This is a genomic window from Streptomyces sp. UC4497 (assembly GCF_054871485.1).
The window spans coordinates 55,836-109,913 of sequence record NZ_JBTYHB010000030.1; the positions used below are offsets into that span (position 1 = coordinate 55,836).

General features: G+C 70.1%; 43 protein-coding genes, 1 tRNA gene, 1 pseudogene and 1 riboswitch (1 of these 46 cut by a window edge). Of the genes and pseudogenes, 24 read left to right on the forward strand and 21 right to left on the reverse strand.

Features of this window, described 5'->3' with window-relative positions:
- Both ACYSUO_RS31510 and cobG read right to left on the reverse strand, forming a co-directional pair.
- Positions 1-425, reverse strand: the 5' portion of a protein-coding gene (locus ACYSUO_RS31510) for a precorrin-8X methylmutase (RefSeq protein ID WP_461779624.1). It extends 226 nt beyond the left edge of the window; only the first 425 of its 651 coding nucleotides appear in the window; its start codon is at positions 423-425; the stop codon falls past the left edge of the window.
- 8 nt (positions 426-433) lie between these two features.
- Positions 434-1,816 (reverse strand): precorrin-3B synthase, encoded by a 1,383-nt coding sequence (gene cobG / locus ACYSUO_RS31515; protein WP_461779625.1) that lies wholly within the window; start codon positions 1,814-1,816, stop codon positions 434-436.
- An 85-nt stretch (positions 1,817-1,901) separates the two neighbouring features.
- Positions 1,902-1,995, forward strand: a riboswitch (cobalamin riboswitch).
- Between the two features lie 53 nt (positions 1,996-2,048).
- Between cobG and cobN the strand changes: the two genes are divergently transcribed.
- Positions 2,049-5,771, forward strand: a complete 3,723-nt coding sequence (cobN, locus tag ACYSUO_RS31520) for a cobaltochelatase subunit CobN (RefSeq protein WP_461779626.1) — start codon at positions 2,049-2,051, stop codon at positions 5,769-5,771.
- A gap of 3 nt (positions 5,772-5,774) precedes the next feature.
- On the opposite strand, the gene ACYSUO_RS31525 is transcribed toward cobN, so the two are convergent.
- The 4 genes from ACYSUO_RS31525 to ACYSUO_RS31540 form a co-directional block, all read right to left on the reverse strand.
- Positions 5,775-8,270 carry a polysaccharide lyase family 8 super-sandwich domain-containing protein gene (locus tag ACYSUO_RS31525; RefSeq protein ID WP_461779627.1) on the reverse strand — a complete coding sequence of 832 codons (2,496 nt, stop codon included), beginning with the start codon at positions 8,268-8,270 and terminating at the stop codon, positions 5,775-5,777.
- A gap of 106 nt (positions 8,271-8,376) precedes the next feature.
- The gene (locus tag ACYSUO_RS31530) at positions 8,377-9,039 is read right to left on the reverse strand and encodes a Uma2 family endonuclease (RefSeq protein WP_461779628.1); all 663 of its coding nucleotides are present in this window, start codon (positions 9,037-9,039) and stop codon (positions 8,377-8,379) included.
- 28 nt (positions 9,040-9,067) lie between these two features.
- Complete coding sequence (locus tag ACYSUO_RS31535) at positions 9,068-9,250, reverse strand: hypothetical protein (RefSeq protein WP_461779629.1); 183 nt, start codon at positions 9,248-9,250, stop codon at positions 9,068-9,070.
- Complete coding sequence (locus tag ACYSUO_RS31540) at positions 9,247-9,420, reverse strand: hypothetical protein (protein ID WP_426902841.1); 174 nt, start codon at positions 9,418-9,420, stop codon at positions 9,247-9,249. Before ACYSUO_RS31540 ends, ACYSUO_RS31535 begins: the two co-directional genes overlap by 4 nt.
- A gap of 166 nt (positions 9,421-9,586) precedes the next feature.
- On the opposite strand from ACYSUO_RS31540, the gene ACYSUO_RS31545 reads away from it, so the two are divergent.
- Both ACYSUO_RS31545 and ACYSUO_RS31550 read left to right on the forward strand, forming a co-directional pair.
- Positions 9,587-9,841, forward strand: a complete 255-nt coding sequence (locus ACYSUO_RS31545) for a winged helix-turn-helix domain-containing protein (protein ID WP_461779630.1) — start codon at positions 9,587-9,589, stop codon at positions 9,839-9,841.
- 177 nt (positions 9,842-10,018) lie between these two features.
- Entirely contained in the window at positions 10,019-15,061 is a 5,043-nt protein-coding gene (locus ACYSUO_RS31550; RefSeq protein ID WP_461779631.1) for a DUF5979 domain-containing protein, read from the forward strand.
- Between the two features lie 143 nt (positions 15,062-15,204).
- On the opposite strand, the gene ACYSUO_RS31555 is transcribed toward ACYSUO_RS31550, so the two are convergent.
- Positions 15,205-15,275, reverse strand: a tRNA-Gly gene (locus ACYSUO_RS31555).
- Between the two features lie 509 nt (positions 15,276-15,784).
- On the opposite strand from ACYSUO_RS31555, the gene dcd reads away from it, so the two are divergent.
- Both dcd and ACYSUO_RS31565 read left to right on the forward strand, forming a co-directional pair.
- Positions 15,785-16,360, forward strand: a complete 576-nt coding sequence (dcd, locus tag ACYSUO_RS31560) for a dCTP deaminase (protein WP_385763353.1) — start codon at positions 15,785-15,787, stop codon at positions 16,358-16,360.
- 11 nt (positions 16,361-16,371) lie between these two features.
- The gene (locus ACYSUO_RS31565; protein WP_328633022.1) at positions 16,372-16,878 is read left to right on the forward strand and encodes a phosphoribosyltransferase; all 507 of its coding nucleotides are present in this window, start codon (positions 16,372-16,374) and stop codon (positions 16,876-16,878) included.
- A 78-nt stretch (positions 16,879-16,956) separates the two neighbouring features.
- Here the strand turns inward: ACYSUO_RS31565 and ACYSUO_RS31570 are convergent, their stop codons facing one another.
- The 8 genes from ACYSUO_RS31570 to ACYSUO_RS31605 all read right to left on the reverse strand — a co-directional run bounded on the left by ACYSUO_RS31570 (position 16,957) and on the right by ACYSUO_RS31605 (position 29,604).
- Positions 16,957-17,823: a Yip1 family protein gene (locus ACYSUO_RS31570; RefSeq protein WP_461779632.1), complete on the reverse strand. Its 867-nt coding sequence runs from the start codon at positions 17,821-17,823 to the stop codon at positions 16,957-16,959.
- A 139-nt stretch (positions 17,824-17,962) separates the two neighbouring features.
- Positions 17,963-19,360 carry an FG-GAP and VCBS repeat-containing protein gene (locus ACYSUO_RS31575; RefSeq protein WP_461779633.1) on the reverse strand — a complete coding sequence of 466 codons (1,398 nt, stop codon included), beginning with the start codon at positions 19,358-19,360 and terminating at the stop codon, positions 17,963-17,965.
- A gap of 88 nt (positions 19,361-19,448) precedes the next feature.
- On the reverse strand, positions 19,449-20,951 hold the full coding sequence (locus ACYSUO_RS31580) for an FG-GAP-like repeat-containing protein (RefSeq protein WP_461779634.1): 1,503 nt from the start codon (positions 20,949-20,951) through the stop codon (positions 19,449-19,451).
- A gap of 94 nt (positions 20,952-21,045) precedes the next feature.
- Positions 21,046-22,524, reverse strand: coding sequence for an FG-GAP and VCBS repeat-containing protein (locus ACYSUO_RS31585; protein ID WP_461779635.1), 1,479 nt, complete (start codon positions 22,522-22,524; stop codon positions 21,046-21,048).
- Positions 22,525-22,713: 189 nt separating this feature from the next.
- Positions 22,714-23,934: an FG-GAP repeat domain-containing protein gene (locus tag ACYSUO_RS31590; protein ID WP_461779636.1), complete on the reverse strand. Its 1,221-nt coding sequence runs from the start codon at positions 23,932-23,934 to the stop codon at positions 22,714-22,716.
- Between the two features lie 116 nt (positions 23,935-24,050).
- Positions 24,051-25,445, reverse strand: coding sequence for an FG-GAP-like repeat-containing protein (locus ACYSUO_RS31595; RefSeq protein ID WP_461779637.1), 1,395 nt, complete (start codon positions 25,443-25,445; stop codon positions 24,051-24,053).
- 94 nt (positions 25,446-25,539) lie between these two features.
- Complete coding sequence (locus tag ACYSUO_RS31600) at positions 25,540-27,099, reverse strand: esterase (protein WP_461779638.1); 1,560 nt, start codon at positions 27,097-27,099, stop codon at positions 25,540-25,542.
- A gap of 222 nt (positions 27,100-27,321) precedes the next feature.
- Positions 27,322-29,604 carry a (Fe-S)-binding protein gene (locus ACYSUO_RS31605; protein WP_461779639.1) on the reverse strand — a complete coding sequence of 761 codons (2,283 nt, stop codon included), beginning with the start codon at positions 29,602-29,604 and terminating at the stop codon, positions 27,322-27,324.
- Between the two features lie 222 nt (positions 29,605-29,826).
- Here ACYSUO_RS31605 and ACYSUO_RS31610 point away from each other — a divergent pair, with 222 nt between their 5' ends.
- The 11 genes and pseudogenes from ACYSUO_RS31610 (at position 29,827) to ACYSUO_RS31660 (ending at position 39,302) form a co-directional block, all read left to right on the forward strand.
- A complete protein-coding gene (locus tag ACYSUO_RS31610; protein WP_461779640.1) occupies positions 29,827-30,657 on the forward strand; it encodes an NAD-dependent epimerase/dehydratase family protein in 831 nt (276 codons plus the stop codon).
- Between the two features lie 2 nt (positions 30,658-30,659).
- Positions 30,660-31,670: a glycosyltransferase gene (locus ACYSUO_RS31615; RefSeq protein WP_461779641.1), complete on the forward strand. Its 1,011-nt coding sequence runs from the start codon at positions 30,660-30,662 to the stop codon at positions 31,668-31,670.
- 181 nt (positions 31,671-31,851) lie between these two features.
- On the forward strand, positions 31,852-33,711 hold the full coding sequence (dnaK, locus tag ACYSUO_RS31620; protein ID WP_461779642.1) for a molecular chaperone DnaK: 1,860 nt from the start codon (positions 31,852-31,854) through the stop codon (positions 33,709-33,711).
- Positions 33,708-34,382, forward strand: a complete 675-nt coding sequence (grpE, locus tag ACYSUO_RS31625; protein ID WP_461779643.1) for a nucleotide exchange factor GrpE — start codon at positions 33,708-33,710, stop codon at positions 34,380-34,382. The genes dnaK and grpE overlap by 4 nt, the downstream gene beginning before the upstream one ends.
- A 48-nt stretch (positions 34,383-34,430) precedes the next feature.
- Positions 34,431-35,618, forward strand: a complete 1,188-nt coding sequence (dnaJ, locus tag ACYSUO_RS31630) for a molecular chaperone DnaJ (RefSeq protein WP_461779644.1) — start codon at positions 34,431-34,433, stop codon at positions 35,616-35,618.
- Between the two features lie 5 nt (positions 35,619-35,623).
- On the forward strand, positions 35,624-36,088 hold the full coding sequence (locus ACYSUO_RS31635; RefSeq protein WP_461779645.1) for a heat shock protein transcriptional repressor HspR: 465 nt from the start codon (positions 35,624-35,626) through the stop codon (positions 36,086-36,088).
- A gap of 343 nt (positions 36,089-36,431) precedes the next feature.
- Positions 36,432-36,854 (forward strand): hypothetical protein, encoded by a 423-nt coding sequence (locus ACYSUO_RS31640; protein WP_461779646.1) that lies wholly within the window; start codon positions 36,432-36,434, stop codon positions 36,852-36,854.
- A gap of 47 nt (positions 36,855-36,901) precedes the next feature.
- Positions 36,902-37,191: pseudogene (locus tag ACYSUO_RS31645) on the forward strand (IS5/IS1182 family transposase); the annotation flags it as partial.
- A gap of 49 nt (positions 37,192-37,240) precedes the next feature.
- Positions 37,241-37,375, forward strand: a complete 135-nt coding sequence (locus ACYSUO_RS31650; RefSeq protein ID WP_461779664.1) for a hypothetical protein — start codon at positions 37,241-37,243, stop codon at positions 37,373-37,375.
- A 59-nt stretch (positions 37,376-37,434) separates the two neighbouring features.
- On the forward strand, positions 37,435-37,953 hold the full coding sequence (locus ACYSUO_RS31655; protein ID WP_461779661.1) for a GNAT family N-acetyltransferase: 519 nt from the start codon (positions 37,435-37,437) through the stop codon (positions 37,951-37,953).
- A gap of 224 nt (positions 37,954-38,177) precedes the next feature.
- Positions 38,178-39,302, forward strand: coding sequence for a sugar ABC transporter substrate-binding protein (locus ACYSUO_RS31660; RefSeq protein WP_461779647.1), 1,125 nt, complete (start codon positions 38,178-38,180; stop codon positions 39,300-39,302).
- A gap of 16 nt (positions 39,303-39,318) precedes the next feature.
- Here the strand turns inward: ACYSUO_RS31660 and ACYSUO_RS31665 are convergent, their stop codons facing one another.
- Both ACYSUO_RS31665 and ACYSUO_RS31670 read right to left on the reverse strand, forming a co-directional pair.
- The gene (locus tag ACYSUO_RS31665) at positions 39,319-40,245 is read right to left on the reverse strand and encodes a helix-turn-helix transcriptional regulator (protein WP_461779662.1); all 927 of its coding nucleotides are present in this window, start codon (positions 40,243-40,245) and stop codon (positions 39,319-39,321) included.
- 47 nt (positions 40,246-40,292) lie between these two features.
- Positions 40,293-41,303 (reverse strand): helix-turn-helix transcriptional regulator, encoded by a 1,011-nt coding sequence (locus ACYSUO_RS31670; protein WP_461779648.1) that lies wholly within the window; start codon positions 41,301-41,303, stop codon positions 40,293-40,295.
- Positions 41,304-41,434: 131 nt separating this feature from the next.
- On the opposite strand from ACYSUO_RS31670, the gene ACYSUO_RS31675 reads away from it, so the two are divergent.
- A complete protein-coding gene (locus ACYSUO_RS31675) occupies positions 41,435-41,638 on the forward strand; it encodes a hypothetical protein (RefSeq protein ID WP_461779649.1) in 204 nt (67 codons plus the stop codon).
- A complete protein-coding gene (locus tag ACYSUO_RS31680; protein WP_461779650.1) occupies positions 41,635-41,979 on the forward strand; it encodes a hypothetical protein in 345 nt (114 codons plus the stop codon). The genes ACYSUO_RS31675 and ACYSUO_RS31680 overlap by 4 nt, the downstream gene beginning before the upstream one ends.
- Positions 41,980-42,094: 115 nt before the next feature.
- Here ACYSUO_RS31680 and ACYSUO_RS31685 read toward each other — a convergent pair whose 3' ends face one another.
- Positions 42,095-42,514, reverse strand: coding sequence for a pyridoxamine 5'-phosphate oxidase family protein (locus tag ACYSUO_RS31685; protein ID WP_461779651.1), 420 nt, complete (start codon positions 42,512-42,514; stop codon positions 42,095-42,097).
- A gap of 136 nt (positions 42,515-42,650) precedes the next feature.
- Between ACYSUO_RS31685 and clpB the strand changes: the two genes are divergently transcribed.
- The 3 genes from clpB (at position 42,651) to ACYSUO_RS31700 (ending at position 47,766) form a co-directional block, all read left to right on the forward strand.
- Positions 42,651-45,248 (forward strand): ATP-dependent chaperone ClpB, encoded by a 2,598-nt coding sequence (gene clpB, locus ACYSUO_RS31690; RefSeq protein ID WP_461779663.1) that lies wholly within the window; start codon positions 42,651-42,653, stop codon positions 45,246-45,248.
- A gap of 173 nt (positions 45,249-45,421) precedes the next feature.
- The gene (locus tag ACYSUO_RS31695) at positions 45,422-47,098 is read left to right on the forward strand and encodes a recombinase family protein (RefSeq protein WP_461779652.1); all 1,677 of its coding nucleotides are present in this window, start codon (positions 45,422-45,424) and stop codon (positions 47,096-47,098) included.
- A 128-nt stretch (positions 47,099-47,226) separates the two neighbouring features.
- Complete coding sequence (locus ACYSUO_RS31700) at positions 47,227-47,766, forward strand: YbjN domain-containing protein (RefSeq protein WP_461779653.1); 540 nt, start codon at positions 47,227-47,229, stop codon at positions 47,764-47,766.
- 89 nt (positions 47,767-47,855) lie between these two features.
- Here the strand turns inward: ACYSUO_RS31700 and ACYSUO_RS31705 are convergent, their stop codons facing one another.
- The 3 genes from ACYSUO_RS31705 to ACYSUO_RS31715 form a co-directional block, all read right to left on the reverse strand.
- A complete protein-coding gene (locus ACYSUO_RS31705) occupies positions 47,856-49,223 on the reverse strand; it encodes an outer membrane protein assembly factor BamB family protein (protein ID WP_461779654.1) in 1,368 nt (455 codons plus the stop codon).
- Positions 49,220-49,792 (reverse strand): SigE family RNA polymerase sigma factor, encoded by a 573-nt coding sequence (locus tag ACYSUO_RS31710; RefSeq protein ID WP_461779655.1) that lies wholly within the window; start codon positions 49,790-49,792, stop codon positions 49,220-49,222. Before ACYSUO_RS31710 ends, ACYSUO_RS31705 begins: the two co-directional genes overlap by 4 nt.
- 124 nt (positions 49,793-49,916) lie before the next feature.
- The gene (locus ACYSUO_RS31715; RefSeq protein WP_461779656.1) at positions 49,917-51,110 is read right to left on the reverse strand and encodes a pyridoxal phosphate-dependent aminotransferase; all 1,194 of its coding nucleotides are present in this window, start codon (positions 51,108-51,110) and stop codon (positions 49,917-49,919) included.
- Positions 51,111-51,235: 125 nt separating this feature from the next.
- Here ACYSUO_RS31715 and ACYSUO_RS31720 point away from each other — a divergent pair, with 125 nt between their 5' ends.
- From ACYSUO_RS31720 to ACYSUO_RS31730, 3 genes are all read left to right on the forward strand, one after another.
- Entirely contained in the window at positions 51,236-51,532 is a 297-nt protein-coding gene (locus ACYSUO_RS31720; RefSeq protein ID WP_461779657.1) for a hypothetical protein, read from the forward strand.
- Between the two features lie 335 nt (positions 51,533-51,867).
- On the forward strand, positions 51,868-52,392 hold the full coding sequence (locus ACYSUO_RS31725; protein WP_461779658.1) for a DUF2617 family protein: 525 nt from the start codon (positions 51,868-51,870) through the stop codon (positions 52,390-52,392).
- 94 nt (positions 52,393-52,486) lie between these two features.
- Positions 52,487-54,010: a polyamine aminopropyltransferase gene (locus ACYSUO_RS31730; RefSeq protein ID WP_461779659.1), complete on the forward strand. Its 1,524-nt coding sequence runs from the start codon at positions 52,487-52,489 to the stop codon at positions 54,008-54,010.
- Positions 54,011-54,078 lie beyond the last annotated feature (68 nt).

Below are 54,078 nucleotides of genomic sequence, written 5' to 3' on the forward strand. Positions count from 1 at the left end.
AGCGCGGTGGGCGCGTTGCCGATGGCGACGACGGCGCCGTCGAGCCGGTCACGCCACAGTTCGAGCGCGGCGGCGCTGCGCGTGGTCCCCAACTCGGCCGCCAGGTCCGGGACTTGGGGGTCACGGAGAGTGCATATGACCTCGTTGTCGGCGGGGAGCCGCTTGCGGGTGACGCCGCTGGCGACCATGTGGGCGTCGCACAGGATGGGCGCCCCGGCGCGCAGCGCGGCCCGCGCGTTCGCCACGACGCCGGTCGAGTGGCCGATGTCCTGTACGAGATCCACCTGGCCGCAGGCGTGGATCATGCGGACGGCCACCTGGGCGACGTCGGCGGGCAGCGCCGCGAGTCCGTCCGCGGCTTCCGCGCGGATCGTGGCAAAGGACTCGCGGTAGATCGCCGCGCCGTCCTTCTCGTAGTCGAACACGGTTGGTCTCAGCTCTCGGTGTGGTGGGGGACGGAGGGGACGGTGGTGGTGTGGCTGCCGTCGGGCTGCGCCACGATGTCGACGTACGGCTCGGCGGGGTGTCCGCAGCGGCGTTCGCAGCCGGACCAGTAGGTGGGGAGGGTCGGGTGGGCCTCGTCGATGTGGGCGGTGGCGTCGGCGCGGACGTCGGCGTGGGACTTGGCGCACCCGGGGCGCCCGATGCATGCCGCTACGCGGGTCCAGGGGGAGGTGGGGTCGGCCACGAGCCCGGTCTCGGCGAGCCGCTCGATCTGCTCCGGCGTGGCACCGGGTACGACGACGCTGCGCCAGGGCGTCAGCCGAAGCTCCCGCGGAGCCAGCCGCCCGGCCAACTCGGTGAGCGCGTCCCACTGACGAGGCCCGATGGCCCCGAACGGCACGGTGACCACCGGCCGGGCACCGGGGCCGGGCCCAACGTCCTTGTTGCGCTGCACCGGGGGCCGCCTTGCCCACCCTGCCGCCCAAGGCGGCAGATTGCCCAAGGCGGTGGCGGCCACATTAAGCCCCTGCGGCGATTGAGCAGCGGGGTCCGGGGCGGAGCCCCGTGGCGTCAACGCCGGTTCGGCAAAATCCAGCCCCTGCGGCGATTGAGCAGCGGGGTCCGGGGCGGAGCCCCGAGGCGTCAACCACGGGTGGGTGGACAGGCGACGGGTCAACTCGTCCGCGGGAAGCTCCAGTTCGGCGACACGCCACACCCGCCCCGACGCCTCCCGCGCCGCCGCCACAAACACCTCCGCCGCGGCAACCGCGACCTCCACCGCCCGACCGTACGGAACCCGGACCCCCGCCTCCCCGAGGAACACCTCCGCCTCCCCGGACGGCAGCCCCTGAACCAGCACGTCGGGCCGCAGCGCCGCCACGTCCCCCCGACCGTCGTCCAACCCGAACAGGAACCGCCCGGACAACTCCGGCGTGACGGAACTCGCACACAGCCCCGCGTCGAGCCCGGTCAACCACTCCCGCACATCCACGAACCCGTGCCCGTCGAGCCCTGACATCGGCGAAGCCACCACGTTGCGGACCCGCTCGTGCGCGGCGGACGGCAGCAGCCCCGCCGCCCCGAGCACCTCCGCGAGCTCACCCCCGCACCCGTCCCGCAAACCCCGCAACTGCACATTCCCCCGCGAGGTGAGATGCAGCATCCCGTCCCCGAGCCGCCCCGCCACCTCGGCGAGCGCCCGCGCCTGGTCCACGCCCAGCACTCCACCGGGGATCCGGACCCGCGCGAGAAACCCGTCGTCGGCCATGTGCAAGCGCAAAGCGCCAGGGCAGGCGTCACCGGAGCCCGTCGAGGCTGCACCCGGCTCAGGGGGCGGGACGGATATGGGGGAGGGGGACATGCCGGGGAGCATACCTATGGGCTCTTTCCACCACCCCGTACCAGGTCGTCGCCCGGCACCGTACGATGCTCGGTGGCTGCCCGGACCCGGTCGGCCATCGCCGGCGACGGCGACAGGGGAGGAAGCCCGGTGTGATTCCGGCGCGGTCCCGCCACTGTGAACTCTCCACAAGGAGAGCGAGCCAGGAACTCCCTTACACACGACCACCCGGGGCGCGGACACCCCGAGGAAGGCCAGACGACGCATGCCCCAGCAGCTCCTGCTCCTGTCGACGTCGGACACCGACCTGCTCAGCGCGCGTGCGGCCAACGCCGCCGACGCCCCGGTCGCGTACCGCTTCGCGAACCCTTCCCGCATCGACGTGGAGACGGACCTGCCGGGCCTCCTCGACGGCGTGGACCTGGTGGTCGTACGCCTCCTCGGCGGCGTCCGCGCCTGGCAGGACGGCATCGACCGGCTCCTCGCCGCCAACGTCCCGCTGGTCGTCCTCACCGGTGAACAGGCCCCCGACGCCCAGCTGATGGCGACGTCCACGGTGCCGGTCGGCATCGCGGCAGAGGCCCACAAGTACCTGGCGCACGGCGGCCCGCAGAACCTGGACCACCTGGCCCGCTTCCTCTCGGACACGGTGCTGCTGACCGGCCACGGCTTCGAGCCGCCGGTCGCCGCGCCGACCTGGGGCCCGCTGGACCGCGAGCCCTCCGCGCAGCACGAAGACACGCAGCACGACGACGCCCCCACGGTCGCCGTGCTGTACTACCGCGCCCACCACATGAGCGGCAACACGGCGTTCGTGCACGGCCTCTGCGACGAGATCGAGCGCGCGGGCGCCCGCCCCCTCCCGCTGTACGTGGCGTCGCTGCGCGCCCCCGAGCCGGAGCTGATCGACGCCCTGCGCCCGGTCGACGCGATCGTCACGACGGTCCTCGCCGCGGGCGGTACCCGCCCGGCGGAGGCGAGCGCCGGCGGCGACGACGAGTCGTGGGACGCGGGCGCGCTCACGCAGCTCGACGTCCCGATCCTCCAGGCCCTGTGCCTGACCTCCTCCCGGGCCGACTGGGAGGAGAACGACGAGGGTGTCTCGCCGCTGGACGCCGCGAGCCAGATCGCGGTGCCGGAGTTCGACGGCCGCCTCATCACCGTCCCGTTCTCCTTCAAGGAGATCGACGAGGACGGGCTCCCGGCGTACGTCGCCGACCCCGAGCGCGCGGCACGCGTCGCCGGGATCGCCGTACGGCACGCCCGCCTGAGGCACATCCCCGCGCAGGACAAGAAGCTCGCGCTCGTCCTGTCCGCGTACCCGACGAAGCACTCGCGCATCGGCAACGCGGTGGGCCTCGACACCCCCGCGTCCGCGGTGTCGCTGCTGCGCCGGCTCCTCGACGAGGGCTACGACTTCGGGGACCGGGCCGAGATCCCCGGTCTCGCCTCCGGCGACGGCGACGAGCTGATCCGCGCGCTGATCGACGCGGGCGGCCACGACCAGGAGTGGCTCACCGAGGAGCAGCTCGCGAAGAACCCGGTCCGCATCCCGGCCGCCGACTACAAGCGCTGGTACGCGACGCTGCCGCAGGAGCTGCGGGAGAGCGTCGAGCAGCACTGGGGGCCGCCGCCCGGCGAGATGTTCGTGGACCGGTCGCGCAACCCGGAGGGTGACATCGTCCTGGCCGCCCTGCGCCGCGGCAATCTGCTCATCCTCATCCAGCCACCGCGCGGCTTCGGCGAGAACCCGATCGCGATCTACCACGACCCCGATCTCCCGCCGTCCCACCACTACTTGGCGGCGTACCGCTGGATCGCGGCGTCCTCGGGCGACGGCGGTTTCGGTGCGGACGCGATGATCCACCTCGGCAAGCACGGCAACCTGGAGTGGCTGCCGGGCAAGAACGCGGGGCTCTCGGCGGCGTGCGGTCCTGACGCGGCGCTCGGCGATCTGCCGCTGATCTACCCGTTCCTCGTGAACGACCCGGGCGAGGGCACGCAGGCCAAGCGCCGCGTGCACGCCACGCTCATCGACCACCTGGTGCCGCCGATGGCGCGTGCGGACTCCTACGGTGACATCGCCCGCCTGGAGCAACTCCTCGACGAGCACGCCCAGATCGCGTCCATGGACCCGGCGAAGCTGCCGGCGATCCGGGCCCAGATCTGGACCCTCATCCAGGCCGCGAAGCTCGACCACGACCTGGGGATCGAGGACCGGCCCGAGGACGAGGGCTTCGACGACTTCATCATGCATCTCGACGGCTGGCTCTGCGAGATCAAGGACGTCCAGATCCGCGACGGTCTGCACGTCCTCGGTGCGGCGCCCTCCGGGGCGGACCGGGTCAACCTGGTCCTGGCGATTCTGCGTGCGCGCCAGATCTGGGGCGGCAACCAGGCCCTGCCGGGGTTGCGGGAGGCGCTCGGCCTCGACGAATCCGCTGCCACCCTGGCGTCCGCCGACGAGGCGGAGGCCATGGCCAGGGCCCTCGTCGAGGCGATGGAGGCGGCGGATTGGGACCCGGCGGCGGTCGGTACCGCCTTGTCCGCCCTCACGCCTCGGGGCTCCGCCCCGGACCCCGCTGCTCAATCGCCGCAGGGGCTTGATGTGCCGACCCCCGCCGAAGGCGAAGGGCCCAACCCCGTTGCCGAGATCCTGGAGTTCGCGGCTCGCGAGGTCGTCCCGCGGCTGGGCGACACCACGGCCGAGCTCACCAACGCCGTCCGTGCGTTGGAGGGGCGGTTCGTGCCGGCGGGGCCGAGTGGCTCCCCGCTCCGCGGGCTCGTCAACGTGCTGCCGACCGGTCGGAACTTCTACTCCGTCGACCCGAAGGCCGTCCCGAGCCGACTCGCGTGGGAGACGGGCCAGGCGCTCGCCGACAGCCTCCTCGCCCGGTACAAGGACGACAACGGCGAGTACCCCACCTCCGTGGGCCTCTCCCTCTGGGGCACGAGTGCCATGCGCACCGCCGGCGACGACATCGCGGAGGCCCTCGCCCTCCTCGGCATCCGCCCGGTCTGGGACGACGCCTCGCGCCGCGTCACCGGCCTGGAGCCGATCCCGTACGAGGAGCTGAACCGCCCCCGCATCGACGTCACCCTCCGGATCTCCGGCTTCTTCCGCGACGCGTTCCCGCACACCATCGGCCTCCTCGACGACGCGGTGCGCCTCGCCGCGTCGCTCGACGAACCGGCCGAGATCAACTACGTACGCGCGCACACCCAGGCCGACCTCGCCGAGCACGGCGACGAACGCCGCGCCACCACCCGTATCTTCGGCTCCCGCCCGGGCACGTACGGCGCCGGTCTGCTCCAGCTGATCGACTCCAAGGACTGGCGCACGGACGCCGACCTCGCCGAGGTCTACACGGTGTGGGGCGGATACGCGTACGGCCGCGGCCTGGAGGGACGCTCCGCCCGTACGGAGATGGAGACGGCCTACAAGCGGATCGCGGTCGCGGCGAAGAACACGGACACCCGCGAGCACGACATCGCCGACTCGGACGACTACTTCCAGTACCACGGCGGCATGGTGGCGACCGTGCGCGCGCTGCGGGGCAAGGCCCCCGAGGCGTACATCGGCGACTCCACCCGTCCCGAGACGGTCAAGACCCGCACGCTCGTCGAGGAGACGTCCCGCGTCTTCCGCGCCCGCGTCGTGAACCCCAAGTGGGTCGAGGCGATGCGCCGCCACGGTTACAAGGGCGCCTTCGAACTCGCCGCGACGGTGGACTACTTGTTCGGCTACGACGCCACGACCGGCGTCATCGCCGACTGGATGTACGACAAGTTGACGGAGACGTACGTCCTCGACGAGACGAACCGCCAGTTCCTCAGCGAGAACAACCCGTGGGCCCTGCACGGCATCGCGGAGCGGCTGCTCGAAGCCGAGTCGCGCGGCATGTGGGAGAAGCCGGACCCGCAGACGCTGGAGGCCCTCCGCCAGGTGTACCTGGAGTCGGAGGGCGACCTGGAGGCGGACGACTAGGCCTCACGGCCGGAGCGTCACCGCAAAACTCCGTCCGTACGCGTGGTGCGTGTCGACGTCGAGCCGGGTTCCGCCCGGCACGGCGGTGACGCGCACCGCGTCGTCGCCGTCGGCCTTGCGCAGGCGGCGACCGCGCAGCACCAGCGTCACGGTGTCGCGTTCGGTCGTCGGGTCGGACACCGCCACCGTGACCTCGCCGTCCCGGCGCCGCACGAGGACGGACGCCGGGCCCTCGACGTCGAGCCCCGCCGTGCGGTGGGCGCCGGACGTGAAGGTGTTCGCCCCCGTGAGCCCGAGCCCGTCGTGGGCCACGGCCTGCATCCGTGACGTGTTCGCGAGCACCCGCGCACCCTCGTACGCCCGCACCGCAGCCTCGGACGCGTTCGGCAGCAGCGCGTACGCGAAGGAGACCGGTTTCGCCCCGGCCGCCTGCTCGACCGTCAGCGAGAACACCTGCCGGGTCACCGCCGTGTCCGGGTTCGAGGTCCGTACGACGCGGCGGCTGCGCGTCACCGTGTCGAGCCGCGCCTTCGCCTCCGGTCCGGCGAGGCGTACGTATCCGACCGCCGCGTCCCGCGTCCCGTCCGCCCAGCGCACCCAGCCGTCGCCCTCGGCGATGGTCACCGCGTCGCCCGCCGGTGCCACGCGCGCGTCGACGGTCGTCGTCACCGCCCGCCCGCCGCCGGGAGCGTCCCCGACCCCGGCCGCGAGCACCACGATCTCGTCGTCGAGCAGGAACCACGACTTGGTGGCCCGCGCGCTCCGGTACGCCACGAAGTCCTCGGGCAGCAGCCCCGCCCGCTTGTCCCGCCACGGCACGTCGTCCGACGCCACCCACCCCACAGCCCCGTACGTGTCGTCGAGCACGGCGCCGCCCGAGTACGCCTGCGTGGCCGTCGGGAAGTACACGTACTTGTTCTGCGACTCGGACGACGCGGTGAAGTTCAGGGGGTGGGAAGGGTTGTCGTAGAAGAGCTTCCCTCCGTACAACTCCGGTACGGATCCCCGGTGTTCGGCGGGCGCGGTCACGCCCGCGAGCCCGTACGGCGACACGGTGGTGAAGTAGTCGACGCCGAACGCCTGGGTCTGGTCCTGCCCGGCGAGGTACAGATAGTGCGCGCCGTCGCCCTGGAACCAGGGCAGCAGGTTCTCGCCGCTCATGTACTCGTACTTGCTGATCCGCCGCGAGCTGCGGGAGAGCGTGAAGGCGTAGCCGGGGCGGCGGTGCACCGTGCGGTCCATGGCGTTGAAGGCGACGGAGCGGGCGGGCGGGTTGAGGTCGGCGGCCGGGACGGAGGAGTCCGCGAGGATGTCGGCGTACCGGACGATGCTGAGCGGCGAGACGAACGTCGCCGGGTCGAGCGACGCCTTCGATGTGCCGCGGATGTGCTTCACGTACGACTTGAGCGCGGCCGCCGCGTCGCCGCTCGACAGGGACGCGAGGTCGACGACGGCCTCGACGACGACGGCGGAGTCGGTGTACCCGCTGGCCGTCCGCGACACCGCCCGCCCCTTCACCGCCTCCATCATCCAGCCCTCGAAGATCAGCGGCGCGAACCCGTCGCGCACCCACTTCTGCACCGTCGGAATCAGCTCGTCGCCGTACGCGAACCCGGTCCCGTCGAGCAGCTTCAGCGTCTGGATGACCCGCGTGAGCAGGCCCTTTCCGTACGAGCCGGTGTACGCGACGGAGGAGTGCTGGATGAAGGAGCCGTCGGCGTAGTGCCCGTCGGTGACGCCGTGCTGAAGGTCGTACGGGTCGATCGTCGCGAAGACGGTCAACTGGTCGGTGAGGGCCTTGCGGATGCGGGCCTCGTCGCCGGTGAGGGCGCCCTGGAGGATGCGGTTGGTGGTGATGTCGGCGAGGTTGGCGCCGGTGTGGAAGCGTGAGTCGAGGTCGACGTCGCCGTTCTTGCCGCTGCGCAGATACGCGTCCATGGAGGCGATGTACGTGGCGGTCAGCTCGGCGGAGGCGGCGTCGCCCAGCAGCACCAGGGTGCGGCTGACGTGCTGCGAGATGCCTATCTCCCAGGTGAACCAGTTGCCGTAATAGCCCTTGGACTGGTCGCCGTAGTACCGCTCGTGCAGCCACGTCAGCGCGTCGACGACGCGCGTGCGTATGGCCGAACTCCCGTACAGATCAGGGGAGATGCCGGGTGTCCTGGTCGCGAGCGCGATCTCGTACACCCGCTGATACGTGGTGTTGAGGTTCGGGTCGCTGCTGCCGAGCGGAACGCCCTTGAACAACTCGCCGTCGCCGGACGCCGCGTCCATCGCGGCGAGGTTCGCGCGGGCCGTCTTCTCGATCGCGGCGAGCTTGGCGGCGGTCTCCTCGCGGGCGTTGGACGCGGCGGTGCCCGCGAACATCTCGGTCGCGTTGGCGAGCAACTTCGCGGCCCCGTCCGCGAGTTGAGCCGCGCTCGCCCACTGGGTGGGCACGGCGGCCAGCACCCCGCTCGCGGCCAGGACACTCAGCAGACGTCTACGGGTGATCTCCATCGGTCGTCCGTCCCTCCGTCGTTCGCCCACGATCGGCACGCGCGCGCCGGAGTCAAGCAGACGGGGTGATCCCCGACAAGAGCCGCCGCGGGGAACGGCGCCCGGCTCAGAACGCCAGATCCTCCCAGGCGATGCTCATGGCGAAGGGCTCGGGGAACTCGATGCCGAGGCCGGCCGGCTCCCACTCGCCGACGGGTACGTACACCATGGGGCGCAGCGGCTTGACGGCGAGTCCGGTCCGGTCGATGGTGGCCAGCTCATACGCCCGTACCCAGGTGACGTCCCAGGTCTTGCCGGTGTCGAGCTCGATCTCCCAGTACCAGGGGATGCCGGCCTCTGCGTAGCGGTCCATCTTCCACTGCCTGCGCTTTTCGGTGTCCGAGCCGGAGAGCACCTCGCCCACCAGGACGGTGTCGTCGGTGAAGATGTCGGATCCCCGGGGCAGGCAGCGGCAGATCAGGAAGTCCGGGGTCAGGAAGCTGGATTTGTCGGGCGCGAAGAAGACGTTGGTCTCCACCTCGACCTCCCAGCAGAGTCTCCCTTCGTTGCCGGTCTCCTCCCGCATGGCGCTGCGGGCATGGGCTTCGAGCGCGTTGCGCATACGTACGGCGAAGCGCTGATGCTCTCTCGGGCCACGCCGGTTCCACACGACCCTGCCCTGCCACAACTCGATCTCCCCGGCGACCTCATCAGGAAGCTCCTGGAGTTCCTCCCAGGTCATGGTCTCTGGCAGGTCGAATCCGGATGCCTCATGCGCGTTCGATGACATGCCGCCTCCACGGTTCGCGTTCCGTCCCTCACGGTAGCCGCCTCGGGAGGTCGACTTCGTGCGGCTGAGTCCACTCGGCGCACTGCGGGCACGCGTACACGTTGAAGCCGGGGCCCGTGCCCTGGTGCACCTCGGCGACGAGCACGGGCTCGTGCGTCATCACCTCGCACCAGACGCACATGCGGACGGGGCGGTGGGGGTGGTCGTTCATGCGGCTGCTCCTCGTACGTGTCGGTCGAGATCGATCCCGCAGTCGGCGGCGAGCACGAGGGCGAGGCGCCTTCGCGCGAGGGGGTAGGGGTTTCCGGCGCGGTGGCGGCCGGTCCCCGGAAGTACGAGATGCAGCACCCAGGTGAGGGTGAGGCGGATAAGGTCGGACATCGTCAGCGCTCCGTTGTAAGCGTTGGCCGCGCCCCCGGACGTTCCAGCGTCGCGGGGGCTTCTTCTGTGGAGGCTAACTGCGGTCGATAACGCTGGACCTCGGTCGCCCGTTATCGACCGATATTGATAATGCGCGAACACTCCCGGGCTCGATATGTTCGTGGGCATGGCAGAAAAGATCGACCCGCTGGCGGCCGAGTACCACTACGAGCAGCTCGCGGACATCCTTGAACGGCGCATCCGCGCAGGCGAGTTCGAGCCCGGACGGCGGCTACCCGGGACCCTGGCGCTCTCCGAGGAGTACGCAGCCGGTACGCAGACCGTGCGCCGGGCGATGGCCATACTGCGTGACCGCGGCCTCACGGTCACCGTGCCCGCCCGCGGCACCTTCGTCGTCCGCGAGCTCCCCGACGTCGACTGACGCCATACGGGCGAAATATCTGATAGGCCGTCAATCATTCGGCATGCCGTAACAAGTACATAAGGGACCAGCTCCTAACGTCGCGATCACGCCCAAGAACTCGGCTCGGGAGTTGACGTGATGCGCATGCGGAACTGGTCACTGCTCAGAGGCAGGCCGCCAACGCGACTACGACCCATGGTCGTGCTCGTCGCAGTGCTGAGCATGCTGATCGGTTCGCAGGCGCTGACCGCCCCGCTCGCCGTCGCCGCCGACCCGATGAGTTCCGTCGGCATCACGAAGACCAACGACGCCGACGGGCCGCTGGAGCCCGGTGACGAGTTCATCTACACCCTCAACGGCCAGTGCTCAGGACTGGACGTGGACTGCGTGAACTTCACGGTCACCGACACCCTGCCGGAAGGCCTGGAGGTGACGGACCTCCCGCAGTCGAACAGCACCCGCGACGTCACGTACGACGAGGCCACGCGGCAGCTGACGATCGTCTACAAGCAGCCGCTGCAGAACCCGGAGGGCGAGACCGGCCTGCGGGCGGGCCAGGCGGGCTCGGTGGAGATCGGGATGCGGGTGCCGGCCGACACGCAGTTGGAGGACGGCACCACCATCACCAACACCGCGAAGGCCGACGCCGACAACGCGGACCCGAAGACCTCCGACTCCGACGTCACCATCAACATCCCGCGCGTGGTCAAGCCGGTGACGACCAAGGAGTGGGACGACGGCTCGGCGGTCGCGATGAGCGGCGAAGAGTCCACGATCAAGCTGAACGTGCGCAACAACTCCTCGTCCTCGGCCGAGGTCACCGAGCTGTCGGTGTCCGACGACACCGAGCAGACGTTCGAGTACTTCGACTTCACCGGCGCCACCGTGACCGCGTTCCCGAAGGGCGCAGATCAGGCGCACCTGGTGGTCACCACGGCCGACGGCCAGACCCACACCGGCGACGACATCACCGCGCCCGGCAAACTGCCGCTGCCCGACGGGGTGGAGCCGGATGACGTGGTCGGCTTTGAAATCGTCTTCACCAACAGCAACGGCGACCCGCTGCCGTACGACGAGAACGGCGGCAGCGTCGACGTCGGCATGAAGCTGCGGGACACCAAGCGCTCGGACGGCTCGGACCTGAAGCCCACCGACAAGATCACGGTCAACAACTGCGCCACTCCGGCGGCGAAGGAGACCACGGACGGCGATGTCGACGGCGAGCAGGCCTGCGACACGTACGACATCCTGCCGGACATCCTGGTCCTGGACACCGCGAAGAAGTTCTACGCCGACACCAACGGCGACTTCTCCCACGGTTCCAACGAGCACGCGGTGATCGGCGAGAACTCGCCGGTGAGCACCGAGGTCGACCTGACGAACAAGTCGCCGTTCAAGGTGAAGACTCTGACGATCACCGAGCCGGACCCGAACGCGACCAATGAGTTCGACAAGCTCGACGTCGACAAGGTCCGGCTGCGCTTCCCCGACGGCGCGACCGAGGCGAAGCTGACCGTCACCTGCGAGGACGGGTCCACCAGGACAGAGACCTACACGGAGAACGCGACCTACGACGTCCCTGCCGACTGCAAGCAGGTCAGCAAGGTCGAGGTCGTCTACACCGGCGTCGACGCGGACGGCGATCCGTCCATCGCGGAGGGCGCCACCGCGGGACTCGACCTGCACGGCACCCTGACCGACGACGTCGACGCGGCAGACGTCGCCGACGGCGTTCGCAACTGCGCGGGCACGGCGGGCGACGCCGGCCGCAACGACGGCAGCGGCACCGCCTCCGGCAGCGCCTGCCAGGACCTCGTCGTCGAGAACCCGAACGGCAACGGAGACGGCGTCAAGACCGTCAGCCAGACGGACGTTCCGCCGGGCCAGCCCATCGACATGGACCTGAAGTTCACGAACACCGGCAACCTGCCGCTGCACGACGTGGTCATCACCGACCCGTCCGCCGACGCCGACGGGAAGCCCGGCAGCGCCAGCCCCTTCGACAAGCTGGAGATCACGTCCGTCTCCGTCTCGCCGTCCGACGCACCGGTGACCCTCCAGGTGTACGACCCGAATACGAATGCCTGGGTCGATTACGAGGGCGTGGACCCGGCCGTACTCGCGCGTGCCACCGGCGTCCGCGCGCTCTACAACGACGAGTTGGCGCCGGGCGACACCGTCACCATCCACGTCACCGGCGAGCGCCGCGAAGGCGTCGAGAACGGCGAGACGTTCCAGAACTGCTTCTCGGTCACGGCGAAGGACAGCCAGGGCGACGACATCAACGGCAGTGACTGCAAGACCCTCGAAACAGGGCCCGCCGCCGACGGAGCCTCCCTGAACAAGTCCATCTCCCCCGGCCAACTCCCCGAGTACGTCGCCGGACTGCCCCGCCAGCACGCGGACATGACGCTCACCGTCCGCAACACCGGCAACATGTCGGCCAAGTACCTGAAGATCACCGACCAGGACGAGGACTTCTTCGACGCCGTCGACCTCGTCTCCATCAAGTCCAACCAGATGCCGGCCGGCGCCAACCGCGTACAGATCGACGCGTACGTCAACGGGAAGTGGGTCAACGGCACCCCGTCCTCCTCGGCCGCCCTGCCGTCCGGCGTGAACGCCGCCGACGTCACCGGCATCCGCGCCACGTACACCTCGACGAGCACGAAGAACGACGGCTACGTGATCAAGCCGGAGTGCACCTCCACCAGCTGCGACGGCATCCTCGTCCTCGACGTGAGTCCGCGGCCCACCCTGCGCAGCAGCGGCGAGCCGATCCCGGACCACCTGGAGGACACGGCCACCGGCCAGTTCCTCACCAAGGTCGAGGACGAGGACAAGCCGCGGGACATCGACCCGGTCAACGCCGACCTCGACCTGGTCAAGGGCGACCCCAAGCTCGACGTCGACAAGACCCCGGACACCGTCCTCTCCCCCGGCGAGGACGCCCCCTTCTACCTGAAGGTCACCAACACCGGTACGGCCAACGTCCCGAACCTCGTCGTCAAGGACGACCTCCCCGAGGGCATCGCGTTCGACGACACCTTCCAGGGCGACAACGGCGAGCCGTACAAGATCATCGACAAGAAGGAGCCGGACGGCACCGTCGCCATCCCGACCCCGAAGTTCACGCAGACCAGCGACGGTGACCGGACCTCCGGGCTCACCTGGGACTTCTCCGAGGACGACGACGGCAAGCCGTGGAACTTCCCGCCCGGCGGCAGCTTTACCATCGAGATCCACGTGAAGCTGGAAGCCGGCATCCGCGCCGACGAGACGGTCACCAACACCATGGGCGCCACCTCGTCCGACCCGGACCTGGCCTGTGAGGACGCGAGCGAGGCGGAGGAGGACGGCGCCATGTTCGGCTCCGGTCTGTACTGCGTCGACGACGCGAAGCTGACGGCCAAGTCCGGCGCCGCGTTCTCCGCCCGCAAGTGGGTCTCCGGCAACGACTCCCTCGGCTGGTACAACACCAAGACCGGGAAGACCGTCGACGTCGGCGACGACTCCTGCCTGATGACGACCGACTCCACCGGCCGCCGCTACACCGCCAACCCGTGCATCGCCCTGGTCAACCCCGGTGACCAGTACCACTACTTGATGCGCCTGCGGAACGCGGGCACCGAGGACGGCACCAACATGCGCGTCATCGACCGGTTCCCGGTCGCAGGTGACAAGGGCGTCATCCTCGACCAGGACCGCCAGACGGCCTGGGACAACCGGCCCACGCTCGCCTCCGAGCCGCAGCTCGACGGCGACAGCCCCGGCCAGATGACCACCAAGTACGAGAACGACGAACCGCTGTGCACCGACGACCTGGACATGGGCGGCGCCGGTTCGAGCGCGGACCAGTGCCCGTCGGACACGTGGGACGACGCCTACAGCAGCAGGGCGCGCGGCGCCGAGATGAACCTGGAATTCCCGCAGCCGCTGGAGCCCGGCGGCACCGTCGACATCACGTACGCGATGAACACCCCGCTCGACGTCGCCCACAACGGCGACCCGACCATCGCCTGGAACTCCTACGCCCACAACGAGACCACCGACCGCGCCGGCTCCCCGCGGGTGCTCCAGGCCAACGAGCCGATCAAGGTCGGCGTCGCCCTCTCCTACGGCGAACTGCGGCTGGTGAAGCGGCTCGGCAAGCACCCCGACGCGGCGACGGACCTGCTGCGCCGGATCCCGTACCCGTACCACGTGACCTGCACGATTCACCCCCAGGGCAGACTGCCGCGGGTGGTCCTCGACGAGGACTACCGGGTGTCCGCGAACAAGCCGGTGACGGTCGAAGGGATCCCGGCGGGAGCCGAGTGCAAGATCTGGGAGACCTCGGCCCGGGGCGGCCAGAGCGACCACACGAGGAGCGACCCCGTCGAGGTCACCATCAAGCCGAACACGGACACGGAGACCCCACAGTCCGCCAGGATCACCAACACCTACGAGTTCGGCGCACTCCAGCTCTCGAAGTCGCTCACCGGTGACGCCGCCGACTACGCCGACGACGGCCGCACCTACAGCGTCGACGTCTCCTGCACCCTCCCCGACGCCTCGGGCGCCCCCAGCGACCGCATCCTGCACAAGACGTACGAGGTGAAGGCCGGCGAACCCGTCACCATCAAGCCGCTGCCGGTGAACACCCGTTGCTGGGCGGAGGAGGTGGGCACCGGAGGCGCGGCGAAGGCGACCGTCGACCACGGCTCCGCCGACAACCCGACGGTGATCACGACGCCCGACTCCGACGACCAGGCGTCGATCAACATCACCAACACCTTCCCGGCGGCCGACCTGACCGTCCGCAAGCACGTGGTGAACGGCGGCGCGGGCCCGTACGACTTCTCGCTCGCCTGCACCACGGACCAGGGCGACGTGGCCCTCTCCTCGGACGACAGCGCCTTCTCCCTGAAGGACGGGGAGTCGCGCACGATCAAGGTCCCGGAAGGCGCCACCTGCACAGTCACGGAGACGAACGTCCCCACCGGTGACACGGTGACGTACGAGGCCTCCGACGACGGTTCGGACGGCGAGGTCCAGGTGAACGACGCGGCCACGGTCGACGTCACCAACACCTTCCCGGAGTCCGCCGACACCGGGGGCACCGGCGGCCACGACGGCGGCGGCCACCTCGCCGACACCGGCTTCCGCGACTGGACGATCCTGGGCGCCCTGCTCACGGTCCTCGCCCTCGCGGCGGGCCTCACGATCCGCGCGATGTCCCGCAGGAGCCGCGGCTGATCCTCGGCGGTAACAGGGCGGTGGCCCCCGGCGATACGAAATCGCCGGGGGCCACCGTCTTTTGGCACGGATGTGGCACGCGACGACTGAGCGAATCCGCACAGCAAAAAGGCCCGGGTCGATGACCTGGGCCTCAGCGGTTGAGCGGGTGACGAGAATCGAACTCGCGCTCTAAGCTTGGGAAGCTTATGTTCTACCATTAAACTACACCCGCGCGGTACGGCCGTTGAAGCGATCCGTACTGGCGACACTGTACCCCATGCCGGGCCCCGGGCGCTGAAGCCCCGGGGCCCGGCTGCGTTGGGAGGGGTGGAAGTGACTGCGGGTGAAGGGAGTTGAAGCGTACGGTGGGGATTCCGGCCGATGACGATTCACCGCGGGGTGCCGCCTGGATTGGCGTCCCTTTCATCCCGTAATGTTGCGCTTCGTCGTCGGTCAGGAAACTGGCCCAATGGCTCCGTGGGGAAGGGACTCCGGGACTTGATGGACTCGATGGATCGCACCGTCGTCCGATGTGCCGAAGGGCACGTGTTCAGCACCGCTTCGTTCCCGATGCAGCAGGCGGACCGCCTCGGTCCCAGCCGGCTGATTCGGTGTCCGCGGTGCGCGCGACTTCGGCACGCCGTTCCTGTGGGACCGGACGAGCGGTAAGCGGCACCGGTGACAGTGGGCGCGGGCCCCGCCGATTGTGGCGGGCCCGCGCCCACTGCGTATCCTCGCTACGTGCTTCTCTCAGACAAGGACATCCGGGCCGAGATCGACGCCGGACGGGTGCGCATCGATCCCTACGACGAGTCGATGGTTCAGCCGTCGAGTATTGATGTGCGTCTCGACCGGTACTTCCGGGTGTTCGAGAACCACAAGTACCCGCACATCGACCCGAGCGTCGAGCAGTCGGAGCTGACGCGGATGGTGGTGCCGGAGGGCGACGAGCCCTTCATCCTGCACCCCGGTGAGTTCGTGCTCGCGTCGACGTACGAGGTCATCTCCCTGCCCGAGGACCTCGCCTCGCGCCTCGAGGGCAAGAGCTCGCTGGGCCGCCTCGGCCTCGTCACGCACTCCACGGCCGGGTTCATCGACCCCGGCTTCAGCGGCCACGTGACCCTCGAACTCTCGAACCTCGCGACGCTCCCCATCAAGCTGTGGCCGGGCATGAAGATCGGCCAGCTGTGCATGTTCCGGCTGTCCTCACCCGCCGAGTTCCCGTACGGCAGCGAGCGCTACGGTTCGCGGTACCAGGGACAGCGCGGCCCGACCGCCTCCCGTTCCTTCCTCAATTTCCATCGGACCCAGGTGTGAGCAGCAGCAACATGAGTGATGTGGCGCCCGTGCGCGAGAACCTTACGTACGAGAAGTTCGGTGTCGCCATGCGCGAGCTCGCGCAGACCATCGCCGACGACGGGTACCGGCCCGACATCATCCTCAGCATCGCGCGCGGCGGCGTCTTCGTCGCCGGCGGGCTCGGGTACGCGCTGGACGTGAAGAACATCCACCTGGTGAACGTGGAGTTCTACACCGGTGTGGGCACGACCCTGGAAATGCCGGTCATGCTCGCGCCCGTGCCGAACGCGATCGACTTCAGCGACAAGAAGGTGCTCATCACCGACGACGTCGCCGACACCGGCAAGACGCTGAAGCTCGTCCACGACTTCTGCCTCGACACGGTGGCCGAGGTGCGCTCGGCCGTCGTCTATGAGAAGTCCCACTCGCTCGTGAAGTGCGAGTACGTGTGGAAGCGGACGGATGAGTGGATCAACTTCCCGTGGAGTGTTGAACCGCCGGTCGTGAAGCGGGACGGGCAGGTTCTCGACGCCTGAGCGCGCGTCGGATGCATGAAATGAGGGGCCCCGTGGGGCCCCTCATTTCGTGTGCCGGAAGGCGATGGCCGGGGACGTCTAGAACGTGCCGAGCTTGATGATCGAGAGCAGTGCGATCAGTTGGATCGCGGAGGCCGCGAGCGCCTTCGGCCAGGGGAGGTCGTGGGACTTGTGGACCATCGTGGTCAGCAGGGCGCCCGCCGCGACCCAGGTCGCCCAGCCGATGAGCTGGACGAACATCGCGTCGCCGCCGAGGAACATGCCGAAGAGCAGGCGGGGCGTGTCGGTGAGGGAGGCGATCAGCATGGACAGGCCGACCGTGGGCTGCCAGGCGCCGTCGCCGCCGAGCTGGCGGGCCAGTGTGTGGGTGACCACGCCGAGCACGAAGAAGCTGAGCGTGATCGCGATGCCGGTCGTCAGGACGTAGGGGATCGCCGAGGACATCGTGGCGTTGATGACGTCCTCGCGGGCGCCGTCGAAGCCGAAGATCGCCAGGAGCCCGTAGAGGAACGTGACGAGCAGGGCCGGGCCCCACATCGCGTAGTCGCGCATCTGGAGATACGTCGGCGCGGGGCGCAGGATGACCCCGGACAGCAGCGGCTTCCAGTGCAGGCGGGGGCCGATCGGTCCGGCCGGGGCGGCCGCGCCCGCCTGGTAGGTGGAGCCCTGGCCGTACGCGTACGGGTCGTCGCCGGGGTTCACCGAGAACGCCTGCGTGTGACCGGGGTTGTTCGCCGCGTACGGGTCGTGGGCACGGGGCGCGTTCGGCTCGCCGAAGTACTCCGGCTCGCCGTGCCCGCCGTTCGGCTGCGGCCACTGCTGCCGTTGTTGCTGTTGTTGCTGTTGCCCGTACCCGTGTTGCTGCTGCTGAGGGGGCCCGTACGGAGGGTGCCCCTGCGGCGCTTCGCGGTTGTCCCGGCCGCGTCCGTTCCTGAATCCAGCCACGTACTCGAACGTACCTGGTTTCCGTGGACGGAATGCCGGGCCCGGGGTTCGGGCCCGGCATTGCGGCTGAGCTGTGACATCCCTTAAGGGATGGCCCTGGGGTGGCCCTCAGGACTGCAGGAAGGCTTCGACACCGGGGTCAGGGAGTGAGAGTGTCTCCGACGCCTCTCTCCCCGCTCAGGCCGAGCGCGGGAGCGCAGATGTAGAAGGACTTGGTCACGGAGGTGCCGTGGGCGTTCCAGGTGCAGCCGGAGCCGTTCTCGCCAGGGGCCCCGACAGTGAGGTCGGGCTCGCCGTCTCGGTTGTTGTCGCTCAAACTGACCGACTCGCCGAACGAGTCGGCATTCTCGGCGGCTCCTGAAACTCCGGTGGTGTCCTCGTGGATGGAGCGGGATCCGGCCCCGGTGAGGCCGTGGGCCGATCCCCGCAGCACGGTGACGGCGCCCGCGTAGTGCGCGCTGCCGATGTCCTCACCGGGCACGCCGACCGCGACGTCGCCGTAGCCGTCCTTGTCCGTGTCGCCCGCGGCGAGCGAGAAGCCGAACTCGTCACCCGCCTCGCCGGCCCCGGGTACACCGGTGGTGTCCTGGTCGATGTGCACAGGGGGTTGCTCGGGGTCGATACCGTCGGCCCCGCCGAACCAGACGGAGATCCGGCCGCCGAGGTGACCGCCGGGCTTGTCGGTGGTGGGGTCGTCGTAGTCGGCGAGGACGAGGTCGCCGTAGCCGTCGCCGTCCGTGTCGGTGATGGCGCCCACGGTGCCGTCGGCGTGGGTGAGTTCGGTGCGAGTGGCCTGCCCGTCCTTGACGTCGTCCACGTAGACGCGACCGCCGGGGTCTTCGTCGTAGCGGCCGGGCAGCATGACGCGTTCCTCGGCGACGTCGCCGTCGAGGTTGCCGATCACGGCACCTTGTGTGGTGCCGAGGCCGGAGTCACGTGCGGCTGCGGCGGGGCTTCCGGTGCGAGTGAAGGGGCCATAGAAGTGCTGGGCCGAGCAGCGTGATCCGACGGTGAGGTCGGGTGTGCCGTCGCCGTCGATGTCGCCGGTGGCGAGGCTCTCGCCGAAGGCGCAGCCGTCGTCGGGGATGGACGCGGGCTTGATGGTGGAGCCGGAGCCGAGACCGGTGGCGCCGCCCCAGACGACGGTGATGCTGCCGCGGTGCTTGTCGGTGCCGACGGTCTCGGAGGAGGCTCCGACGAGCAGGTCGGCGTAGCCGTCGCGGTCGAGGTCGGCGGTGGCGAGGGTCGACCCGAACCGATCGCCCTCCTCGGGAGCGCCTGGGACTCCGGACGTGGCCTGGGTGACGACTTTGTGCCGGGAGGCGCTGATACCGGACGACGAGCCGTAGAACACGCTGACCGCTCCCGCCAGTTGGTGTCCGGACAGCGTGGCGGCCGGGTCGGCGACAGCCAGGTCGCGGTATCCGTCGCCGTTGAAGTCGCCCTGCAGGCCGGATGGCGTGGCATGGGCCGGGGCGGCGATGCCGAGGGGCAGCGCGGTCAGGGCTGCGGCGAGGAGGAGGGCGCGTCGACGCATGGGTTCTGCCTTTGGCTGATGTGGCGAAGGGGTGGGCGCGGGGCCGTGAGGTGCGGCCCCGCGCCGGTGAACTTCGTTGACTGAGGCGTCAGTTGGCGGCGTTGGCGCCGAAGACCGGGGCGGCGTCCGTGCTGACGCCGGCGGCCGAGGCGGAGATGGCGCGGGAGCCGGTCGTGGTGAGCTTGGTGCCGTCGGACGGGAGGTAGGTCAGCGCGCCGTTGCCGCTGTTCTCGCCGAGGGCGCCGACGACGAGGTCCGCCTTGCCGTCCTTGTTGGCGTCGGCGAGCTTCACCTCGCTGCCGAAGTAGTCGTTCTTCTCGTCGCTGCCGGGCACACCGGCCGTGGACTGGGCGAAGAACTGGGTGCCGGAGGTGGTGTTCAGGCCGTTCGCCGAGCCGTAGAGGACGGTGACGGAGCCGGTGTTGACGACGCCGCCGAGGTTCTCGCCGGGCGCGCCGACGGCCACGTCGACGTAGCCGTCACCGTTGACGTCGCCGACGGCGAGCTCGCTGCCGAACCAGTCGCCGCGCTCGGAGCCGCCGGGCACCTCGCCGGTGTCCTGCGAGATGTCCGTGGCGGTGGCCGGACCGGCCTGCGAGCCGTACGTGACGTGGATCTGGCCGCCGGTGACGGAACCCGGGACCGTGACGGTGCTGCCGTCCTCGTTCTTGAGGTCCGGGTCCCACTCCTGGCCGGTGACGATGTCGCCGAAGCCGTCGCCGTTGACGTCGCCGATGCCGGTGATCATGCCGCGCTTGAGCTGCTGGGCGCCGGACGTGGTCAGGCCGGAGGCGGAGCCGGGCACGTAGTAGTTCGTGTTGTAGCCCATGTCGCTGTCGGTCTCGTAGCCGTTGACGACGAGGTCGGAGCGCTTGTCGCCGTTGACGTCACCGGCGAACAGGCTGAGCGGGCCCGCGTCGCCGCCGCTGACGATGGCGGGGCGGACGGTGTAACGGCCGCCCAGGGAGGCGGTCTTGGCGGTGCCGCCCTTGAAGACGTACACCGTGGCGGAGGACGAGCCGATGGCGAGGTCGTCCTTGCCGTCGCCGTCGAAGTCGCCCGCGGCGAGCGAGTCACCCCATTTGTCGTGCGAGGAGACGGCCGGGTCGGTGATGGTGGTGCCGCCGGACAGGCCGGAGGCCGAACCCCACAGCACCGCCACGGTGCCGCCGTTGGCGTCGTCGCCGACCTTCTCGTGCGGTGCGGAGACGGCGAGGTCGTCGAAGCCGTCGTGGTTGAAGTCGCCGTACGCGCTGACCCAGCCGAAGCCGTCGCCCGTCTCGGAGGTGCCGGGGACACCGCTGGTGTCCTGGCTGAAGGTGGCGCGCTTGGTGGCGGTGACGCCGCTCGCCGAGCCGTACAGGGCGACGATGTTCCCGGCGCCCTTCTTGCCGGAGACGGTGGCGTCACCGGCGGAGACCGCGACGTCGCCGTAACCGTCGGCGTTGAAGTCGGCCTGCGGGTGGTGCACGGAGTCCGCGGCGCCGGCGGTGCCCGCGGAGGCGGCGAGGAGACCGCCGGTGAGGGCGGCCGCGGCGGCCGTCGCGAGGGCGAGGCGGATGCGGGCGGAGGTGCGTCTGTGCTCGGTCATGCGTGTGGTGATCCTTTGCATGGTGCTCCTGTGGCGGAGCATGGTGTCAGTGGGGACGGCCGGGCCCTGAGCGGGCCGCGGGCCGTCCGTCGGGTCAGTCCGTGAAGTTGGCGCCCAGGCGGGGGGTGCCGGTGGCGGAGACACCGAGGGTCGAGGTGTAGATGCCGGAGGACGCGGCGAGGGAGCCGTCGGCCTTGAACTTGACCGGGTAGACCGCGCCGTTGAGGCCGTTCTCGCCCGCGGCGCCGATGTACGCCTCGTCGCGTCCGTCGCCGTTGAGGTCGTCGAGGTGGACGTCGGAGCCGAAGAAGTCGCCCGCCTCGTTGCTGTTGGGCACGAAGGCGTTGTTCTGCTCCAGGAACACCGAGCCCTGCCCGGTGATGCCGGTGCCGTCGGCCTTGCCGTACATGACCCACGCGGCACCGGTGTTGGCGCCGCCGGTCAGGTCCTCGTCGGGCGCCCCGACCACCAGGTCGAGGTGGCCGTCGCCGTTGACGTCGCCGAGGTCGACCTCGGCGCCGAAGGCGTCGCCGGTCTCGCTGCCGCCGGCCACGCCGGCGGTCTCCTGGGTGAGGGTGGTGCGGGTGGCGGCGGGGCCGGCGCCGGAGCCCTTGACGATGTAGACGGCGCCGCTGGTGTCCTTGCTGTTGCTGTTGGCCCAGTAGTTGCCGACGACGATGTCGTCGTAGCCGTCGCCGTTGGTGTCGCCGAGGTCGGTGATGACACCGCTCGGCAGACGGACCGCGCCGGAGGTGCTGGGGCCCGAAGCGGTGCCGGGCAGCCAGAAGTTGGCGTTGGTGCCGTTGTCCGCCGCGTAGCCGTTGACGATCAGGTCGTCCTTGCCGTCGCCGTTGGCGTCGCCCGAGTGCAGGTTCCAGACGCCGGCGCCGGTGTCGCTGATGACGGGGACGGTGACGACGCTGCGGTGGGGGTTGTCGCCCGTGCGCGAGAAGGGGCCGTCGAGGATGTCGACGGTGTTCTTGTTGTTGGCGCCGATCGCCAGGTCGGTGGAGCCGTCGCCGTCGAAGTCGCCCGCCTCGATGGGGCCGCCGAAGCCGTCGTGGGAGCTGGGGCGGGGGTCGTCGATGGTGGTGCCGCTCGTCAGGCCGGTCGGCGAGCCCCACAGGATGGCGGCGGTGCCGCCGTCGGTGTCCGAGCCGACGTCCTCGCCCGGGGCGGCCACCGCCAGGTCGTCGTAGCCGTCGCCGTCGAAGTCGCCGTACGCGGAGTCGGCGCCGAAGTAGTCGCCGGTCTCGGCGGTGCCGGGTACGCCCGCGGTGTTCTGGCTGATGGTGACGGTGCGGGTGCCGGTGGCGGAGCCGTAGAGCACGGCGATCTGGCCGGCCTGCTTGTGCCCGTTGACGTAGGCGTGGGAGGCGCTGACCGCGAGGTCGCCGATGCCGTCTCCGTTGAAGTCCGCGTCGGCGTCGGGCTGGGACGCGGCCGGGGCGGCGGCCGCGGGGCCCGCCGCGGCGGTGAGGACGCCGCCGGTCAGGGCTGCCGCCGTGGCGGTGGCCATGGCGAGCCGGAGGCGGGTCTGGGAGGGAGCAGGCGTGCGTCTGTGCTTGGCCATTCGGTTGGCTCCTGCGGCAAGGGGGACGCCTGGCGGGCGTCCCGTCAACGGGGTGCCGTTTGCAGGGTGTTGGCCGGGAATTACCCCGGCCGTGACCTCGCGGTCGGCTAACAGGAGACCGTTGGTGGGGCGGGAGGGTTGTACGGGGCGACGGAGTTTTTGCAGGACAGCGCCAGTTCGGGACAAGCCCTAGTTGCTGAACTCCGTTGTGGAGAACGTGAGCTGTGGGGTGGCCGATACGAGCGTGGCGGCGCGGTCGCCCGTCAGTACGGTCACCGTGTCCGTGGTGCCCTTGGTGTGTTGCAGGACGAGGTCGTCGCGGCCGTCCCCGTCGTAGTCCGCGACCGCGATCACGTGGCCCTTCGCCGGGGCCCTGCGGGGCTTGCCCGGACCGATGAGGTGGACGCCGTCCGAGGCCGCGTCCGATACGGCCAGCTCGTCGCGGCCGTCGCCGTTCAGGTCCGCCGCCGCGAGCCGGTCGCCGGTGACCCGGACCGTGCGGGTGGCGGCGCCCCCGGGCGCGTACAGCTTCAGGCCGGTCCCGCCGAGGATCGCCGCTCCGAAGCGGCCGAAGACCGCGTCCGTGCCCGCCGGGTACGTGGCGCCCTTGGTGAAGCCGTCGGGGCCGCCGAGGGCGACGGCGGAGCGCGCCGTGCCGGTGTGGGCGCGGACCAGGACGTCGTCGGTGCCGTCGCCGTTCAGGTCGGCGGCGGGGCCGGTCGGAACGTTTCCGCCGGGCTGCGCGATGCCGGTGGTGCCGCGCGGGGCGCCGGCGCGGGTGAACGGGCCGGGCAGGACGCTGAGCCGGCCGGCGCTCGCGTGCACGACCAGGTCGTTGCGGCCGTCGCCGTCGAAGTCGCCGCACACCGGCTGGTCGGGCCACTCGTTGCCGAACCGGGCCCGCGCGGGGATCTTCAGCGTGACGCCCTTGCCGGAGATCCCGGTGGGCGAGCCGAAGAGGATCTGGAGTGGGACCGGCGGCATGCCCTGGCCGTCGTACGGCGGGTCCGTCGACACCACGAGGTCGGCGTACCCGTCCCTGTCGAGGTCGCAGCTCGCCTCCGACGCGAACGTGGCCGGGGCCCGCCCCTTGATCCGGGCCGCGTACTTCGCCGGGGTCAGCAACTGCCGGGTCCCGGCGACGAGTCCGTGGCCCTTCCTCCCGTAGACGACGCCGATGCCGGGGTCGTCGCCGAGCCCGTCGTGCGCGAGGTCGTCGAGGACGAGGTCGGGGGCGCCGTCCCCGTTGAAGTCGCTCGGCAGCTTGCTGCCCTTGCCGCGCGGGATCGGCAGCGGCGCGCTCCGCTGCTGCTCGCCCGCCACGGTCGCGGGGCGGTGGGTGCCCGCGCTGTCGCTGTCGTGGCCGCCGCACGCCGTGAGCGCGGCGGCGAGCAGTGCGGCGCACAACACGGCCCCGCTGCCTCTTCGTACGCCGGATCTTTGTATGTGCCCCGGTATCAACAACGCCCCCGCCCCTCCCATGAGTCCACAACTTCCACATGATGGCAGGGGCAAGGACGGGAACGTCAGCGCAGGGACGTGCCGAATGCGATGTCCGCGCCGGGAAGGCCGAAGTCCGCGCCGTTGAACGAGGTCGCGCCCGTCGTCGTCGGGTACGGAGCCGAACCCTTCAGCACCGTGACGGCGCCCGCGTCCGCGGCCGAGCCGATGTCCTCGCCGGACGCGGCGACGGACAGGTCCGCGCGGCCGCCCCCGTTGATGTCCTTCATCCGTACGCTCGATCCGAATCGGTCGCCCGGCTCCGCGACGCCCGGCACCCCGCTGGTCTCCTGGTGGTAGGAGCGGCCCGCACTGATGTAGCCCGCGGAGCCCTTGAGGACGACGACCGAGCCCGTGCCCCGCACACCGTCGACGCTCTCGCCGGGCGCGCCGACCGCCACCTCGTCGTGGCCGTCGCCGTCCACGTCACCGACGGAGACGGAGGCGCCGAACCGGTCCTCGGCCTCCGTCGCTCCCGGGATGCCGGGGCTGTCCTGGGTGACCTTGTCCATGCCCTCCATCTCGTCGGTGAAGATGGTGGATCCGCCGTAGAACACCCAGACCGAGTTGTCGGCGGCCTGCCCGGTGACGAGGTCGGGGTAGCCGTCGCCGTTCACGTCGCCGGTGGCGGCGGCCTCGGTGGTGGATCCCGCGAACTGGCCGTCGATCCGCCCGGAGTGGTAACCGATGTCGCCGGGCCCGCCGTTGACCCACCCCGTGTAGGGGCTGCCGTCGGCGTTCTTGCCGTAGAGGACGTACGTGTACGTCTTCCCGACGCCCTTGCCGTGGAACTGGTCGGCGGTCAGCCCTTCCAGCGTCACGCCCTCGGGCACGAACTCGACCTCGGGCGCGTAGGCGTCCTCGGGGGCGTTGCTGTCCGAGTACCACCAGTACTTCTTGGCGCTGACGACGGCGAGCTGCGCGTGGTCGTCGCCGTCGAGGTCGACGAAGACGGCGCCCTCGCCGAAGCGTTGGTCGTCGGCGGAGGGCGCGTGGTAGACGGTGGCGCCCTTGGTGAATCCGTTCGCGCCGCCCCACACCACGTTCAGCGAGCCGCCCGCCCAGTCGGTGACCCGCTCGCCGGGGGCGCCGACGATCAGGTCGGCGTACCCGTCGCCGTTGACGTCGCCGCTGGTGACGTTCTCCCCGAACTCGTCCTCCTGCTCGGTGGCCCCGGGCACGCCGGCGGTCTCCTGGGTGATGGTCACGGCCTTGCCGGGGCCCACGCCGGACGAGGAACCGAACGTCACCGTCACGGCGTTGGCCTTCGGCGTGCCGATGGCGAGGTCCCGGTGGCCGTCGCCGTTGAAGTCGTCCTTCAGCGTGCTCGCCGCGGAGGCGGTCCCCGCGAGGGGGAGGGTGAGGCCGCCCGCGGCGAGGGCGGCCACCCCGGCGACCATGGCGATTTTCTTGAGGCGCACGTCAACTCCAGCGTTGGGTGGGGCAGTTGTTCTCGGTGGTCCGCTGGTGTGACGGCTGGGGGCCGGTGAATGGTTGTACGTGTACGTGAGGTGCCTAGTCGTCGATCGCCGCCCCGAAGCGTGCGTCCAGGGACGGACCGCCCAGCGACCCCGCCCCGTACGTCCACGACCCGGCCGCCGTGATCCCGCCGGACCCCGCGGAGAACACCCACACCACGCCGTCGTTGGTGTTCTCGCCGGGCGCCGCCGCGAGGAGTCCGAAGCGCCCGTCGTCGTTGGGGTCGGTGAAGGAGACCTGGCCGCCGAACTTGTCGCCCTTCTCGGCCGCGCCGGGGACGTCCGCCGAGTTCTGGTTGAAGTCCCGTACGTCGCTGGTCCGCAGGCCGAGGGTCGTCCCCCGCATCACCGTCACGGCGCCCGCGTCGGCGACCGTCCCGATGTCCTCGCCGGGCGCGCCGATCGCGACGTCGGCGAACCCGTCACCATTGGTGTCGCCGACGGACAGGTCGGCGCCCCAGCCGTCGCCCTTCTCGGCGGTGCCGGGCACGCCGTCGGAGTCCTGCGTCCACCACTGCGGCTCCCCGGTGAGGCCCGAGGCCGAGCCGTAGTGGACGCCGACCATACCGCCCGTCGTCCACGGGCCGCCGTCGTCGGGGCTGTTCGGCTCGCCGGTGACGAGGTCGTCCTTGCCGTCGCCGTTGACGTCACCGGAGGCGGCGACCGGGCCGCCGCGCAGCGTGAGGTTCGGCAGCGGGTCGGCGTCGGAGGCCGTGCCGGGGATGACGTACGACCAGCCGTCGCCGGACTCGTCGCCGACCGAGAGGCCGGACACGACGAGGTCGGCGAAGCCGTTGGCGTCGTAGTCGCCGGTGGTCAGGGACTTGGGCTGGATGCCGGTCGGCGCGGCCAGGGTGGCGGCGCGTGCGGTGGCGGTCGGCGCCTTGCCCTTCGGTGCTACGGCCTTCGGGGCCTTGGGCGCGAAGTCGGTCCGGGAGTCGCGGACCAGGTTCTTCGTCGCGCCCGCGGTGGATCTGGCGGCGGGCGCGGCCTCGTAGCGGAAGACCGCGAGGCCGACCGAGTCGAGGACGGCGAGCAGGTCGCCGTCGCCGCCGTCGGTGAACCGGGCGGCGGCGAGCGACGAGCCGAACTTGCCGCCCGCGGTGGGCTCGTCGGCCTCGATCCACTGACTGGCGCTGCCGGCCAGGCCCTTGGGCGTGCCCCACAGGACGACGCCGCCGCCCGAGTCGGCCACGGTTCCGACGTCCTCGCCGGGCGCGCCGACGATCGCGTCGTCGTAGCCGTCGCCGTCGAGGTCCCCGGTGGCGACGGCCTGCCCGAAGGCGTCGCCCTTCTCGGCGGCGCCGGGCACCCCGGTCGTGTTCTGGCTGAGGACGGCGGCGCGGGACGTCCCCATCCCGCTCGATGCGCCGTACTGCACGGTGACGATCCCGGCCCCGGCGTGCCCGCCGACGGTGGCGCCGGGGGCGCCGACGAGCACGTCGTCGTAGCCGTCGCCGTTGAAGTCGGTGTTGCGGTCGTTGGCACGGGTGCCGCCCGGTGTGCCCGCGTACGCGGACGGGGCGGCGGCGATGAACGTACCGGTGAGAAGAAGGAACGAGGCCGCGGCGAGGGCGGCCGTCCGGTTCTTGCGCACGTGCGGCTCCTTGGCTGAAGGAAGACCGGGCAGCGCGGGGGGATGGCCGGAAAGGGCCCGTTCCTTGTCCGGCGCACCGTTTGACACAGGATGGGCCGGAAGGGTTGTACGGGACGCAACAAGTGGTGTGGGCACCCCGCACAAGTGAAGAGGGCACCCGTACACGCGAAGAGGGCACCCCGTCGTGAACGGGGTGCCCTCAGGGGCGTACGCGATCCTCGGTTACTTCACCGGCTCCGGCTCCGGCGCGTCCTCGGTCTCCGCCTCGCCCGCCGGGTCGACCGGCGTCTTGACGGAGTCGAGCAGGAGCTGGGCCACGTCGACGACCGTGACGGACTCCTTGGCCTTGCCGTCGTTCTTCTTGCCGTTGACCGAGTCGGTCAGCATGACGAGGCAGAACGGGCAGGCCGTGGAGACGATGTCCGGGTTGAGCGAAAGCGCTTCGTCAACACGCTCGTTGTTGATGCGCTTGCCGATCCGCTCCTCCATCCACATCCGCGCACCACCGGCGCCGCAGCAGAAGCCGCGCTCCTTGTGGCGGTGCATCTCCTCGTTGCGGATGCCCGGGACGCTGGCGATGATCTCGCGCGGCGGGGAGTAGATCTTGTTGTGACGGCCCAGGTAGCACGGGTCGTGGTACGTGATGATGCCCTCGACCGGCGTGACCGGCGTCAGCTTGCCCTCGTCGACCAGGTGCTGGAGCAGCTGCGTGTGGTGGATGACCTCGTAGTCACCGCCGATCTGCGGGTACTCCTTGCCGATCGTGTTGAGGCAGTGCGGGCAGGTCGCGACGATCTTCTTCGCCGTACGAGGCTTCTTGGACTCCTCGGTGACCTTGCCGTCCTCGTCGTACTCCTCGCCGAAGGCCATGTTGAGGGACATGACGTTCTCCTGGCCGAGCTGCTGGAACAGCGGCTCGTTGCCGAGGCGGCGGGCGGAGTCACCGGTGCACTTCTCGTCGCCGCCCATGATCGCGAACTTGACGCCCGCGATGTTGAGGAGCTCGGCGAAGGCCTTGGTGGTCTTCTTCGCGCGGTCCTCCAGGGCGCCGGCGCAGCCGACCCAGTAGAGGTACTCGACCTCGGTGAGGTCCTCGATGTCCTTGCCGACGACCGGCACCTCGAAGTCGAGCTCCTTGAGCCACTCCAGGCGCTGCTTCTTCGCCAGGCCCCAGGGGTTGCCCTTCTTCTCCAGGTTCTTGAGCATCGTGCCCGCCTCGGACGGGAACGCGGACTCGATCATCACCTGGTAGCGGCGCATGTCGACGATGTGGTCGACGTGCTCGATGTCGACCGGGCACTGCTCGACGCAGGCGCCGCAGGTGGTGCAGGACCACAGGACGTCCGGGTCGATGACGCCGTTCTCTTCGTGCGTGCCGATCAGCGGGCGCTCGGCCTCCGCGAGGGCGGCGGCCGGGACGTCCTTGAGCTGCTCCTCGGTGGCCTGCTCCTCGCCCTCCATGTTCTTGCCGCCACCGGCGAGCAGGTAGGGCGCCTTGGCGTGCGCGTGGTCGCGCAGCGACATGATGAGCAGCTTCGGGGAGAGCGGCTTGCCGGTGTTCCACGCGGGGCACTGCGACTGGCAGCGGCCGCACTCGGTGCAGGTGGAGAAGTCGAGCAGGCCCTTCCAGGAGAAGTGCTCGACCTGGGACACGCCGTAGACGTCGTCCTCGCCCGGGTCCTCGAAGTCGATCGGCTCGCCCTTGGAGGTCATCGGGAGCAGCGCGCCGAGCGAGACGTCGCCGTCGGCCCGGCGCTTGAACCAGATGTTGGGGAACGCGAGGAAGCGGTGCCAGGCGACACCCATGTCGGTCTTCAGGGCGACCGTGATCATCCAGATGAACGAGGTCGCGATCTTCAGCCCGGCGAAGAAGTACGTGAGGGTCTGGAGCGTGGAGACGTCCAGGCCCGACAGCGCGTTCACCACGGGGTACGAGATGAAGAACGACGCCTCGTAGCTGTCGACGTGGTGCTGGGCGCCTTCGAGGGCGTGCAGCATGAAGATGCAGACGCCGACGATGAGGATGACGGCCTCGACGAAGTACGCCTGGCCGAAGTTCGAGCCGGCGAAGCGGGACTTGCGGCCCGGCTTGTTCGGCTTGCTCAGCTGGCGGATCACGATGAGGACCGCGATGCCGAGGACGGTCATCGTGCCGATGAACTCGACGAAGATGTTGTACGGCGCCCACTCGCCGATGATCGGCAGCAGCCAGTCGGCCTGGAACAGCTGGCCGATGGCGTTGACGATGGTCAGCAGCAGTGAGAAGAAGCCCACCGCCACGAACCAGTGCGCGACTCCGACGATGCCCCAGCGATTCATCCTCGTGTGGCCGAGGAACTCCTTGGCCACGGTGACGGTGCGCTGCACGGGCTCGTCGGTGCGGGTACCTGCGGGTACGTTCTGACCGAGCCGCATGAAGTTGTAGATCTGCAGGAGGGCACGGACGAACAGGGCCGCGCCGACCACGATCGTAACCAGCGACACGATGATCGCGGCGAGTTGCATTTGGGGGCTCCTCGGGCCTGCGAGGGAAGTCTTCTCGGGGACGGTGATTACTAAGCGGTAACTTAGGTTGTCCGTCTGAGACTACCCACTTACCCGGACGCAATGTAGTCGCCAGGCTGGTGATCTGTGTCGCGCAGGTGTACCTGCGTGGATCATCGCGGGACCCCAAAGCGGATCGTGTTATTCACCCCATATTTGGACATAACGGAATAACTTATGGGGATGAGCGCATCGTTGACGACCGCACCCACGACTTGTCTGGTCACCGGAGGTGCCGGCTTCGTCGGCTCGCATCTCACGGACGCGCTGCTCGCTCAGGGACACACCGTCGTCGTCCTCGACGACCTGTCCACGGGCGACCGCGCCAACCTCGCCGCCGCCTGGCCGAACCCACGGCTCCGCTTCGTGCGCGGCTCGGCCCTCGACGCCCGGCTCGTCGCCGAACTCGCGGGCCGCTGCGAGGCGGTGGTCCACCTGGCCGCGCAGGGGGAGCGCCCCGTCGTCGAGGCCGCCCGCCTGCGCGGCCGCCGCCTGCTCGTCGCCTCCGCGGGCGAGGTTCCGGGCGATGACGTGACCGTGGCCCGCCTCTACGACACCGTCGGCCCGCGCCAGTCGTCCGCGTCCGGCGCCGTCGTGCCGCGCCTCGCCGGGCAGGCGGTCGCGGGCCTGCCGGTCACCCTGCACGGCGACGGCACCCGGCGGCTCCGCCTCACCCACGTCGCCGACACCGTCGACGCGCTGCTGCGGCTGCTCGCCGAGCCGGCCGCCGCCGGGCGTGTCTTCGACGTCAGCGGCGCGCAGGAGACCGCCGTCGCCGACCTCGCGGGCGTCCTTGTCGAACGCTCCGGCTCCCCGTCGCCGCTCCGCTTCGTCCCGTACGAGGCGGGAGCGCGGGACCCGTACGGCCCCGAGGAGCCCGCGCCCGACGCGGGTCCCCTGCGGGAACTCACCGGATGGGAGCCCGCGTTGGGGCTGCTCGACATCGTGGACGCGGCCCTCGTCGACGCGGGCGGCGCGTTCGGCGTGGTCACGACCGCCGGGGCCAGGGTCTGACCATGAGGATCGCCGTCGTCCACGGTTTCGGCGCCCCGGGCGGCGAGGACGAGGCCGTCCTCGACCAGGTCGCCGCGCTCACCCGCGCGGGACACGAGGTGCGCCTCGTCGCGGCGAACGGCCGTGGCCGCGACCCCCTCGCCACCCTGCGGGCGTTCGGCCCGGACGTCGTGCACGTCCACAACCTGTACCCCGCCTTCGGTCGCGCCTGGGTCACCGAGTGGACGGGCCCGGTGGTCGCCACCCTGCGGCACGGGCCCCACCGCGGCTCACGGCTCGCCGCGCTCCAGTTCCCGTGGGCGGCGCGCGGCGGGCTGCGGCAGGACCCGCTGCTGCGGCGGGCCGACCGACTCGTGGTCCTCTCGGAGGCGAGCCGGGACGCGTGCGCGCGCGCCGGGCTGCCCCGCGAACGCCTCGACGTGGTGCCCGACTTCGTACCCACGGTCGCTGAACCAGAGGTGGGGGCGGGCGGGGGCGACGGGGGCAGCGGTGCAGGCGGGGGCGGTGACGCCTGGGTGTGCGTCGCGCCGCTCGCGCCGGGCCGGGGCGTGCTCGAACTGCTCCGCCGCTGGCCCGCGGGTGAGCGTCTCGACGTGATCGGGGCCGGGCCGCTGGAGTGGCGGTGCCGGGCGGCGGCGCCCGCGTCGGTGCGGATGTGCGGGGCCGTGGGGCGGGGGGAGCTGAGGCGGGCGCTTCCGGGGTACCGGGGGATCGTGCTGCCGGGGCGGGGGACGCGCAGGGCGGTGCCGCTCGTGTACGCGGAGGCGCTCGCGGCGGGGCTGCCGGTGCTGGCCTTCGAGGGGGCCGGGGCGTCGGCGGTGCCGCGTGCCGTACGGTCCGAGGGCACGGGTACGGTCACCACCCCGGACGCGCACCTTCCCGGCGCGCTCGACGTGGCCGCCAAGATCTTCCCGACGCTGCGGGAGCACTGCCGCGCCGTGTACGCGAAGCGGTACGGGGAAGCCGTCTGGACCGAGCGCACCGAGTGCCTCTACGCCTCGCTCGTAGCGTAATCACCTCCGTACGAGCCCATGACACTTCACAAAAGCCCAGGTCAGAGCTGTGTCTCCAGCGGTCTGCCGATAAGGGCAGGATAAAACTTGAGTGGGTGGGACTCAGGTCTGTTGACGCCGAGGGGGAGGGTGTTGCAGTCTTGAGCCAGTTCCACTCAAGTAGGTAGCTGGAGGAATCGAAATGGCACGTGCGGTCGGCATCGACCTGGGCACGACTAACTCCGTCGTCAGCGTTCTGGAGGGCGGTGAGCCCACCGTCATCGCCAACGCCGAGGGCGCCAGGACCACGCCGTCCGTCGTCGCTTTCGCGAAGAACGGCGAAGTGCTGGTCGGCGAGGTTGCGAAGCGCCAGGCGGTCACGAACGTGGACCGGACCATCCGCTCGGTGAAGCGCCACATGGGCACCGACTGGAAGATCGACCTGGACGGGAAGGACTTCAACCCGCAGCAGATCTCCGCGTTCATCCTGCAGAAGCTGAAGCGCGACGCGGAGTCCTACCTCGGCGAGAAGGTCACGGACGCGGTCATCACCGTCCCGGCCTACTTCAACGACTCCGAGCGTCAGGCGACGAAGGAAGCCGGCGAGATCGCGGGCATGAACGTCCTGCGCATCGTCAACGAGCCGACGTCCGCGGCCCTGGCCTACGGCCTGGACAAGGACGACCAGACCATCCTGGTCTTCGACCTCGGTGGCGGCACCTTCGACGTCTCGCTCCTGGAGATCGGCGACGGCGTCGTCGAGGTGAAGGCCACGAACGGCGACAACCAGCTCGGTGGTGACGACTGGGACCAGCGCGTCGTCGACTACCTGGTCAAGCAGTTCAACAACGGCCACGGTGTGGACCTGGGCAAGGACAAGATGGCGCTCCAGCGCCTGCGCGAGGCCGCCGAGAAGGCGAAGATCGAGCTGTCCTCCTCCACGGAGACCACGATCAACCTGCCGTACATCACGGCCTCCGCCGAGGGCCCGCTGCACCTGGACGAGAAGCTCACGCGCGCCCAGTTCCAGCAGCTCACGTCGGACCTTCTGGAGCGCTGCAAGACGCCGTTCCACAACGTCATCAAGGACGCGGGCATCAACCTGTCCGAGATCGACCATGTCGTTCTCGTCGGTGGTTCGACCCGTATGCCGGCCGTCGCCGAGCTGGTCAAGGAACTGACCGCGGGCAACGAGGCCAACAAGGGCGTCAACCCGGACGAGGTCGTCGCCATCGGCGCCGCCCTGCAGGCCGGTGTCCTCAAGGGTGAGGTCAAGGACGTTCTGCTCCTCGACGTGACCCCGCTGTCCCTCGGCATTGAGACCAAGGGCGGCATCATGACCAAGCTGATCGAGCGCAACACGACGATCCCGACGAAGCGTTCGGAGATCTTCACGACGGCCGAGGACAACCAGCCGTCGGTGCAGATCCAGGTCTACCAGGGCGAGCGCGAGATCGCGGCGTACAACAAGAAGCTCGGTATGTTCGAGCTGACCGGTCTGCCGCCGGCCCCGCGCGGTGTCCCGCAGGTCGAGGTCGCCTTCGACATCGACGCCAACGGCATCATGCACGTCACGGCCAAGGACCTTGGCACGGGCAAGGAGCAGAAGATGACCGTCACCGGTGGCTCCTCGCTGCCGAAGGACGAGGTCAACCGGATGCGCGAAGAGGCCGAGAAGTACGCGGACGAGGACCACGCCCGCCGCGAGGCCGCCGAGTCCCGCAACCAGGGCGAGCAGCTCGTCTACCAGACGGAGAAGTTCCTCAAGGACAACGAGGAGAAGGTTCCCGCCGAGGTCAAGACCGAGGTCGAGGAAGCCGTCACCGAGCTGAAGGAAAAGCTCAAGGGCGAGGACTCGGCCGAGATCCGCACCGCGACCGAGAAGGTCGCCGCCGTCTCGCAGAAGCTGGGCCAGGCCATGTACGCCGACGCCCAGGGCGCGCAGGCCGCCGGTGACGCCCCGCAGGGTGACGCCGCGGGCGCCGACGCCAAGGCCGACGACGACGTCGTGGACGCCGAGATCGTCGACGAGGACAAGGACCGCAAGGACGGTGCCGCGTGACGGAGGAGACCCCGGGCTTCGAGGAGAACGAGAAGCCTGACGTCCCCTCCGGCGCCACCCCCGACGACGCCGAGCCGCAGGCCGCTCCCTCCGACACGGAGGGGGCGGCCCCGGCCGGGGACTCAGCTTCCGCTCAGGATGTTGCCCTGACGGCACAGCTGGACCAGGTGCGCACCGCGCTCAACGAGCGCACCGCGGACCTCCAGCGCCTGCAGGCCGAGTACCAGAACTACCGGCGCCGTGTGGAGCGGGACCGCGTCACGGTCAAGGAGATCGCCGTCGCGAACCTCCTGACCGAGCTGCTTCCCGTTCTCGACGACATCGGCCGTGCCCGTGAGCACGGCGAGCTCGTCGGCGGCTTCAAGTCGGTGGCCGAATCCCTGGAGACGGTCGCCGCGAAGATGGGCCTTCAGCAGTTCGGCAAGGAGGGCGAGCCCTTCGACCCGACCGTGCACGAGGCCCTGATGCACTCCTACGCGCCGGACGTCACGGAGACGACCTGCGTGGCGATCCTGCAGCCGGGTTACCGGATCGGCGAGCGCACCATCCGCCCCGCGCGGGTGGCCGTGGCCGAGCCGCAGCCGGGTACGCAGGGGAAGTCCGAGGATGCTGCCGAGTCGGCCGACGCCAAGGGCGACGAGAAGGACAACGGTGGCCCGGAAGAGGGCTGACGTCGTACACGTACTGATTGATGTGAGTGAGGAGGGACGTCGAGGCCGATGAGCACCAAGGACTTCATCGAGAAGGACTACTACAAGGTCCTCGGCGTCCCGAAGGACGCCACCGACGCCGAGATCAAGAAGGCGTACCGCAAGCTCGCCCGCGAGAACCACCCCGACGCCAACAAGGGCAACGACAAGGCGGAGGAGCGCTTCAAGGAGATCTCCGAGGCGAACGATGTCCTCGGTGACCCCAAGAAGCGCAAGGAGTACGACGAGGCGCGCGCCCTGTTCGGCAGCGGCGGGTTCCGACCGGGACCCGGCGGCGCCGGCGCGGGCGGCTCGTTCAACTTCGACCTGGGCGACCTCTTCGGAGGCGGCGCCCAGGGCCAGGGCGGCCCGGGCGGCTTCGGCGGCGGCATCGGCGACGTGTTCGGTGGCCTGTTCAACCGGGGCGGCGCGGGCGCGGGTACGCGTACGCAGCCGCGCCGGGGCCAGGACATCGAGTCCGAGGTGACGCTGAGCTTCACCGAGGCCGTGGACGGCGCGACGGTACCCCTGCGTATGTCGTCCCAGGCCCCCTGCAAGGCGTGCTCCGGCACCGGCGACGCGAACGGCACACCGCGCGTGTGCCCGACGTGCGTCGGCACCGGGCAGGTCTCGCGGGGCGGCGGTGGCGGCTTCTCCCTCACCGACCCGTGCGTGGACTGCAAGGGCCGCGGCCTGATCGCCGAGACGCCGTGCGACGCCTGCAAGGGCAGTGGGCGGGCCAAGTCCTCCCGCACCATGCAGGTCAGGATCCCCGCGGGGGTCTCGGACGGCCAGCGCATCCGGCTCCGCGGCAAGGGCGCCCCCGGTGAACGGGGCGGCCCCGCGGGCGATCTGTACGTCGTCGTGCACGTCGACGCGCACCCGGTCTTCGGCCGCAAGGGCGACAACCTCACCGTCACCGTCCCGGTGACGTTCACCGAGGCGACGCTCGGCGCCGAGGTCAAGGTGCCCACGCTCGGCGGCCCGCCGGTCACCCTGAAGCTGCCCACGGGCACGCCGAACGGGCGGACGATGCGGGCCCGCGGCAAGGGCGCCGTCCGCAAGGACGGAACGCGCGGAGATCTGCTGGTGACGGTCGAGGTGGCCGTCCCCAAGGACCTTTCGGAGGACGCCCGCAGCGCCCTCGAGTCGTACCGCAAGGCGACTGAGGACACCGACGTGCGGGCAGAACTGTTCAAGGCCGCGAAGGGAGCGTGAATGTGATGGACGGGCAGCCCGGCCGTCGGCGCCACAACCCGTACGAACTGACCGACGAGACGCCGGTGTACGTCATTTCGGTGGCGGCACAGCTGTCCGGCCTGCATCCGCAAACCTTGCGCCAGTACGACCGCCTCGGCCTGGTCTCGCCCGACCGCACGGCCGGGCGCGGCCGCCGCTACTCGGCGCGCGACATCGAACTGCTGCGTACGGTGCAGCAGTTGTCGCAGGCCGAGGGCATCAACCTGGCCGGCATCAAGCGCATCATCGAGCTGGAGAACCAGGTCGCCGCGCTGCAGTCCCGCGTGGCCGAACTCTCCTCGGCAGTGGAGAGCGCGGCCTCCGCGATCCAGCAGCGCGAGGCGGCGGTGCACGCCTCCTACCGCCGGGACCTGGTCCCGTACCAGGAGGTCCAGCAGACGAGTGCGCTGGTGGTGTGGCGGCCCAAGAACAAGCGGTCGCAGGACTGACGCCTGTACGCACGTGAAGGGGCCCGGAGGTCACGACCTCCGGGCCCCTTCGCATGTCCTCATCTCCCTGTCGACTGCCACACCGCGATCACCAGCGCGTTGACGCGAGCCTCAAGGCGTTGAAGTTGGGTCGTGGAGCCACTGAGGTTCGGTGAGGCGCCGGCACGCACTTGCTCGCGAGCAGCCGTTCCACGATCGGCTCCAAGCGAAAAAGGAAGGCACTTCGGGTTCGGCAAGGACGAATCCGGCGGCAAGCCCGACGACTGGGTAGCATCCGCTCGCGTTTCCAGTGGCAGGAGAATCGGTCGGATCGCCTTGGCTGTTGGAGTGGAGGGTCGTTCTCGTGATTCCAGGTGTCGTGTATCAAGTCGCCCTGATTGTCGGTGGTTTCGGGGCGTTGGGCTGGGGCGTAGTGGTAGCGCTGATGAGCTTTGGCAGCTACCGAAGGAAGGTGACCCGGAAGGTCGAGATTCTGTCGTCGATCAACATGCCGCACGGAACCCATTACAGGTTTCGCGCGGTTGAGAGCAAGGGGTCTATTTCGCGACCCGGTGACGAAGATGATTGGACGGCGGGCCAACCGGAGAAGTTCGGCGACCGGACTTTCAGAGTTGGGCAGTTCGTCACCATTGACTACGACCCGGAGTACCCGATCGTCTTCTATCCTCCGGGGCGGTATCCGCGCATACGTGCGTGGGGGATACCGCTCTGTGCGCTGCTCATGGGTGCGGTCGCTGCTGCGCTCGGATTTGCGTCTTTCAGCTAGGGCCCCAAAGCGTGGTGCACAAGGCCGTGAACTGGCATCTCCGGTGTATGGCTGGGGTGGTGAGGGCCGAACAGGTGTGGATAGAGACGTTCACCGGGTTGCAGGTGACGTAGTTTGCGCGGCTGCTGAGGGCGGTGCGTGAACGGGGCGGCAACGGCACTCTGCGGGGTCGGCCGTGGAGTCTGCCGCTGGCCGGGCGGGTGCTGCCGGGTGATCCGACGGCTCGGTCTCCTACTGGCGCTGGAGCCCGTCTCTCTCTCCCCCCCGGCCGATGCTGTGGATCGTGGATGCGGACACCCGGCTCGTGATCGCGACAGCCCGGCCGGTGCCGGGCACCGGCCGGGGGCGACGCGTACCTCGCGACCGCGCCACGGTGGAACGACTCGGTGCCGAACCGGGGAAAGTCGGTGGTGCGCGGCATCCTGTTCCGGCGTCAGTCCGCCGACCCCTCGCTGGCCGAGGGGATCCCCGGCGCCCTGCGCGTGGTGGGGGCGATCGTGAAGGAGTGGCCGGGCAGGTGACTCCGTACGCCGGCGCCCCGCTGCCCGGCGGGCTCGGTACGTACAGGCAGGATGGACCCATGACCGAGATCCGTACCCCCCGCCTCCTCCTGCGCCGCTGGAACCCCGACGACGACCTCGCCCCGCTCGCCGAGATCCAGTCCGACTCCGCCGTGATGCGGCACATCGGCGACGGCGCCCCGCGTTCCCTCGACGAGACCGCCGAGGACATCGAGCGCTGGGAGGAGGAGTGGGACGACGAGGGGTTCGGGGTGTTCGCCGTCGAGCTGCTCGGGTCCGGTGAGCTGGCGGGGGCCGTCGGCCTGTACGTACCGGACTCTCCGCCGCAGGTGGCGGGGCACATCGGCATCCAGTGGCGGCTGGCCCGGCAGTTCTGGGGCCAGGGGTACGCGTCGGAGGCGGCGCAGGCCACGCTGGAGTTCGCGCTTCAGGATCGTGGCATCGACCGGGTCGTGGCGGTCACGGCGGAGGGCGACACGTCGTCGGCGAAGGTCCTGGAGAAGCTCGGAATGGACGTCACGGGCGACACCGACGGCGCCCGGCTGTACGCCATCGACCTCAGCGAGTACCAGGGCTGACCGGAACCAGGAGCCGGGCACCCGCACCTGTGAAATTCCTGTGTGGTCGGTGCGCACGCCTTGCGAAGGTGTCCGGTATTCGCCGTCTTCGGATTCATGTGAAGAAGTAATGGACCCGTTTTCGTTGCGGTGTGGCTTCACCTATTGACGGTCCCCGGGCGGGCGAGTTGGCTTCGAGCCACCTCGGTCGCACCGTCGCGGCCACGTCAGGGAGGTATCCGCACATGAACACGCGTATGCGTTGCGCCGCCATGGCCGGCGCCGCATCCGTCCTGGTCGTCTCGCTCTCGGCCTGCGGTGGCGTGCTGCCGGGTGGCGACAGTGGACCCAGCGCGTCCGCCACCAAGGGCAACGATGTCAAGATCGGTCTGCTGCTTCCGGAGAAGGAGACCGCCCGCTACGAGAAGTTCGACCACCCCATATTCGAGCGTCAGGTGGCGAAGCTGACGGCTGGAAAGGGGGAGCTGGTCTACGCCAATGCGAAGCAGGACGCGGCCCTCCAGCGCAAGCAGCTGCGGGAGATGATCGCCGCGAAGGTCGACACGATCGTCGTCGACGCCGTGGACGCCAAGAACATCGCCCCGGCCGTGCGCGAGGCGAAGGACGCGGGCATCCACGTCATCGCGTACGACCGGCTCGCGGAGGGGCCCGTGGACGCCTACGTCGGCTTCGACAACGAGCTCGTCGGACAGACCCAGGGCAAGGCGCTGGTCTCCGCCCTCGGCGGGGCCAAGGCCACCAAGCGCGACAAGGTCGTGATGATCAACGGCTCGCCCAGCGACCCCAACGCCGCGCAGTTCAAGTCCGCCGCCCGCGTGGAACTCGGCAACGCCGTGACCGTCGCGAAGTCGTACGACACCGCGGGCTGGAAGCCGTCCAACGCCAAGGCCAACATGGAGCAGGCGGTCGACGCGCTCGGCGTGGACAACATCGCGGGCGTGTACGTCGCCAACGACGGGATGGCCGGCGGCGTGATCGCGGCCCTGAAGGAGGTCGGCGTCCGCGAGATGCCGCCGATCACCGGGCAGGACGCCGAACTCGCCGCCGTGCAGCGGATCCTGGACGGCGAGCAGTACATGAGCGTCTACAAGCCGTACCCGGACGAGGCGCAGACCGCCGCCGAGATGGCCGTGCGGATCTCGCAGGGGCGCGACATCGAGTTCGAGGCGCTGGCGATGGACCGCACCGACAGCCCGACCACCAAGCAGATCAGGACGGCGAGCGTCAGCGTCGTCGCGCTCACCAAGGACAACATCAAGAGCACCGTCGTCAAGGACAAGATCTTCAAGGTCTCGCAGATCTGCACGGCGAAGTACGCACAGGCGTGCGCGGAGGCCGGACTGAAGTAGCCCGCGGAGTGTCCCGCTAGTCCGTGTCCTCCAGGATGCCCGACTGGCCGATCAGATAGCCCAGTTGGGCCCTGCTGTCGCTGCCCAGCGTCGCCGCCAGCTTCGCGATGTGCACGCGCACCGTACGGACGTTCATGCCGAGCCGCTCCGCGATCACCGCGTCCGTATGGCCCTCGATGAGCAGCGTCGCGATGGTGCGCTGGCGCGTCGTGACGCCGTCCGAGGCCGGCTCCTCGACCGCCGCCTGCGGGAACATCGGCGTGGCCAGCCGCCACAGCCGCTCGAACGTGGTCGCCAGGTAGGCGATCAGCGCCGGGTGCCGGAGCTCCAGGGCCACCGTGCGGTCCTGGTTCGCGGGGATGAAGGCGACGGTGCGGTCCAGCATGATGAGGCGCTCGGTCACCTCGTCGAGGGTGCGGACCTGGACGTCACCGGCCAACTGCTCGAAGTGGGCGAGCACGGCCTGCGAGTGGCGTGACGTGTGCTGGTAGAGCGTCCGCATCCGGCAGCCACGGGCCAGCAGTTGCTGCTCCTTGGGCAGGGCCGAGGCGAGCAGGGGGGCCGGGCGGTGGCCACCCGGCTGGATGGTGAGCAGCTCGGTCGACGAGGTGGACATGGCCTCGCCGATCGCGTCGTTGATGCGCTGGAAGCCGAGCAGGACGGTGATCATGGGGGCGTCCGGGACGGCCGCCCGCTCGGCGTCCAGGGCCATGAGCGGGGCGAAGGTCTCGGCCAGCTTCGCCTCCTGGCTGCGGCGCAGGGCGATGTTCTCCTCGACGGCCCGCAACAGCCGGGGCAGCGCGATCGCGGGAGGAACAGGGCGCAGCCATCCGGGGTCCCCGGTGTCCGGGCGGAGCAGCGCGTGCGCTTCGAGACAGGGAACCGGCTCGGAGTCCGCGCGCTGTACGCGGCCCTCGCGCAGGGCGCGGGTGTAGAGCCGCATGCCTGCCTCGCACACCTCGCCGACATCGTGCGAATGAGCCCTGAGGGTCACGACTCGCTCCCTCTGCTCGGTGCGGGGGTGACTGTGTCGAGCATTCCGGACTGCGCGATGAGAAAGCCGAGTTGGGCCCGGCTCCCGCTGCCCAGCGCCGCCGCGAGCTTGGCGATGTGGGCGCGGCAGGTGCGTACGTTCATACCGAGCCGGCGCGCTATCGCCTCGTCGACGTGGCCTTCGACGAGGAGTTTGGCTATGGAGCGCTGGACGCCCGTGATGCCGTCGGTCGGTGGCCCGTAGGGGGTTTCGTCGAGCAGCGGGACCGCACGCTGCCAGAGCTGCTCGAAGACATTGGCCAGGTATTCGACCAGACCGGGGTGGCGCAACTCCAGGGCGGCCTGTCGGTCTTCGCGCGCGGGAATGAACGCGACCGTACGGTCGAAGATGATCAGCCGCTCGATGAGCTCCTCAAGGGTGCGTATGTCGACGTTCCCCTGGGCCAGTGCTTCAGCGTAGGCGAGGGTGCCGTGACTGTGCCGCGCAGTGTGCTGGTAGAGCGTGCGCATCGTGATGCCGCGATCGGTGATCTCCCTGCCCATCTGCAGGGCCTTGGTGAGAGTGTGCTCGTCACGGCCCCCTCCGGGCTGGACGGTGAGCATCTCGGTCTTGCACTCGGCGAGGGCCAGTTCGATGGCGGCGTTGATCCGCTCCTTGCCCTCGAGCACCGTGATGGAGTGCGTGGTCGGTTGCCGCTGGGCACTGATGGCCAGGAATGGCTCGAAGGCATCGGTGAGTTCGATCGCGAGAGCCCTTCTTTCCTGTATCTCGCGTTCGAGCGGATGCAGTCGTTGCGAGAGCGCCGCTGTCGGCGGAACCGGCCGGAGCCAGGCGGAGTCATCAGGATCCGGATGCAGGAGAGCGAAGTCCAGCAGGCAGGGAGCCGAGGAGATTTCGCTGCGCGCGATGCGTCCTGAGCGCAGTGCTGTCGCGTACAAGTGCCTCCCGGCGTCGCACAGCTCGGTCATGGCGTGTGGATGTGCCTGATTTGAGCTGGTATTGGGCATAGCTCCACCCCCCAGGGTCCTGAACGTGCAGGAACATGATGCATCGACCCTGTGGTGTTTGCGTGGCCGAATGAGCCATCGTCGTGGAGAGCCGGGGGAGAGAATCCATGAAAGTGAGGACGAGACCCGCTATGCGTAAGGGAATACTTCGCGCCGTTGTTGCCGGCGCTTTCTCCGCCGGGCTGGTCCTCGGCGCGATCGGGCCGATGGACGCCATCTGGAACACCGCACCCGCGGCCCAGGCGGACGCGATCTGGAACGTGGCGCCCACGACCGTTCAGGCACTTCCCGGTGACGCGATCTGGAACTCCGCGCCAACGGACGCAGGCGCATGATCACCCCACCCGACGACCGGTCGTTACGCCGGGAGATGGCGATCGCCTACCGCTCCGGTTGGCACACCATCGACCTCGTGACCGCGATTCCGAGCGACGGTGACTCCCTCATGGTCACCCTCTTCGGAGAGCCCATCATCGTGGTCCGCGAGGGCGACGACATCAGGGCCTACCGGTGCCTGCGCCGTCCGCGCGGGGCCCCACAGCCGGTACGTACGGTCGTCCGATACGGAATGATCTTCGTCAACCTCGACCAGCGGGACCATCAACTGGTCGGCGAGGCAGGACCCGAGCCCTCGCAGTCCCACCCACGCTCCACAGCCACCCCCCGCAGTGCCTGACGCGATGCCCCCGTCGTTGTAATCGCGCAGGTGCTTCCCCCCTGCAGCGGCGTCACCGTGAACCTGACACGGTGGCGCCGCTGTAGTTGTGTACGGGGAGGTACGGGGCTGAGGGCTACGCGGGTTCGGGGGCGGGGAGGTTCGCCGTGGCCCGGGTGACCGCGATCTCGATGACCACCCGGTCCGGGTTCGGCCGGGGCGCGCGCGAGTAGCGCTCGGCATAGCGGCGCTCGGCGTCCGCGACGCGCTCCGGGTCCGTGTGCACCGTCGCCCGCCCCTCCAGCGTGGCCCACCAGCGGCCGTCGACCTGGCACACCGCGGCGAACCCCGACCCCTCGACGACGTGGGCGGCCTTCCGGGTGGCCTTGCCCGTGATGATGCGGGCCACCTGCGCCTCGGCGTCGTACGTCACCCCGACCGGGACCACATGAGGCGTGCCATTGGCGCGCAGCGTCGTCAGGGTGCACAGATGCCGCTCGCGCCAGAAGTCGAGAAAGGCGGATCCGGGGGCGTCGAGGTCGATGCGCTTGGCCATGAACGGGAACCTATCCCAGAGGGCCCGGGCCCTTTCCCCGGACGCCCTTGAGTGGAATAGACTCAACTTTGTACACGTTGGACGAGTCAGAGTTTCCGCAGGGATCACCCAGCCGTACATGGAGGAGAACAGGCACGTGGACGCCGAGCTGACGAACCGGAGCCGCGACGCGATCAACGCGGCAAGCAGCCGGGCCGTGTCCGGGGGCCACCCGGATCTGACCCCGGCCCACCTGCTCCTGGCCCTGCTGGAGGGCCAGGACAACGAGAACATCACCGACCTCCTCACCGCGGTCGACGCCGACCAGGCGCAGGTGCGGGCGGGCGCCGAGCGGGCACTGGCCTCGCTGCCCAGCGTCACGGGATCCACCGTCGCGCCGCCCCAGCCCAACCGCGACCTGCTCGCCGTCATCGCCGACGCGTCCGAGCGCGCCAAGGACCTCGGCGACGACTACCTCTCCACGGAACACCTGCTCATCGGCATCGCGGCCAAGGGCGGCGCCGCCGCCGACGTACTCACGCAGAACGGGGCCAGTGCCAAGAAGCTGGTCGACGCATTCACCAAGAGCAGGGGAGGGCGCCGGGTGACCACACCCGACCCCGAAGGGTCCTACAAGGCGCTGGAGAAGTTCGGTACGGACTTCACGGCGGCGGCCCGCGAGGGCAAGCTCGACCCGGTCATCGGCCGCGACCAGGAGATCCGCCGCGTCGTCCAGGTGCTGTCCCGCCGCACCAAGAACAACCCGGTGCTCATCGGCGAACCCGGCGTCGGCAAGACCGCCGTCGTCGAAGGCCTCGCCCAGCGCATCATCAAGGGCGACGTACCGGAGTCCCTCAAGGACAAGCGGCTCGTCTCGCTCGACCTCGGCGCGATGGTCGCGGGCGCCAAGTACCGCGGCGAGTTCGAGGAGCGCCTCAAGACCGTCCTCTCCGAGATCAAGGAGAGCGACGGCCAGATCATCACGTTCATCGACGAGCTGCACACCGTCGTCGGCGCGGGCGCCGGCGGCGACTCCGCCATGGACGCGGGCAACATGCTCAAGCCGATGCTCGCCCGCGGCGAACTGCGCATGGTCGGCGCGACCACGCTCGACGAGTACCGCGAGCGCATCGAGAAGGACCCGGCCCTGGAACGCCGCTTCCAGCAGGTCCTCGTCGCCGAACCCTCCGTGGAGGACTCCATCGCGATCCTCCGCGGACTCAAGGGCCGCTACGAGGCCCACCACAAGGTCCAGATCAACGACAGCGCCCTCGTCGCCGCCGCCACGCTCTCCGACCGCTACATCACCTCCCGCTTCCTCCCCGACAAGGCCATCGACCTCGTCGACGAGGCGGCCTCCCGGCTCCGCATGGAGATCGACTCCTCGCCCCTGGAGATCGACGAACTCCAGCGCGCCGTCGACCGGTTGAAGATGGAGGAGATGGCCCTCGCCAAGGAGACCGACCCGGCCTCCCGCGACCGCCTCGACAAGCTCCGCCGCGACCTCGCCGACAAGGAGGAGGAGCTGCGCGGACTCACCGCACGCTGGGAGAAGGAGAAGCAGTCCCTCAACCGCGTCGGTGAACTGAAGGAGAAGCTCGACGAACTCCGCGGCCAGGCCGAACGGGCGCAGCGCGACGGCGACTTCGACACGGCATCGAAGCTCCTCTACGGCGAAATCCCCACCCTCGAACGCGACTTGGAGGAAGCCTCCGAGGCCGAGGAAGAAGTCTCCAAGGACACCATGGTCAAGGAGGAGGTCGGCCCCGACGACATCGCCGACGTCGTCGCCTCCTGGACCGGCATCCCGGCAGGCCGCCTCCTGGAGGGCGAGACGCAGAAGCTCCTGCGCATGGAGGACGAGCTCGGCAAGCGCCTCATCGGCCAGACCGAAGCGGTCCGCGCGGTCTCCGACGCGGTCCGCCGCACCCGCGCCGGCATCGCCGACCCCGACCGCCCCACCGGCTCCTTCCTCTTCCTCGGCCCGACGGGCGTCGGCAAGACCGAACTCGCCAAGGCCCTCGCCGACTTCCTCTTCGACGACGAGCGGGCCATGATCCGCATCGACATGTCGGAGTACGGCGAGAAGCACAGCGTCGCCCGCCTGGTCGGCGCTCCCCCCGGCTATGTCGGCTACGAGGAGGGCGGCCAGCTCACGGAGGCGGTCCGCCGCCGCCCGTACTCCGTCGTCCTCCTGGACGAGGTCGAGAAGGCCCACCCCGAGGTCTTCGACATCCTCCTCCAGGTCCTCGACGACGGCCGCCTCACCGACGGCCAGGGCCACACGGTCGACTTCCGCAACACGATCCTCGTCCTGACGTCGAACCTGGGCAGCCAGTACCTGGTCGAACCCCTCACCTCGGCGGAGGAGAAGAAGCAACAAGTCCTCGAAGTCGTCCGCTCCTCCTTCAAGCCCGAATTCCTCAACCGCCTCGACGACCTGGTGGTCTTCTCGGCCCTGGACAAGGACGAGCTCTCCCGCATCGCCCACCTCCAGCTGAACCGCCTCGCGAAGCGCCTCGCCGACCGCCGCCTCACCCTGGACGTCTCCGACGAGGCCCTGGCCTGGCTCGCCGACGAGGGCAACGACCCGGCCTACGGCGCCCGCCCCCTGCGCCGCCTGATCCAAACCGCCATCGGCGACCGCCTCGCCAAAGAGATCCTCTCCGGCGAGGTCAAGGACGGCGACACGGTCCGCGTCGACGCGTTCGGCGAGGGGTTGATCGTGGGCCCGGCGACGGGGAAGACGCTGTAACTCGGTAAGGCCCTTCGTGCAGTCCCCGCACTTGAGAGGCGGGGGCTGCACGAAGCCGTGTCAGCACCCGTCGGCGTCACTCGTACGGGCGCAAGACGTGATGTTCGACTCCGCGTTGATGTGGATTCCTGCATGGTCGCGAGATCCGCTGCACTTCAAGGGGGAGTCCGCCCGTGCGCCGTGTTCTCGCAGTCCAACGCATCAGTCGCGACACCGAATCGTCGTCCGCTCTGCTCCGCCAGGACGAGGAGCTCAGCGTGGCCCTGTGTGCCGGGGCGTACGAAGAAGTGGGCAGGGTCGTCGACTCGACGGTGTCCGGAGCGGTCAATCTGGATCAGCGGGCCAGCCTCGGCAAATGGCTGCGCGCACCCCTCGTCGACGAGTGGGACGCGCTCATGGTCACGAGCCAGGACCGCATCACGCGGGACGACATGCACTGGTGGCAGTTCGTCGACTGGGTGTTGAAGAACGGGAAGAGCGTCGTCGTGCTCGACGACCCCTCCTTCGACATCAGCACCGAGGACGGCCGGATGGTCGCGGGCATCAAGGCGGCGCAGGCGGCCAAGTACCGCCGCGTCGTGCAGGAGAAGCAGCTCGGTCGGACCGCCTACTTTCGCGACAACAAGCTGTGGAACGGCGGAATCTGGCCGTACGGATATCGCGCGGTCGCCTTCGAGTTCAAGGGCGAACGCCGCAAGCGCCTTGTCCCGGACCCGGTGACGGCACCGCTCGTACGCGAGGCCTTTGAACGCCTGGTCAGCGGCTCGTCGACGGTGTACGCCATCGTCCGCGACTGGAACGAGCGCGGTGTGCCGACGGCCCGCGACCATCAGCGTCGTGTGCAGAATGCCGAGCGCCCGGAGCACGAACGCAGGCCCGAGACGGGCGGCTTCTGGGCCGTCACACCGTTGCGCAACATGCTCCGCTCCGACGCGCTCATGGGGGTCATGATGCATCGCTCGCGGCCTGTCGTCGGGGCGGACGGAGCGGCGGTGAGGTGGGCCGACCCGATCCTCACGAGGGAGGAGTTCACCGCGCTTCAAGGTGCACTCACGACCGAACACAGTGCGGTCATGTCCGCGGCGGTGACGACCAGAAGACAGTCGAGGACTCCGCTGGCAGGCGTCGTCCGCTGCTTCTGCGGCGCTCCCATACATGTACGGGTGCAGCGCAACAGGCTGCAGGGCGGCGGCACCTCCAGCATCGAGTACTACAACTGCAGGACCACGGCGGACGGTCCGCGATGCGAACTGCCGGGGTCCTGGCAGGTGGCGGCGTTGCACGAACGCGTGGAGCAGGACTTCCTGAACCGTCTGGGCGACCGGGACATCATGAAGCGCACGCTGGTGCCGGGGCGCGACCGATCGGCGACGATCACCGAATTGCGGAAGGCGATCGACAACCTCGCCGCCGCTGTCGCGACCGCCGAGAATCCGGCCGCCGTCACGGCGCTGACGCGGAAATTGGACGAGACATCGCGAACCCTGGCGGTTCTGGAAAAGGAGCCCGTGATCCTGCCGCGCTGGATCGAGGAAGCCTGCGGCGAGACCTACGGGCAGCGGTGGCAGCGGCTCGGCGACTGGGCGAGCCGCGCCGAACTGCTCAGGGACGCCGGAGTCACGTACTTCGTGCGGGGGCAGCGGAAGGACCAGGAGCTGTTCGGTCACCTGCCGGAGCATCTCCTGCCCTCGGCCGAGCGCGGCAGCGCCCCTGACCGGCCCGCCGACGACCCCGAAGCAGGCGCGCGCGAGTTCCTCGCGGGCCTCCGGGCGGAGCGGGGGCTGAGCGTGGAGCTGTGGCCGTTCCGGAGGGTGGGTGGGGGCGTCGCCCGGGAGCGGCTGGACGCGTAACCGGCGCACATTTCCGAATCGGCCCAAAGATGCAAGGCTGGCATCGCCAAGGCATCGCACCGGGCACCCTTGGCCGCAAGGGGCGGTCCGTACGATGGGCCGAAACCACAGTGTCAGGAGCAGGAATCTTGTCTATCGACCCGTCCTCGATTCCCAATTTCGGGGGACAGCCCGAGCCGCAGGAGGGCGCGGGACCGGCCGGTCCCGTGGTTCCCGACCAGGACCTGGTCAAGCAGCTTCTGGAGCAGATGGAGCTCAAGTACGTCACCGACGAGGAGGGTGACCTCGCGGCGCCGTGGGAGGAGTTCCGTACGTACTTCATGTTCCGCGGCGAGGGTGACCAGCAGGTCTTCTCGGTGCGGACGTTCTACGACCGGCCGCACGGCATCGAGATCAAGCCGCAGCTGCTCGAGTCGATCGACGACTGGAACCGCCGCACCCTGTGGCCGAAGGTCTACAGCCACACCCACGACGACGGCACCGTCCGCCTCATCGGTGAGGCGCAGATGCTGATCGGCACCGGGGTCGCGCTCGAGCACTTCGTGTCGTCGACGGTCAGCTGGGTGCGCGCCGCGATCGAGTTCGACCGGTGGCTGGTGGAGCAGCTCGGCCTTGAAGCCGAGGTCGACTCCGCGGAGAAGCCGGAGGACGGCGACGACTCCCAGTGAGTCCGAGCGAGTCCGAGTGAGTTCGCGTGAGAGCCCGGTCGGTGTGGCCGTCACCATGACGGTGTGCACCGGCCGGGCTCTTGGCGTGGCTATGAGGCTGTGGGCGCCGGCTTCGGGTCGATGCGGAACAGTTCGTCGTCGACCTGGCCGATGAGGCCGTGGCGTCCCTCGGTCATCAGCTCGGGGGCGACGCCGCCCCGCACCGGCCGCTCGGGCAGCTTCACCTTGCCGCGCCAGCGCACCGCGCCGTCGTCGAGGTCGAGGCCCACCATGTTCCCGGTCGGGTCGAGGAAGTAGGCGACCCGGTCGGTGAGGTTCACGGCGGCGGCGGAGGCCAGTTCGTGGATGTCGCCGCCGGGGTCCTTGCGGAGCCTGAGGCCGGATGCGCTCGCCCACAGTTGTTTCCCGTCGGCGGCCGACCACGCGAGGGCCGTGCCGTCCTTGCGGACCGTGAGCATGACGCCGTCCGCGATCACGCCGCCGCGCGGTCCGTCGGCGCGGTGCTTCGTCACCTTCCCTGTGCCCGTGTCGACGCGGATCAGGTCGGTGGGGCCGGGGTCGCCGAAGAACTTCTGCTTGCCGACCGGGGCCGCGAGGAGCACGGTGTCCCCGTCCCTGCCGATGTAGCCCGTCATGCCCTTGAGCGTCGCGACCGTGTGCGGGCGGCCGGTCGCCGGGTCGAGGCGGACGACGGTGCTGCGCTGCGGCGCCTTCTCGCTGTCGGGCGAGCACATCAGGTGCGGGACGCCGCCGATCGCGGCGGCGGTGCAGTCGGCCTGCTTCCACTTGTGAGTCCACAGGGTGCGGCCGGTCCTGGGGTCGAGGGCCGCCGCGCTCTTGAACGTCGGGGTGTTGGCGAGGACGCCGCCGTCGAAGAGCACGGCGGAGTCCTCGTCGCGGCTGTCGTCGGCCAGCTTGTGCTTCCAGAGCACCTTGCGGCTGTCGAGGTCGACGGCGACGACGTCGGTGCCGGGGTTCGAGGTGCGGGGCGCGTGGTCGGCGTAGGTGTAGAGGATTCCGTCGCGGACCCCGGCCATCGATCCCGCGGGGGTGCCGCTGCCGTCGTCGTTCGCGGACGGGCGCTGCCAGACGACCTTTCCGGTACGGGTGTCGACGCCGAGGCCGTCGTACCCGGCGCCCCGGCAGTACACGGCTCCGGAGCCGTTCATGCAGGCGTCCCACGTGGTTTTGCCGGGGAGCGTGGTCTGCCAGCGCAGTTTGCCCTCGCGGCTGACGTGGGTGGCCGGTGCCGGGGCCTCGCTCCCGGTGCCGGTGACGAGGACCGTGCCGAAGGCGATGGCGGTGAGGCCGAGGGCGGCGCCGGTGACGCGGAATGTGGTGCGGCGTCGGCGGCGGCGTACGAGGCGGTCGGCGAGGTCGGTGGGCGCGGCGGCGGGTTCGGGGGACCAGGCGTGCAGGGTGTCCCGGAGAGTGTGGTCGAGCTGGTCGGCGTTCATGCGTGGGCTCCCTTCGGCGCGGTGCCGTTCGCGGGGCGGTCGGGATCGGTGGCCGCGACGGGGTGCCGGGCATCGAGTTCCGGCGCGAGCGCGCGCAGCCGGGCCAGGGAGCGGTGGGTGGTGCTGCGTACGGTGCCGACCGAGCAGCCCAGGGCGGCCGCGACCTCGGTCTCGGACAGGTCCTCGAAGTAGCGCAGGACGAGCATGGTGCGCTGGCGCGGGGTGAGCCGGGCCAGCGCGCCGGCCATGGTGATCCGCAGGTCGGCGTCGGCGGTGCCGTCGGCCGTCCCCTCTTCGCGCCACACCGTGCGCGAGGCGTCGAACGTCGGCTCGCGGTGCGGCCGGCGCAGCCGCCAGCGGCTGACCTGGTGCCGGTACATCACCTTGCGGACGTAACCCTCGGGGTCGTCGATGTGCCGCCAGCGCCCCAGCGTCTTGAGCAGCGCGGTCTGTACGAGGTCTTCGGCCTCGTGCCGGTCGCCGCCGGTGAGCAGGTTCGCCAGGCGGAGCAGGGTGCCCCACCTGGCGTCGACGAAGTCCCGGAATCTGAGCTGATCCTGCGGGTCCATTGGCCCTCCCGTTCTCTGACGCCCACAAGGACGCGCGGAGCACGGGACATCTATGCCTGCCGTGCGGGCCTTCTTCAGCGGGCCTTCTTTACGGGCCTTCTTCAATGGGCCGCCGTGAACCGCCCTACCGCGTACGCACCTTGGCGAGCCGCGCCGCCGCCTCGCTCAGGACCTCGTCCTGCTTGCAGAAGGCGAAGCGGACGAAGGGGGCTCCCGCGGTGCGGTCGTCGTAGAAGACGGCGTTGGGGACGGCGACGACGCCGCAGCGTTCGGGGAGGGCGCGGCAGAATTCGAAGCCGTCTTCGAAGCCGAGGGGGCGGATGTCGGTGGTGATGAAGTAGGTGCCCTGGGGGCGGAAGACGGTGAAGCCCGCGTCTTCGAGGCCCGTGGCGAGGAGTTCGCGCTTGGCCGTCATCGTGGCGCGGAAGTCGGTGAAGTAGCTGTCGGGGAGGGCGAGGGCCTCGGCGACGGCGTACTGGAAGGGGCCCGCGGAGACGTACGTCAGGAACTGCTTCGCGGAGCGGACCGCCGTGACGAGCTCGGGTGTCGAGGTGACCCAGCCGACCTTCCAGCCGGTGAACGAGAACGTCTTGCCCGCGGAGCCGATGGTGACCGTGCGCTCGCGCATGCCGGGGAGCGTGGCGAGCGGGATGTGTTCGGCGTCGCCGTAGGTGAGGTGTTCGTAGACCTCGTCGGTGACGACCAGGAGGTCGCGTTCGACGGCGAGTTCGGCGATGGCGGTCAGTTCGGCGCGGCTGAGGACGGTGCCGGTGGGGTTGTGCGGGGTGTTGATGAGGAGGAGGCGGGTGCGAGGGGTGATCGCGTCGCGCAGCTCGTCGAGGTCGAGGCGGAAGGAGCCCTCGTGGGGGCGGAGTGTCACCGGGACGCGGGTGCCGCCCGCGAGGGCGATGCTCGCCGCGTACGAGTCGTAGTAGGGCTCGAAGGCGATGACCTCGTCGCCGGGTTCGACGAGGGCGAGGAGGGAGGCGGCGATGGCCTCGGTCGCGCCCGCCGTGACCAGGACCTCGCGGTCGGGGTCGAACTCCATGCCGTAGCGGCGCTGCTGGTGGGCGGCGATCGCGGTGCGCAGCTCGGGGATGCCGGGGCCCGGCGGGTACTGGTTGCCGTGTCCCGCGCGCAGCGCCCGTACGGCGGCCTCGCGCACCTGCTCGGGGCCGTCGGTGTCGGGGAAGCCCTGGCCGAGGTTGATGGCGCCGGTCCGCACGGCGAGCGCGGACATCTCGGCGAAGATCGTCGTTCCGAACTCGGCGAGGCGGCGGTTGAGCAGGGGGCGTGCGCTGGAGGTCATGCCGGTCATCCTGCGCCGAACCTCTGGACTTCCTCAACTCCTGCTTGGCGTGCTCCGGGCAGGGGCATTTCCCTGTCACGCCCGCACGGGGCGGCCCCTCGGGGGATACGGGGGAAGAGAGAGGAGGGCCGGTGATGGAGGTTTTCGTCATCGTGGTCTTCGTGGTGCTGGTGGTGGCCATCGTGCTCGGGACGGCCAGGGCGGGCGGCAGTGGCCGCTCGTCCCGTACATCGTTGAAGAAGAACCGTGCCGGCAGGAGCAGCTGGTGGGCCGGTGGTGGTGCCACGAGCGGTGGCGTCGGCTACGGGTGTTCCTCGTCCGGTGACTCCGGCGGCGGACATCACGGCCATTCGTGCGGCGGGGGCTCCTCCTGTGGCGGAGGCGGCTCGTCGTGCGGTGGCGGTGGTGGATGCGGGGGCGGCGGAAGCTGACACACCGTTGTCCGGGCGTGCGGCCCGCGCGGAGGCGACTGACACGGGGCAGTCGGTCCGCGTGGGCCGCACGCTTGTCCGGTTGTGCACTCGGAGGTTGTGCGCCGGGCGCGAAAGGTGCTCGTGGAAGTTGAACAGTTGAGCTGTGCTGCCCTCGGGGGGATGGAAACCCTCCGAAGTTGGGTAAAAATGCTGTGACGGCGTCGCCCACCATGATTCCCTTTAACCGTCAACACAGCCCTCGTACTACGTAGTTATCGCGTTCTCGTGGGCACGAGCCGGTCCCTTTGATCCAGCCGGCCCCACCTCCCTTTGCGTGCTAGCGGAGCCGACCCATGCTCACGACCCTGAACACCGCCTATACCGATACGAGTGCGGCCGATCTGGCCTGGGCCCTCGGCCGGGAGCCCTTGCCCGCGCTCGCCACGCTCGACCTCGACATCGACGGGGCCAGGCTTCAGTTGAGGCTGCTCGGCGCCTCTCACCAGGTGCTGCTCGAGGAGGAGCGCGGCAGCTGTTCGGAGACCGTGGCGTGCATCCCCGGCAGCAGTACGCCGCTCCCGCTGGGCGTCGCGAAGCGTCTCGGCGACTGGGAGTACGAATTCGCGGCCCGCGTCGAACATTTGACGGCGGGCCAATTCGCGGGCCGGGCGCAGGAATTGCTCGCGCTCGTCGCCGACCATCCGAACGGACTGGCGGGCGTCTTTCCCGGCAGCCCGCACGCCTTCACCGCGATGCTCGCCCAGCGGTACGAGGGTCAGGTGCAGTGGCGCACCTGGCACGCCTACCCGCAGGACGGCCAGTTGGTCGCCACTCGTACGCGGGTGGGGGCGCGGATGCCGGTGGCCGTCGCGCTGTAGCGGCGTGAGCGGCGGTGCGGGTATGCCTGTGGTGCATCGGTACCACACGTGTGGGTGACTGGACGGAGTCAAACCGTGACGTAGCGTTCCAGGCGTGATCGAACCGCACCCACCCGTGACGACCCGAGACCCCAGGTCCCTGGGCGGCCCGGTCCGGTCCCCGCTCCCGGTGAAGCCGGGCACCGGGCGCCTCCTCGTCCTCGCGGGAGTCTTCGTCTGCGCGGCCTGCGGACTGGTCTACGAGCTCGAACTGGTCGCGCTCGCCTCGTACTTGATGGGCGACTCGGTCACCCAGGCCTCCGTCGTGCTCTCCGTCATGGTCTTCGCGATGGGCCTCGGTTCGCTCGCCGCCAAGCGGCTGCGGCTGCGTGCCGCGGTCGGCTTCGGGATGATCGAGGCGCTGCTCGCGCTCGTCGGCGGTTGCAGTGCCATGGCGCTGTACGCGGTGTTCGCGTGGACCGGCGACTGGGGCGGGGCGTGGGCGGACGGGCCGCGCTGGCTGCTCGTCGGGTTCTCGCTGGCCATCGGGGTGCTGATCGGGGCGGAAGTGCCGCTCCTCATGGTGCTGATCCAGCGGATCCGGCGGCAGGACGCGGGCGGGGCCGTGGCCGACCTGTTCGCGGCGGACTACGTGGGTGCGCTGGTGGGCGGCCTTGCGTTCCCTTTCCTTCTGCTCCCCCTGCTGGGGCAGTTGACCGGGGCGCTGCTCACCGGGGCGGTCAACGCGGTGGCGGGGACGGTGCTCGTCCTCGGCCTGTTCCGGCGGGATCTGAGCCGGCGGGCCCGCTGGCTGCTGATCGTCGCGAACGTCACGGTGCTCGGCGTGCTCGCCACGTCCTGGGTCCTCGTCGACGACTTCGAGCGGGCGGCGCGGCACGCCCTGTTCGGGGCGGATGTGCGGGTCGCGGTGCAGACCGGGGCGCAGGAAGTCGTGCTCACGGGCGGTGGGCGGCGCCCCACGTCGCTCTTTCTCGACGGGCAGCTGCGGGCCGACGGGCGCGAACGGGGCCGCCCCTACCGGCAGTTCGTCGGCCCCGCGCTGCACGGTGGTCCGCGCGTGCGGGTCCTGGTCCTCGGCGGGGGCGACGGCCTCGCCGCGCGGGAGGTGCTGCGGGCCCGCGGGGTGCGGCGCGTGGACGTGGTCGACCCCGAACCGGCGGTGGTGCACCTGGCACGGACCGATCCGGGGCTGAGCGAGCTGAACGGGCGGGCGTTCAAGGATCCGCGGGTGCGGGTGGTGACGGGGGACGTGTTCGCGTGGCTGCGGAGCGCTCCGCGGGGGCTGCCGTACGACGTGGTGGTGTGCGATCTGCCCGACCCCGGCAGCACGGCGAGCACGAAGCTGTACTCGCAGGAGTTCTACGGGTTGGTGGGGCGGGTTCTCACGGACCGGGGGCGAGTGGTGGCGCGGGTGAGGGGTGGGGCGGAGCCGCTGGGGACGGCGGCGTCGACGGTTCGCTCCGCGGGGTTGCGGGCGGTGGCGTATCGCGGGGACGGGGGTGTGGGGTTCGTCCTGGCGGGCTGGACCCGACCGGGGCCTCCGGCGGGGGCGCGGGTGGTGCGGGCGGGGGTGGGGCGTGCGCCGTCGACGTTGGTGCATCCGAGGTTCGGGGACTGACGCGGGGCCCTGCGAGGTGTGGGTGCGGGTGGGCGGGGTCGGGGTTCGGCGGGTTGTTGCGCGGGGGC

Bases quoted from the DNA above. Each gene is read 5' to 3' on its own strand.
- cobG (WP_461779625.1), bottom strand. From the start codon at position 1,816: ATGCTCCCCGGCATGTCCCCCTCCCCCATATCCGTCCCGCCCCCTGAG.
- cobN (WP_461779626.1), top strand. From the start codon at position 2,049: ATGCCCCAGCAGCTCCTGCTCCTGTCGACGTCGGACACCGACCTGCTC.
- ACYSUO_RS31525 (WP_461779627.1), bottom strand. From the start codon at position 8,270: ATGGAGATCACCCGTAGACGTCTGCTGAGTGTCCTGGCCGCGAGCGGG.
- ACYSUO_RS31530 (WP_461779628.1), bottom strand. From the start codon at position 9,039: ATGTCATCGAACGCGCATGAGGCATCCGGATTCGACCTGCCAGAGACC.
- ACYSUO_RS31535 (WP_461779629.1), bottom strand. From the start codon at position 9,250: ATGAACGACCACCCCCACCGCCCCGTCCGCATGTGCGTCTGGTGCGAG.
- ACYSUO_RS31540 (WP_426902841.1), bottom strand. From the start codon at position 9,420: ATGTCCGACCTTATCCGCCTCACCCTCACCTGGGTGCTGCATCTCGTA.
- ACYSUO_RS31545 (WP_461779630.1), top strand. From the start codon at position 9,587: ATGGCAGAAAAGATCGACCCGCTGGCGGCCGAGTACCACTACGAGCAG.
- ACYSUO_RS31550 (WP_461779631.1), top strand. From the start codon at position 10,019: ATGGTCGTGCTCGTCGCAGTGCTGAGCATGCTGATCGGTTCGCAGGCG.
- ACYSUO_RS31565 (WP_328633022.1), top strand. From the start codon at position 16,372: ATGAGTGATGTGGCGCCCGTGCGCGAGAACCTTACGTACGAGAAGTTC.
- ACYSUO_RS31575 (WP_461779633.1), bottom strand. From the start codon at position 19,360: ATGCGTCGACGCGCCCTCCTCCTCGCCGCAGCCCTGACCGCGCTGCCC.
- ACYSUO_RS31580 (WP_461779634.1), bottom strand. From the start codon at position 20,951: ATGACCGAGCACAGACGCACCTCCGCCCGCATCCGCCTCGCCCTCGCG.
- ACYSUO_RS31585 (WP_461779635.1), bottom strand. From the start codon at position 22,524: ATGGCCAAGCACAGACGCACGCCTGCTCCCTCCCAGACCCGCCTCCGG.
- ACYSUO_RS31605 (WP_461779639.1), bottom strand. From the start codon at position 29,604: ATGCAACTCGCCGCGATCATCGTGTCGCTGGTTACGATCGTGGTCGGC.
- ACYSUO_RS31610 (WP_461779640.1), top strand. From the start codon at position 29,827: ATGAGCGCATCGTTGACGACCGCACCCACGACTTGTCTGGTCACCGGA.
- ACYSUO_RS31615 (WP_461779641.1), top strand. From the start codon at position 30,660: ATGAGGATCGCCGTCGTCCACGGTTTCGGCGCCCCGGGCGGCGAGGAC.
- dnaK (WP_461779642.1), top strand. From the start codon at position 31,852: ATGGCACGTGCGGTCGGCATCGACCTGGGCACGACTAACTCCGTCGTC.
- dnaJ (WP_461779644.1), top strand. From the start codon at position 34,431: ATGAGCACCAAGGACTTCATCGAGAAGGACTACTACAAGGTCCTCGGC.
- ACYSUO_RS31635 (WP_461779645.1), top strand. From the start codon at position 35,624: ATGGACGGGCAGCCCGGCCGTCGGCGCCACAACCCGTACGAACTGACC.
- ACYSUO_RS31655 (WP_461779661.1), top strand. From the start codon at position 37,435: ATGACCGAGATCCGTACCCCCCGCCTCCTCCTGCGCCGCTGGAACCCC.
- ACYSUO_RS31660 (WP_461779647.1), top strand. From the start codon at position 38,178: ATGAACACGCGTATGCGTTGCGCCGCCATGGCCGGCGCCGCATCCGTC.
- ACYSUO_RS31665 (WP_461779662.1), bottom strand. From the start codon at position 40,245: ATGCGGCTCTACACCCGCGCCCTGCGCGAGGGCCGCGTACAGCGCGCG.
- ACYSUO_RS31670 (WP_461779648.1), bottom strand. From the start codon at position 41,303: ATGCCCAATACCAGCTCAAATCAGGCACATCCACACGCCATGACCGAG.
- ACYSUO_RS31675 (WP_461779649.1), top strand. From the start codon at position 41,435: ATGCGTAAGGGAATACTTCGCGCCGTTGTTGCCGGCGCTTTCTCCGCC.
- ACYSUO_RS31680 (WP_461779650.1), top strand. From the start codon at position 41,635: ATGATCACCCCACCCGACGACCGGTCGTTACGCCGGGAGATGGCGATC.
- ACYSUO_RS31685 (WP_461779651.1), bottom strand. From the start codon at position 42,514: ATGGCCAAGCGCATCGACCTCGACGCCCCCGGATCCGCCTTTCTCGAC.
- ACYSUO_RS31705 (WP_461779654.1), bottom strand. From the start codon at position 49,223: ATGAACGCCGACCAGCTCGACCACACTCTCCGGGACACCCTGCACGCC.
- ACYSUO_RS31710 (WP_461779655.1), bottom strand. From the start codon at position 49,792: ATGGACCCGCAGGATCAGCTCAGATTCCGGGACTTCGTCGACGCCAGG.
- ACYSUO_RS31715 (WP_461779656.1), bottom strand. From the start codon at position 51,110: ATGACCGGCATGACCTCCAGCGCACGCCCCCTGCTCAACCGCCGCCTC.
- ACYSUO_RS31720 (WP_461779657.1), top strand. From the start codon at position 51,236: ATGGAGGTTTTCGTCATCGTGGTCTTCGTGGTGCTGGTGGTGGCCATC.
- ACYSUO_RS31725 (WP_461779658.1), top strand. From the start codon at position 51,868: ATGCTCACGACCCTGAACACCGCCTATACCGATACGAGTGCGGCCGAT.